56 protein-coding genes and 2 pseudogenes (1 of these 58 only partly in view) are annotated in these 57500 nt (G+C 57.5%); 44 read left to right on the top strand and 14 right to left on the bottom strand.

Features of this window, described 5'->3' with window-relative positions:
- Positions 1–33: 33 nt before the first annotated feature.
- The 9 genes from Q7U76_17280 to Q7U76_17320 all read right to left on the bottom strand — a co-directional run bounded on the left by Q7U76_17280 (position 34) and on the right by Q7U76_17320 (position 8821).
- Complete coding sequence (locus Q7U76_17280) at positions 34–3228, bottom strand: efflux RND transporter permease subunit (protein MDO8358132.1); 3195 nt, start codon at positions 3226–3228, stop codon at positions 34–36.
- A gap of 75 nt (positions 3229–3303) precedes the next feature.
- A complete protein-coding gene (locus Q7U76_17285; GenBank protein MDO8358133.1) occupies positions 3304–4491 on the bottom strand; it encodes an efflux RND transporter periplasmic adaptor subunit in 1188 nt (395 codons plus the stop codon).
- Positions 4488–5135: a TetR/AcrR family transcriptional regulator gene (locus Q7U76_17290; GenBank protein MDO8358134.1), complete on the bottom strand. Its 648-nt coding sequence runs from the start codon at positions 5133–5135 to the stop codon at positions 4488–4490. Before Q7U76_17290 ends, Q7U76_17285 begins: the two co-directional genes overlap by 4 nt.
- Before the next feature lie 307 nt (positions 5136–5442).
- Complete coding sequence (locus Q7U76_17295) at positions 5443–5901, bottom strand: PilZ domain-containing protein (protein ID MDO8358135.1); 459 nt, start codon at positions 5899–5901, stop codon at positions 5443–5445.
- A gap of 28 nt (positions 5902–5929) precedes the next feature.
- Complete coding sequence (locus tag Q7U76_17300; GenBank protein MDO8358136.1) at positions 5930–6316, bottom strand: PilZ domain-containing protein; 387 nt, start codon at positions 6314–6316, stop codon at positions 5930–5932.
- A 28-nt stretch (positions 6317–6344) separates the two neighbouring features.
- On the bottom strand, positions 6345–6740 hold the full coding sequence (locus Q7U76_17305) for a PilZ domain-containing protein (protein MDO8358137.1): 396 nt from the start codon (positions 6738–6740) through the stop codon (positions 6345–6347).
- Positions 6741–6767: 27 nt separating this feature from the next.
- Positions 6768–7184 carry a PilZ domain-containing protein gene (locus Q7U76_17310; protein ID MDO8358138.1) on the bottom strand — a complete coding sequence of 139 codons (417 nt, stop codon included), beginning with the start codon at positions 7182–7184 and terminating at the stop codon, positions 6768–6770.
- A gap of 466 nt (positions 7185–7650) precedes the next feature.
- Positions 7651–8154 (bottom strand): hypothetical protein, encoded by a 504-nt coding sequence (locus Q7U76_17315; GenBank protein ID MDO8358139.1) that lies wholly within the window; start codon positions 8152–8154, stop codon positions 7651–7653.
- Positions 8155–8287: 133 nt separating this feature from the next.
- Complete coding sequence (locus tag Q7U76_17320; protein MDO8358140.1) at positions 8288–8821, bottom strand: hypothetical protein; 534 nt, start codon at positions 8819–8821, stop codon at positions 8288–8290.
- Between the two features lie 120 nt (positions 8822–8941).
- On the opposite strand from Q7U76_17320, the gene Q7U76_17325 reads away from it, so the two are divergent.
- From Q7U76_17325 to Q7U76_17355, 7 genes are all read left to right on the top strand, one after another.
- On the top strand, positions 8942–9439 hold the full coding sequence (locus tag Q7U76_17325) for a thiamine pyrophosphate-binding protein (GenBank protein ID MDO8358141.1): 498 nt from the start codon (positions 8942–8944) through the stop codon (positions 9437–9439).
- Positions 9436–10014, top strand: a complete 579-nt coding sequence (locus Q7U76_17330; GenBank protein ID MDO8358142.1) for a thiamine pyrophosphate-dependent enzyme — start codon at positions 9436–9438, stop codon at positions 10012–10014. The genes Q7U76_17325 and Q7U76_17330 overlap by 4 nt, the downstream gene beginning before the upstream one ends.
- Positions 10015–10093: 79 nt before the next feature.
- Positions 10094–11176 carry an alanine--glyoxylate aminotransferase family protein gene (locus Q7U76_17335; GenBank protein ID MDO8358143.1) on the top strand — a complete coding sequence of 361 codons (1083 nt, stop codon included), beginning with the start codon at positions 10094–10096 and terminating at the stop codon, positions 11174–11176.
- Positions 11173–11892, top strand: coding sequence for a phosphocholine cytidylyltransferase family protein (locus tag Q7U76_17340; protein ID MDO8358144.1), 720 nt, complete (start codon positions 11173–11175; stop codon positions 11890–11892). The genes Q7U76_17335 and Q7U76_17340 overlap by 4 nt, the downstream gene beginning before the upstream one ends.
- A 207-nt stretch (positions 11893–12099) precedes the next feature.
- Entirely contained in the window at positions 12100–13527 is a 1428-nt protein-coding gene (locus tag Q7U76_17345; protein MDO8358145.1) for a CDP-alcohol phosphatidyltransferase family protein, read from the top strand.
- Entirely contained in the window at positions 13520–14539 is a 1020-nt protein-coding gene (locus Q7U76_17350; protein ID MDO8358146.1) for a lysylphosphatidylglycerol synthase transmembrane domain-containing protein, read from the top strand. Before Q7U76_17345 ends, Q7U76_17350 begins: the two co-directional genes overlap by 8 nt.
- A gap of 110 nt (positions 14540–14649) precedes the next feature.
- Complete coding sequence (locus Q7U76_17355; protein MDO8358147.1) at positions 14650–14877, top strand: AbrB/MazE/SpoVT family DNA-binding domain-containing protein; 228 nt, start codon at positions 14650–14652, stop codon at positions 14875–14877.
- Between the two features lie 759 nt (positions 14878–15636).
- On the opposite strand, the gene Q7U76_17360 is transcribed toward Q7U76_17355, so the two are convergent.
- A complete protein-coding gene (locus tag Q7U76_17360) occupies positions 15637–16395 on the bottom strand; it encodes a hypothetical protein (GenBank protein MDO8358148.1) in 759 nt (252 codons plus the stop codon).
- Complete coding sequence (locus tag Q7U76_17365; protein MDO8358149.1) at positions 16392–17126, bottom strand: hypothetical protein; 735 nt, start codon at positions 17124–17126, stop codon at positions 16392–16394. Before Q7U76_17365 ends, Q7U76_17360 begins: the two co-directional genes overlap by 4 nt.
- Before the next feature lie 290 nt (positions 17127–17416).
- Here Q7U76_17365 and Q7U76_17370 point away from each other — a divergent pair, with 290 nt between their 5' ends.
- From Q7U76_17370 to Q7U76_17380, 3 genes are all read left to right on the top strand, one after another.
- Complete coding sequence (locus Q7U76_17370; protein MDO8358150.1) at positions 17417–19423, top strand: carbon starvation CstA family protein; 2007 nt, start codon at positions 17417–17419, stop codon at positions 19421–19423.
- 238 nt (positions 19424–19661) lie between these two features.
- Positions 19662–20159 (top strand): YajQ family cyclic di-GMP-binding protein, encoded by a 498-nt coding sequence (locus Q7U76_17375; protein ID MDO8358151.1) that lies wholly within the window; start codon positions 19662–19664, stop codon positions 20157–20159.
- 148 nt (positions 20160–20307) lie between these two features.
- Entirely contained in the window at positions 20308–21333 is a 1026-nt protein-coding gene (locus tag Q7U76_17380) for a hypothetical protein (protein MDO8358152.1), read from the top strand.
- A 164-nt stretch (positions 21334–21497) separates the two neighbouring features.
- Here the strand turns inward: Q7U76_17380 and Q7U76_17385 are convergent, their stop codons facing one another.
- On the bottom strand, positions 21498–22532 hold the full coding sequence (locus Q7U76_17385; GenBank protein MDO8358153.1) for a hypothetical protein: 1035 nt from the start codon (positions 22530–22532) through the stop codon (positions 21498–21500).
- 666 nt (positions 22533–23198) lie between these two features.
- On the opposite strand from Q7U76_17385, the gene Q7U76_17390 reads away from it, so the two are divergent.
- A complete protein-coding gene (locus Q7U76_17390) occupies positions 23199–23591 on the top strand; it encodes a hypothetical protein (GenBank protein ID MDO8358154.1) in 393 nt (130 codons plus the stop codon).
- Positions 23592–23852: 261 nt separating this feature from the next.
- Positions 23853–23936, top strand: a pseudogene (locus tag Q7U76_17395).
- Between the two features lie 231 nt (positions 23937–24167).
- Here Q7U76_17395 and Q7U76_17400 read toward each other — a convergent pair.
- On the bottom strand, positions 24168–25043 hold the full coding sequence (locus Q7U76_17400) for an IS1595 family transposase (GenBank protein ID MDO8358155.1): 876 nt from the start codon (positions 25041–25043) through the stop codon (positions 24168–24170).
- A gap of 174 nt (positions 25044–25217) precedes the next feature.
- On the opposite strand from Q7U76_17400, the gene rsmH reads away from it, so the two are divergent.
- The 21 genes from rsmH (at position 25218) to Q7U76_17505 (ending at position 47341) form a co-directional block, all read left to right on the top strand.
- Positions 25218–26135: a 16S rRNA (cytosine(1402)-N(4))-methyltransferase RsmH gene (gene rsmH / locus Q7U76_17405; protein ID MDO8358156.1), complete on the top strand. Its 918-nt coding sequence runs from the start codon at positions 25218–25220 to the stop codon at positions 26133–26135.
- Entirely contained in the window at positions 26132–26467 is a 336-nt protein-coding gene (gene ftsL / locus Q7U76_17410; protein MDO8358157.1) for a cell division protein FtsL, read from the top strand. The genes rsmH and ftsL overlap by 4 nt, the downstream gene beginning before the upstream one ends.
- Positions 26464–28182 carry a penicillin-binding protein 2 gene (locus Q7U76_17415; GenBank protein ID MDO8358158.1) on the top strand — a complete coding sequence of 573 codons (1719 nt, stop codon included), beginning with the start codon at positions 26464–26466 and terminating at the stop codon, positions 28180–28182. The genes ftsL and Q7U76_17415 overlap by 4 nt, the downstream gene beginning before the upstream one ends.
- A 6-nt stretch (positions 28183–28188) precedes the next feature.
- Entirely contained in the window at positions 28189–29706 is a 1518-nt protein-coding gene (locus tag Q7U76_17420; GenBank protein MDO8358159.1) for a UDP-N-acetylmuramoyl-L-alanyl-D-glutamate--2,6-diaminopimelate ligase, read from the top strand.
- The gene (gene murF, locus Q7U76_17425; GenBank protein ID MDO8358160.1) at positions 29703–31202 is read left to right on the top strand and encodes a UDP-N-acetylmuramoyl-tripeptide--D-alanyl-D-alanine ligase; all 1500 of its coding nucleotides are present in this window, start codon (positions 29703–29705) and stop codon (positions 31200–31202) included. The genes Q7U76_17420 and murF overlap by 4 nt, the downstream gene beginning before the upstream one ends.
- A gap of 65 nt (positions 31203–31267) precedes the next feature.
- The gene (gene mraY, locus Q7U76_17430) at positions 31268–32344 is read left to right on the top strand and encodes a phospho-N-acetylmuramoyl-pentapeptide-transferase (GenBank protein MDO8358161.1); all 1077 of its coding nucleotides are present in this window, start codon (positions 31268–31270) and stop codon (positions 32342–32344) included.
- A gap of 4 nt (positions 32345–32348) precedes the next feature.
- Positions 32349–33758: a UDP-N-acetylmuramoyl-L-alanine--D-glutamate ligase gene (murD, locus tag Q7U76_17435; protein ID MDO8358162.1), complete on the top strand. Its 1410-nt coding sequence runs from the start codon at positions 32349–32351 to the stop codon at positions 33756–33758.
- Positions 33759–33790: 32 nt separating this feature from the next.
- The gene (gene ftsW, locus Q7U76_17440) at positions 33791–34978 is read left to right on the top strand and encodes a putative lipid II flippase FtsW (protein ID MDO8358163.1); all 1188 of its coding nucleotides are present in this window, start codon (positions 33791–33793) and stop codon (positions 34976–34978) included.
- On the top strand, positions 34975–36093 hold the full coding sequence (gene murG / locus Q7U76_17445) for an undecaprenyldiphospho-muramoylpentapeptide beta-N-acetylglucosaminyltransferase (GenBank protein ID MDO8358164.1): 1119 nt from the start codon (positions 34975–34977) through the stop codon (positions 36091–36093). Before ftsW ends, murG begins: the two co-directional genes overlap by 4 nt.
- A gap of 67 nt (positions 36094–36160) precedes the next feature.
- The gene (gene murC, locus Q7U76_17450; GenBank protein MDO8358165.1) at positions 36161–37552 is read left to right on the top strand and encodes a UDP-N-acetylmuramate--L-alanine ligase; all 1392 of its coding nucleotides are present in this window, start codon (positions 36161–36163) and stop codon (positions 37550–37552) included.
- Between the two features lie 4 nt (positions 37553–37556).
- Positions 37557–38507, top strand: coding sequence for a UDP-N-acetylmuramate dehydrogenase (gene murB, locus Q7U76_17455; protein MDO8358166.1), 951 nt, complete (start codon positions 37557–37559; stop codon positions 38505–38507).
- 4 nt (positions 38508–38511) lie between these two features.
- On the top strand, positions 38512–39522 hold the full coding sequence (locus tag Q7U76_17460; GenBank protein ID MDO8358167.1) for a D-alanine--D-alanine ligase: 1011 nt from the start codon (positions 38512–38514) through the stop codon (positions 39520–39522).
- Positions 39519–40388 (top strand): FtsQ-type POTRA domain-containing protein, encoded by an 870-nt coding sequence (locus Q7U76_17465; GenBank protein ID MDO8358168.1) that lies wholly within the window; start codon positions 39519–39521, stop codon positions 40386–40388. Before Q7U76_17460 ends, Q7U76_17465 begins: the two co-directional genes overlap by 4 nt.
- On the top strand, positions 40385–41629 hold the full coding sequence (gene ftsA, locus Q7U76_17470) for a cell division protein FtsA (GenBank protein ID MDO8358169.1): 1245 nt from the start codon (positions 40385–40387) through the stop codon (positions 41627–41629). The genes Q7U76_17465 and ftsA overlap by 4 nt, the downstream gene beginning before the upstream one ends.
- A gap of 57 nt (positions 41630–41686) precedes the next feature.
- Entirely contained in the window at positions 41687–42883 is a 1197-nt protein-coding gene (gene ftsZ / locus Q7U76_17475) for a cell division protein FtsZ (protein MDO8358170.1), read from the top strand.
- A 44-nt stretch (positions 42884–42927) separates the two neighbouring features.
- The gene (pgeF, locus tag Q7U76_17480; protein ID MDO8358171.1) at positions 42928–43662 is read left to right on the top strand and encodes a peptidoglycan editing factor PgeF; all 735 of its coding nucleotides are present in this window, start codon (positions 42928–42930) and stop codon (positions 43660–43662) included.
- A 100-nt stretch (positions 43663–43762) separates the two neighbouring features.
- Positions 43763–44473 (top strand): YggS family pyridoxal phosphate-dependent enzyme, encoded by a 711-nt coding sequence (locus tag Q7U76_17485; GenBank protein MDO8358172.1) that lies wholly within the window; start codon positions 43763–43765, stop codon positions 44471–44473.
- On the top strand, positions 44466–45284 hold the full coding sequence (proC, locus tag Q7U76_17490; protein MDO8358173.1) for a pyrroline-5-carboxylate reductase: 819 nt from the start codon (positions 44466–44468) through the stop codon (positions 45282–45284). The genes Q7U76_17485 and proC overlap by 8 nt, the downstream gene beginning before the upstream one ends.
- Positions 45284–45580, top strand: a complete 297-nt coding sequence (locus Q7U76_17495) for a YggT family protein (protein ID MDO8358174.1) — start codon at positions 45284–45286, stop codon at positions 45578–45580. The genes proC and Q7U76_17495 overlap by 1 nt, the downstream gene beginning before the upstream one ends.
- A 1-nt stretch (position 45581) precedes the next feature.
- Positions 45582–46112 carry a DivIVA domain-containing protein gene (locus Q7U76_17500; protein ID MDO8358175.1) on the top strand — a complete coding sequence of 177 codons (531 nt, stop codon included), beginning with the start codon at positions 45582–45584 and terminating at the stop codon, positions 46110–46112.
- Between the two features lie 104 nt (positions 46113–46216).
- The gene (locus Q7U76_17505) at positions 46217–47341 is read left to right on the top strand and encodes a serine hydrolase (GenBank protein ID MDO8358176.1); all 1125 of its coding nucleotides are present in this window, start codon (positions 46217–46219) and stop codon (positions 47339–47341) included.
- A 7-nt stretch (positions 47342–47348) separates the two neighbouring features.
- Here the strand turns inward: Q7U76_17505 and Q7U76_17510 are convergent, their stop codons facing one another.
- Positions 47349–47666: a hypothetical protein gene (locus Q7U76_17510; GenBank protein MDO8358177.1), complete on the bottom strand. Its 318-nt coding sequence runs from the start codon at positions 47664–47666 to the stop codon at positions 47349–47351.
- Positions 47667–47814: 148 nt separating this feature from the next.
- On the opposite strand from Q7U76_17510, the gene Q7U76_17515 reads away from it, so the two are divergent.
- From Q7U76_17515 to rpsR, 11 genes and pseudogenes are all read left to right on the top strand, one after another.
- Entirely contained in the window at positions 47815–48357 is a 543-nt protein-coding gene (locus Q7U76_17515) for a CDP-alcohol phosphatidyltransferase family protein (protein MDO8358178.1), read from the top strand.
- Positions 48358–48515: 158 nt separating this feature from the next.
- Positions 48516–49733, top strand: coding sequence for a type II secretion system F family protein (locus Q7U76_17520; GenBank protein ID MDO8358179.1), 1218 nt, complete (start codon positions 48516–48518; stop codon positions 49731–49733).
- 203 nt (positions 49734–49936) lie between these two features.
- The gene (locus Q7U76_17525) at positions 49937–51634 is read left to right on the top strand and encodes an ATP-binding protein (GenBank protein MDO8358180.1); all 1698 of its coding nucleotides are present in this window, start codon (positions 49937–49939) and stop codon (positions 51632–51634) included.
- Complete coding sequence (locus Q7U76_17530; protein ID MDO8358181.1) at positions 51619–53001, top strand: sigma-54 dependent transcriptional regulator; 1383 nt, start codon at positions 51619–51621, stop codon at positions 52999–53001. Before Q7U76_17525 ends, Q7U76_17530 begins: the two co-directional genes overlap by 16 nt.
- On the top strand, positions 52994–53917 hold the full coding sequence (ispE, locus tag Q7U76_17535) for a 4-(cytidine 5'-diphospho)-2-C-methyl-D-erythritol kinase (GenBank protein MDO8358182.1): 924 nt from the start codon (positions 52994–52996) through the stop codon (positions 53915–53917). Before Q7U76_17530 ends, ispE begins: the two co-directional genes overlap by 8 nt.
- A gap of 184 nt (positions 53918–54101) precedes the next feature.
- Positions 54102–55043 (top strand): ribose-phosphate pyrophosphokinase, encoded by a 942-nt coding sequence (locus Q7U76_17540; protein ID MDO8358183.1) that lies wholly within the window; start codon positions 54102–54104, stop codon positions 55041–55043.
- Between the two features lie 50 nt (positions 55044–55093).
- Positions 55094–55867: a 50S ribosomal protein L25 gene (locus Q7U76_17545; protein ID MDO8358184.1), complete on the top strand. Its 774-nt coding sequence runs from the start codon at positions 55094–55096 to the stop codon at positions 55865–55867.
- A 2-nt stretch (positions 55868–55869) separates the two neighbouring features.
- Positions 55870–56466 (top strand): aminoacyl-tRNA hydrolase, encoded by a 597-nt coding sequence (pth, locus tag Q7U76_17550; protein MDO8358185.1) that lies wholly within the window; start codon positions 55870–55872, stop codon positions 56464–56466.
- Between the two features lie 197 nt (positions 56467–56663).
- Positions 56664–57011 (top strand): 30S ribosomal protein S6, encoded by a 348-nt coding sequence (gene rpsF, locus Q7U76_17555; protein MDO8358186.1) that lies wholly within the window; start codon positions 56664–56666, stop codon positions 57009–57011.
- The gene (locus Q7U76_17560) at positions 56998–57396 is read left to right on the top strand and encodes a single-stranded DNA-binding protein (protein MDO8358187.1); all 399 of its coding nucleotides are present in this window, start codon (positions 56998–57000) and stop codon (positions 57394–57396) included. Before rpsF ends, Q7U76_17560 begins: the two co-directional genes overlap by 14 nt.
- A 65-nt stretch (positions 57397–57461) precedes the next feature.
- A pseudogene (gene rpsR, locus Q7U76_17565) lies at positions 57462–57500 on the top strand (30S ribosomal protein S18); it runs 177 nt beyond the window's last position.

The following is a 57500-nucleotide window of genomic DNA, read 5'->3' on the forward strand; positions in this document are numbered from 1 at the left end:
TCATAGCTCAGCTGTTCACTCGCCTGCAGCCTGCTACCGACTGATTGGAGCTTGTCCCGGTTCTGCCGGCATCCAATCGGTATCCTGCTCTGAGGCCTCGTCCTTATGGCGGGGAAATCGTTCTTCTAAAATCACATAGATCGTCGGGACGAGAAAGAGTGTGAGGATCGTCGAGACGCTGAGGCCTCCAACGACCGTGCGTGCCAGGGGAGCGTTCGTTTCACCGCCGGTTCCCCAGCCGATGGCCATAGGAAGTAGTCCGACCACCGTGGCCAGGGAGGTCATCAGGATAGGCCGGAGCCTCGTCCGCGCCGCCGTGATTGCCGCATCGTGCAGTTCCCGCCCTCTTCGCCGCAGGACGTTCGTGTAATCCACCAGCAGGACGCCGTTTGAGACGACGATACCCAACATCATGATGATGCCCATCATCGACGTGGTGGAGAGGGTCGTATCGGTCAGGAAGAGGATCAGGATCACGCCCGGGAAGCCCATCGGGACCGAAAACATGATGACGAAGGGATCGATCAGCGATTTGAACTGCGCAGCCATCACCATATAGACGAGAACCAGGGCCAGGATCGTGGCAAACAACAGTCCCTCGAAGGTTTCTTTCTGTTGTTGGATCTGCCCGGCCAACTTGATGCTGAAGCCGGTCGGGAGTTGAATTTTGGCCAGGCCTTCCTCCAGATCGGTTGCGATGGCGCCAAGGTCCCGGTTCACGGGGTTGGCCGTCAGATGGACGACCCGCTGAAAATATTTGCGCTCGATCTTCACCGGGCCGGCATTGAGCTTAAGCGAGGCCACGTTTTTGAGCAGAACCGGCTCTCCGGTCTTGGCGGTCAGAACGATGTTTTCGATGTCTGTGAGATCTTTCCGGTGCTCCTCTGCGAGCCAGGCGCTGATGTAGTATTCATTCCCGTTTTGCGGGTCGGTGTAGATGATGGGGTCGGTTTGGCCGTTGCCGTTGAGTGAGAAGAGCACGGCATTGGCCACGTCCGTTTCGCTGATTCCGAGGAGGGCGGCCTTCTCACGATCCACCACCACGTTGACCTCCGGGTAGTTCTCCTCGCGGCTGACTTCGATGTCGGCCAGACCCGGTATCTGGTGCATCAGCGTTTCGACTTCCCTGATCACCCCACGGGCTTTCTCGAAATCGTAGCCGTAGATCTCCACGTCGACGGACTTCTGCGACCCGAAACTGGTGACCCGTTTAACGAGCCCGCCCGGATCGAAAAACATCGCGACGCCTGGAAACAGCTTGACGACCTTGGGCCTCACCTCGTTCATGATTTGCACTTGGTTCCGCGTCCGTTTATCCGGCGACACGAGATAGACGGAGATGACCGACGTATGGGGGCCGGTGTTCGGATTGAAGAGGGAGGATCGGCCTTGCACCAAGACGCCGGTGCTGGAGACCATCGTTTCCAGTTCCTCGGCGGGGATCTGCGCCCGCAGCACCCGTTCGACCTCGGCCACTTGCTGCTCGGTTTTCTCCACCCGTTGCCCGACCGGCGCCCGGAGCACGATGCGGAACTGGCTCTCATCCGACACCGGCAAAAATTCCGTTCCGATCTTGGGCACCAGCGCGAGCGAGGCGACGAAGAAGAGCAGGACGCCGCCGATGAAGAGCGTGCGATGGGCCAGGACCCAACGAAGCGACCCCTCATAGCCTTTGTCCAGGGATTCATACCGGTCGCGGCTCCAATCCATCAGACGGACGAACCACGACGGCATCGACTTGTGCGATTCCTGTTCCGCCTTGAGGAATTTATAGCAGAGCGCCGGGGTGACCGTGCGCGAGACGAAAAAGGACGTGAACAGCGAGATGGCGATCGTGATGGTGAGGGGGATCAAGAGCAAGCGGGCAATGCCGACGACGAAGAAGATCGGAAGGAAGACGACGACCGTGGTGATCGTCGAGGCCAAAATGGGCATCGCCACCTCGCGGGCCGCCTCCAGGATCGCGTTCCAGCGTCGAGGCGTCGTGTTGAGGTGGCGCTGAATGTTTTCAAGCTCCACAATAGAGTCGTCGACGAGCCGGCCGATCCCGAGGGCCAGGCCACCCAGCGTGAAGACGTTCAGCGTTTGTCCGGAGAAGTAGAGCACGATGAAGGTCACCATGATCGAGAGGGGAATGGCGACGGAAATGATCAGGGTGCTCGTGAGATTGCGGAGGAAAATGAGGATGACGGCTGCAGCCAGCAACGATCCGTGGAGCGCCTGCTCGATGAGGTTGCCGATCGATTGGCGGATGTAGACCGATTGGTCGAAGGAAATGCCCAGTTTCACGCCGGACGGAATGCCCACCATCTTCGGCAGAGCCTTGCGCAGCGCATCCACCACCTGCACGGTGTTGGCGATGGGCTGTTTATTGACGCGTAAGTAGACGGCTCTGGTTCCGTCCGTCCGGACGATGTTGGTCTGAATATCCGACGAGTCGGTCACGGTCCCGACATCCCGCACACGCACAGGGCTGCCCTGAGAATTGACCTTCACGATGACGTCTTGGATCGGGTCGACCGTGCGGAATTGATTGTTGGTGAAGACGTTATAGTCCAGATTGCCGGCTTTGATGTCGCCCGATGGAAGGATGAGGTTGGCGGCTTTCACGGACTTGACCACGTCGAGGATCGAGAGGCTCCGGGCGTTCAAGAGGGCCGGGTCGAGGTTGATGTTGATCTGGCGGATCTTCCCGCCTTCCACAGTGGCGGCGGCGACATCCGCAATCTGTTCGATTTGCGGCGCAATCGTATTGTAGGCCAGGTCGTAGAGGGCCCGTTCATCGAGATCGTCGCTGGAGACGGTCACGAAGGAGACGGGAATGTTTGAGATGTCGAACTTCACGATGAAGGGTTGCAAAATACCTGGTGGCAGGCTGTTCAGGATTTGCGTCACCCGTTGCATCACCTCCATCTGGCCGACGTTGATGTCTGCGCCCCAGTTGAACCAGATCTGCACCGCGCCGATGCCCTGTTTCGCAAACGACTCGACATGCTCGACGTTCGAGGCAGAACTGACAGCTTTCTCGATGGGATAGACGACGCTCTGTTCGATGTCGAGCGGCGGGGCTCCTTTATAAATGACCCCAACGAAGGCCACCGGCACCTGAATCTGAGGGAAGAGATCGACCGGCAGTCGCTGCAGAGAGGTGGCGCCCAGGAGCACCATGGCAAGGGACAGCATCAGGATGCCGATACGATTGCGCAGTGCGAGGAGGGTTAGCCACATAATGGAAGAAGTGATGCGTAATGAGTCATGAGTGATGAGTTAAGAAATGGGAAAATGAGCGGTGCATGAGGCTGATCACCCATCACCCTTCACTGGGCTCAGGGATTGTGTCTGCACCGGAGTCCCATCGTGCACGAGGTCTTTTCCGGAAACGATGACTTGCTCCGACCCATCGAGGCCCTTGGTGATCTCCACCCGGTTCTCCTCGCGGACGCCGATTTCCACCGGAATACGCTGGGCTTTGCCGTCGCGCACAATATAGACATATTGGGCATCTTCCAATCGGCTGACTGCGTCGATGGGGATCTGTAACGCGTTTTTATGGCTGCCGACCAGGACCTCGACGCGGGCGAACATGCCGCCCTTCAAGACATGATCCTTGTTCGGGAGATCCACCTCGACGGTCATCGTGCGGGTGGCGCGGTTCAACGCCTGTACGACTCTGGTGACCGTGCCTTCGAAGACGCGCTCGGGATAGGCTTCGGCTCGAACCTCTGCTTTTTGGCCCAGATGGATGAGCGGCACGTCCTTCTCGACCACCTCGATCAAAATGCGGACCGTCTGGATCTCATGGAGAGTCAGGATGCCCCGCGAGGTGGTGGAGGTGCCGGCGGTCGCTCCGCTGACGTAGGCGCCGAGATCGAGGTTGCGTTCGGCCACATAGCCGGCGAAGGGGGCGCGGATGTAGGAGTAGGCCAGGTTCGTCTCGGCCTGTGCCAGGGCGACATCCATCTGCTGGACCTGCGCGCGAAGCGAGTCGAGAGACGCGGCTGCCCCGTCGTACGCGACCTGGGCGTTATCCAAATCTTGTTGAGAGACGAATTGATCTTTGATGAGCGCCTGCATCCGATTGAGCGTGAGGGTGGTGTTGCGGACGCTCGCGTCCTGCTGTGCGACTCGCGCTCTGGCGGCTGCCAAGTTGGCCTTGGCCTGGTTGACGGCATGTTGATAGTCCGTGTGGTCGATCTCGACCAGGAGCTGATTGGCTTTCACGAGGTCGCCCTTGTCGACGTAGATCTTGCCGATGTAGCCGTCGACCCGCGAGAACAGATTGACCGCCTGATTGGGGGTGATGTCGGCGGTATAGGTGAGCCGGATGTCGAGGTCCTGCTTGAGCGGCGCCACCGTGGCGACGGTAATGGCCCGGGCCTTGCGGGTGTCGGTCTTCGCGCCGCTGCTGAGGCGAAACACCACGAGGGCCGTGAGCGCAAAAAAGATAATGACCCCGAGGGTGACGATCGGATGTTGCTTGAACCGATTCATCGGGAACGCCTCCCCGGCGTTGTACGAACGGCCGGTTTCTTGATGAGTCCGGTGAGAAAGAGATCGACATAGGTGGCGACAGTGTCTTCATGGGACTGATGCATCGGGACTCCGAATATCTCATGGAGCAGACGGTGGTGGACGACCATGCCGATGAATGCGCGGGCCGTCAGGAGGGGGTCGAGCGGCCGAAATGCGCCATCGTCGATGCGTGTGCGAATGTACGCGGCGAGGTGGTCGTAGAAGACTTTGTGGTGCTTGCCGAAGAACATGTCGGAGAGTTCATGGCCTTCCAGCGCGCTGAACAAGAGGAGCCGTAAGAGTGTCGAATCGACCCCAGGGCGAATGCGAAAGCTCGCGATCATCGTAAACACGCGATGGTCGTCCCGTTTTTTGGCCGCCTCCTCCACCGCTTCGAGCAGTTCGTTGACGGTGACCTTTTCCGCCAGAATCGCGGCGTAGAGCGCCCGTTTCGTCGGGAAATACTTGAAGACCAGGGCCTCGCTGACGCCCGCGGCCTTGGCGATTTCCTTTGTCGTGGTGCCGTTAAATCCTTTGGCGGCAAAAAGCGACGCAGCCGCGGCGATCAGTCCGGCCTGTCGTTCTCTGCTGGAAGGGCGTATGGATCGAGGCAGTTGGCGCATACATCTCCAGAAAGTGAGTGAGTCATTACTCACTCACTTTCGAACGATAGCATGCCGTGAGGCGCACTGACAAGAAACGATCCAGTCTGTGGCGAGATACTGCCTACCTGGCTGATAGAGTGGCTAAAAGGTTGCTGACAACCTACCAAACCACTGCAGAAATGTGCATGTCAGAAGTGTTCGTAGGCTGTTCAGCAAGGCCGTCCAGCAAGGCCGCAGCAAGCGGAGAGGCGAAGCGTACTCTCGGCAGTACGTTGAGCCTCTGCGCGCCGCGAGAACGCCGCTGGCGGCTTTGCTGGACAGCCTGCTAAGGGAGGGAGGTGAGGTGTGGCCGTTGTGAGCTCGAACGGTCAACGAGAGCAAATAAGGGGGGGCCGTCGCTGAGCGTGGAGCGGTTCATATGTTTCCAGAGGAAATGGCGGAGCCTGGTCCGCTCTCGAGCCGTGATGCGAAGAAACTCGATTCCGCATTCGAGTGGTGCGGACCGGACGACCCGAACTTCAGAAATGAGAATTGGGCGGGAGGTCTCAGGGATGGTCAGGTAGAGATCCCAGAAGCTTCCGAGGGGCAACGCCTCCGTGCTGGAGATTTTGCACCCGCGTTCAGACAGATCAATGGCCACGCCATGGCTGACATGCTGGAAGTGATCGGTTGCTGAAAGGCGAACGATGAGCTGAACAGGCACTCGCTGGGCGGCTCTGCGGTCCGTGGTCTGACCCGGAAGATGGGTCGTCACGTCTGTTCCTGACCGCCGTCGTTTTGCCATGAGAGGCTCCGTACTGCAGGCAATGGGCCTACTCAGAATGTGTAAGAGTCGAGCACAGGAAGTGACGGAGTCGGTTGCCTTCCCGTAGGCCCATGTCCATGATCTCGACTCCAAATTGACGGCCTGAGGTCCAGGCGACCTTCGTCTCCATCACGAACAGCGGGTCTTTCCCGTCGGGGAGGTAGAGGAACAGTGCCAGTTCCATCCCAGGCATGACGACGGTGTTTCCGCGAATACCGAGTCCAAGATATGAAAGATCCGTGACGCTGCCATCGCCCATGAGGATCTCGCCTGAACGGTGTTGGGACGAGTACATCAAGCTGAACTCCATCGGGGCTCGTGAGCGGTCCCTCCTATTGACCGTTTCCCCCGGAGACTGAAGCCTACGCTCAGATGCGACTGGTGTGTGCGTCATGAGACACCTCCTCGTTTCTGCGACGGACTCAGTTGTTGCCGTCCTGGTTGTTTGACGGGCTGTTGTGATCCCACAAGAACAATCGAAGATGATTCATGTTCTCCAACTTCATGGCTCCCAGCTCGACTCCAAATCGCCGTCCCTCGACCCAGGAGACCCGGCTCTGAGCCACACAGAGGGGCTCCTCCACTCCGGGAATATCGACAAAGAGGGCCAGTTCCATGCCGAGTGTGACTGAGCGATTCCCGCGAATGCCGATTCCGTTCGCCGAGAGGTTGGTCACGACGCCGTCGGCGATCAGCATCTGGCCGGAGTCCATGCCGGAGTAGAGCAAGGTGAAGATCGTCGGGGTGCGGCTCTTGTGCCGACGGTCTGATTGACCTGGATATTCGGCGACTGTAGAGATGGAAGAGGCGGTGTTCATGGTTCCCTCCGTGACAACAATCAAAGTCTAGATAATGCGAAATGCCGTTCGTCGATTGTCCAAAGATGACAGTCGGACATGCTTCCAGATCACTTCCTGTATGCGTTTCCGTTCCTCTGCCGACAATTTGGGGAATCTAACGGAAAAGGAGGCTCTTTCGATCCAGGAGATGGAGACGTCCGTGAGGCACAGGGGCACCTGCCCATCCTCGAGGTAGAGGTGCAGGGTGAGGCTGCTTCCCAGCGAGCTCATGGGCGCGCCCAGGATTTTGCAGCCTGTTTTGGAGAGGTCTTTCAGGATTCCTTCGCCTGTGACGATTCGCGCGCCTTCTGTCCCGGAGTAGCTGATTCGATACCCGATCGGCACTCGCTCGGCATAGCGCCGATCCAAGAGCGAATGGGCTTTCTGGTGGGTGCTTCGAACTGCAGAGTGACTCAACTTCATCGGGCCTCCTTAGTGGTTTCGCCGCGGGACCTCTGTTCCCCGCGACAGTTTCAGAATACCGGATTCTAGGATTTCAACCATCCCTAGAGAGGGGGGATTGGAGCCCCACCAGAAGGGGGGTGAATGAGCGCGCAGGCCAAATTGGCGTGGGTTTCTGCAGGATGCTGAAAAAGTCCGCCAGCTTCGTTCTCACCGTGAACGCATCCTCAACGTAGCCTAAGGGCTACGCCTCCGGTGCGTTCATCGGCTGCGGCCTTGCTGGATGGCCTTTTTGAGCATCCTGCAGACTGGGGCAACTCCATGCCTTGGGGAGTGAAGTAAGGCTGAATTGAGAGAGAATGTCGAAGGGGTATGGACGAGTCTCGGGTAAGGCTCTCAGGAGGGATCGCAGTACAGGCTATGGCCGGGGTCGATCGCTTCCCGGATGGAGACTGAGAGGCTGGCTAGGCATGAGGCGAGAGGGTGCCTAAAAGACGGTGGCAGAGTTGCCTTCGGTGATTTTGAGGCGGAGTTCCTGGCTTTCGAAAAAGATGATGCCGCGATCCGTGGCGATCTCGTATCGAAGATTGATGTCGCTCTCGAAGCCTGTCCAGCTGTAAAACTTGACGGAGCCGCCGGTAAATTGCCCCGGTGTGCGGTCGAGTGAGCCATAGCGGGATTGGAGATAGGTCAGGATCTGATCGTGGGTCGCTTTGCCTTGGTAGCGGACGGTGACGCGGGCAAATTTCCCGTCCACAGTCAGGAATCGCATGGAGTCGACCTTCGCTGGGCCGAGCGAAGGGGCTCCGGTTTTCAGTTCATAGGTTTGAGCACGGCCGGTATCCTCGATTTTGGCAAAGGTGTCGGTTTCCGAGAAGGCCGCGCCCCAGGGGATGCCCTCGAAGCCGTTCGGATCGTTCAGCATCGGTACGGCGAAGGCGAGAGTGCCGGACAGGGTGAGGACACAGAAAACTTGGATCAGGATGCTCAAACAGGCCGTCCTCATCGTTTGTCCGTCGTTCGTGAAGCGTGAAGCGTATCTCGCAAGCCAGAAAGATTTCCGCTTCACGAATAACGTTTCACGAGATACGGTCTTTGTGCCGGCGGAATTTTTCAGCATCCTGTTACTCCGCTGAATCCGTAATGCGGTCGTTGAATCGCGGCGCGAGGGTGCGGCTGTCGATGAAGAGATAGCCTCGCTCCGTGTTCGCGTGATACGTCAGGTTGATCTCTGTGTCGGCTCCGCGCCATGTATATTGCTGATTCAGGCCTCGCATCATCTGCCCGGGGATGCGCTCCAGGGAACCGAACTGCTGTTCGAGGTAGGTGAGGATCTGTTTGTGCCGATCGTCGCCTTGATAACGAATGGTCACACGGGCAAATTGGTCATCGACCGCCAAGAAGCGGACGCTGTCGACCGGGACTCCGGCATACGACGGCGCACTGTTCTTCAATTGGAATTCGTTGACATGCGGGCCTGGCTGGGTGATTTCGAAGTCCGGCCTTGCGGTGAGGGCCACCCCCCAGGTCATGCCCTGGGATCCGTTCGGATCGTTCACCATCGGCACGGCATGAGCGAGCAGGGGGCTGCCGAGAGAGAGCAGCAGTCCCCCTAGAACGAGGAGTCTGCCCGCGTGATGTCTCTGCCGTGCGATCATAGCAGAACGCTACCATGGCCGATCCGATGGCGCAACTCCCTCCGTTTTGTTGAGAATGCCCCGAGGCATAGCTTATAATGCGCGCGTTTTTCCATGTGCGTAGCGGCGAGGAAGCGATACATGATTGAAAGCGATGCGTTTGTCCAAGCACTCCAAGATATCGGGGTGGATTTCTTTACGGGGGTTCCCGATTCCATCCTGGGCGGCATTATTGCCGAGTTGATGGAGCGGCGCCTCTATACCCCGGCCGTGAGGGAGGACGAAGCGGTGGCGATGGCAGCCGGGGCCTATATGGCGGGCAAGATTCCCGCGGTGCTCATGCAGAACTCCGGGCTCGGGACCTCGCTGAATACGCTGATCTCTCTGAACTATATTTATCAGCAGCCCTGCATTCTGATTGTGTCCTGGCGGGGGCAAGGCGGGAAGGATGCGCCGGAGCATCTGGTCATGGGCGAGGTGATGGAGCCGTTCCTCGATACCATGAAGATCCCCCATCGCACCCTGACGGAAAAGACGGCAGTTGAGGATCTGAGATGGCTGGCGGAGACCTTCATGAAGCAGCGCATTCCCGTCGCGCTCTTGATAACCAAAGGGGTTGTGAAAGGGTTACACCCATGAGGCCGGAGCAAGGAACGATGCAGAGTCGGGCGATGGCCATGGCGGCCTTGATGGAGCTGCTGACCGATCAGCCGGTGATTATTTGTAACGGATTTCCCTCGCGAGAGGCCCAGAAAATTGCCGATCGTCCGACCCATTTTTATATGATCGGGTCCATGGGCTCGGCGGCGGCGATCGGGCTGGGTGTGGCGCTGGCCAAGCCGAAGAAACACGTGATCATTTTTGACGGTGACGGCAATGTGCTGATGGGCATGGGTACGTTGGCCACGATCGGCGCGCTCAAGCCGAAGAATTTCATCCATGTGGTGTTCGATAATGAAGTCTACGGCACAACCGGCAATCAGCCGACGATTTCCAATGTCGTTCAGCTGGAGAAGGTGGCGAAGGCGGCCGGTTATGTGAACGTCGAACGGGTGCGGGAACGGGAAGATCTGGTCTACGAGTTCAAAGACATGCTGAAGAAAGACGGGCCGAGCATGTTGCTGGTGAAAGTCAACGAGATGGTGGAAGATGCCGGGCGGGTGATGCTGGACCCGCCGGACATAACGAAGCGGTTCATGAACGCAATACAATAGCGATCAGCCTTTAGCGTCAGCGGTCAGCGTCCGAATGAGCTGATGGCTGAAAGCTGATGACTGAACGCTGAAGGGACATATGATTCTCCTGAATCCTGGGCCTGTCAACGTGAGCGAGCGGGTACGGCAGGCGCTATTGCGGCCGGATATCTGCCATCGGGAGTCTGAGTTCACCGAACTCCTGTATGGGATTCAGGCCAAGCTGCTGAAACTCTTTGTGCCGGGGGCGGAGGCGGATTATGCCGCTGTGGTGCTGACCGGGTCGGGAACGGCGGCGGTCGAGTCTGCCGTCATGTCGTCGCTCCCGCAAGGCAAACGCATGCTGGTGCTCAACAACGGCGTGTATGGCGAGCGCATTTCCCAGATGGTCGGGCTCAATCGCCTGGGCGTGTCCGAACTCAAATACGACTGGATGACGAAACCGGACCCAGAGCGGCTGCGGCTGGCGCTCCGACAACATCCTGAGGTGCAGGCGGTGGCGATGGTCCATCATGAGACGACCACCGGCCTCATCAACCCGGTCAAAGAAGTCGCGGAAGTTGTCGACAGCCAGAACCGGGTTTTCATTCTGGACGCGGTCAGCGCCTTGGCAGGCGAGCCGTTGGATATCGCCGGGCCCCACATCTATATGGTGGCTGGCACATCCGGCAAATGTATCCAGGGATTCCCCGGCCTGGGCTTCGTGCTCGTCCGCAAGGGATTTCTGGAGAAGATGCGTGGCTACCCCAGACGGTCGATCTATCTCAGCCTCACGCAATATGTGGATAACCAGGGCGCCGGGACGACTCCGTTCACGCCGGCCGTGCAGATTTATTATGCGTTCGACGAGGCGTTGAACGAACTGATGGAAGAAGGCGTGGCCAAGCGGATTCAGCGATACAAGAAGATCGCGACGCTGATCCGGGATCGCATGACGAAGCTGGGCGTGAAGCCGCTCCTGGCTCCCGACAAACAGTCCAATACGATCACGGCCTATCATCTCCCCGAGGGCATCACCTATCAGTCGCTGCACGATCAACTCAAAAAAGAGGGCTACGTGATTTACGCGGGCCAAGGCCAGTTCGAGAGCCAGATCTTCCGCGTGGCCAACATGGGCGTCCTGACGGAGGCGCAGATCGTCGGGTTCCTCGACGCCTTTGAACGGATCTCCGGCAAAGCATGAAAGCCATCATCCTCGCAGCAGGGGTTGGGAAGCGCTTATGGCAGGTGACGCAACATCGCCCGAAGTGCCTCATCGAGATCGGTGGGCAGACGCTCTTGCACCGTTACCTCACGTCGCTCCGGAGCGTCGGGATCCAGTGCGCCGACATCGTCGTGGGGTATAAGCAGGAGATGATTCGCGCGGCGGTGGCGGCGAACTCTTGTGATGTGCGGGTGAACTTCCTCGTCAACGAGGCGTTTCACCGAGGCAGCATTTCTTCGCTCTGGATCGCGCGGACGGCCTTGGACGACGATGCCATCGTCATGGATGCGGATGTCCTGTTCCATCAGGAGATTTTGCGCCGCCTGGTGCAGTCCCCCTACGCGAACGCGTTGCTCATGGATGAAACCGTCAAGCAGACCGGAGAAGAATGTATGGTGGTGGTGGAAGGTGGGCGTGTGATTGCGCTGACCAAGCAGATGCCGTCGCATTACGATTACGCCGGAGAAGGCGTGGGGTTCCTCAAGGTTCGTCATGCCGATGCGACCCATGTAGTGGCCTCCCTCAGGACCCATGTAGATCGCGAAGCCTGGCAGATGGAATACGAGGATGCGCTCGTGGGGTTCTTTGCCGACGTCAAAGTCGGGCATGAAAAAATCGGGGGGCTTCCCTGGACCGAGATCGACTTCCTGGAAGATGTGGAAAAAGCGGAACGGGACGTGTTGCCGAAACTCTAGGTATGTCGTTCGTGGGAAGACGGAGCTGATAACAAATGGCATATAGCAGGAGAGATGAGCGTATGGCGTATAGCTGATGGCTCGGGGAAGCACCGTCTGCCGGGAAGGGGAGTCGATCGTTGGTTTCGGCAGTTCCAAATCTGATTCCTAGCCATAAGCCAGCCGCCATCTGCTCTTTTCTTCGGACGAGATACGAGATACGAAGTTATGAGTGAGAGCCTCATCCAAAGACGTGTCGACGTGCAGGGATTGAGCACGGCGATTCTCTTGCCGTCGGTGAACCTCTTCGGGGAATCGACCGGTCTCTATGCCGATGAAGTGGGACCGCTCACCAGCGTGGTGGGGATCGGCCTGTTTCAGCGGACGGTGTTGACGCTGCAGCGCGCCGGCATTCGGCAGCTCATGGTCCTGGTCGGGCCGGAGGAAGATCAGCTCAAGCAGGCGTTGGGAAGAGGGCCGCGCGTCACAATCCCTGTGCGCTGGATGCCGATTCGTGAGTTTCCTCTGGACGATCCTCGCACCTGGGAAGCGCTTGCGGCCGAAGTCCATGGCTTCTGCCTTCTGTCGAGCGTGCAGGGGGTCTTTGCGAGCCCCTTGATCGAAAGCCTGCGCCATGAAGTGCAGGAGGGCCAGGCGATCCTCGTGGCACGAGCCGACCGTGAACGAGATCGACAGCCGCAACGGCCTGGTGTGCGCGTGAAGGCGCAGGACGGACGGCTGCTCTCGATCTCCACCAGACAGGACGACGCAAGGCTGGTGGCCACGGATCTGGTGGTGCTTCCGGCCAGTTTTATGAGTAGTGCCAGCCGCATCGGCGTGGAAACCGGCAGGGTGCCGATTCGCCGATGGCTCGAACGGGCTGCGGTGGATGGACATGTGCGGGTGCTGTCCACGGAGACGAACCCTGCTCATTGGTATCAGGATGTGCGCGATGCCGCCGATGTAAAGGCGGCAGAGAAACAGCTGTTCAATTCCCTCAAGGGCGAGTTTGAGGGTTTCGTCGACCGGTTCTTCAATCGGAAAGTCTCCCGCTGGTTCACCCGTCTCTTCCTCGCCCTGGGCCTCTCACCGAACCCGATTACGATGCTGGCGACGTTGGTTGGATTGGTCGCCGCCGTCGGCTTTGGCGTTGGAACGTACAGCGCCGGCATTATTGCCGCGCTGCTGTTTCAATTGGCTGCGATCATCGATTGCTGCGATGGAGAAGTCGCGCGATTGACCTTTACCGAATCGCCCTTCGGAGCCTGGCTCGATATTGCGATGGACAATGTCGTGCATATGGCGATCTTTGCCGGCATCGCTGTGGGCTCGTACCTACGCGTGGCAGGAAGCGAAGGCGCATGGGTTCCTCTTGCCCTCGGTGCGGCTGCAGTTCTTGGCAATGGACTCTCGTTCTGGCTCGTCACCCGCGCACAGAAGATCAAAGTCGCGAGTGCCTGGAAGACACCGGCGCAGGCTGCCTGGTCGGACTTCATGCTCAAGAACGTGGCGAGCCGTGATTTCTCCGTGATCGTGCTGCTCTTTGCCCTGCTGAGCAAGCTCGATTGGTTCCTCTGGATGGCTGCGATCGGATCCATGGTGTTCTCCCTCTTGATGCTCTGGGTCATCAGACCGTCCGCCACCACCCGTGGGTAAACTCTTTCTCCTCATCGTTGGCCTCCTTACCCTCGTTCTCATCGTCTGGCATATCGGTCCTGGGAACATCTATGACGCGGCCGCACAGCTTGGGCCGGTTGCGCTCCTCGTCCTGCTGATTCCGTCCGTCATCATGTATGTGATCGAAGCCTACGGATGGAAAGTGACGCTGGGTCCCTCGGCGAAGGCGATTCCCTTCTGGCGGGTGCTTGCAATTCGAACGGCTGGTGAGGTGGTGAACATGACCACACCGAGCGCCTATGTCGGGGGCGAGCCGCTCAAGGCCTATCTGCTCAAGAAGCATAACGTGCCGATGGTGGAAGGGCTGGCCTCGGTCATCATTGCCAAAACGACGATGACGATCGCGGAAGTGCTGTTCATCCTGCTCGGTATTGCGTTGGGTGTGTGGCTGTTGGGAGGGAACGATTCATCCGGCCAGACCGTGGCAGCCGCGCTCCTGAGCGTGGGGCTGCTGGCCTTCGGGACTGCGGCCTTTGTGTTCGTGCAGCGGCAAGGGCTCTTTACCTGGCTCTTGGGGTTTTTGCGGAAGATCGGGCTGAAGATTGCCTATCTGGAAGCGCGTGAAGAACAGTTGCGGTCGCTGGATCGAACGATCTTGAGTTTTTACCGGGACAACCGTCCGGCCTTTTATGCCTCCACCGGGCTCTTCTTGTTGGGCTGGCTGTCCGAGGCCTTGGAAGTGTACGTCATCCTCTATTTTCTCGGCGGTCCCGCCATGGCTCTCTCCGCCATCTCCATCGGCGCCCTCTCCGTCTTCATCAAAGGCGGCACCTTCTTCATCCCCGGCAGCCTCGGCGCCCAAGATGGCGGCAATTTATTGCTCCTCAAGGCCTTCGGCTACAGCGACGTCACCGGCATCACCTTCGCGTTGCTTCGGCGCTTCCGCGAGCTGGTCTGGATTGGACTGGGCCTGCTCTGTCTGACCTTCGTCGGCGGACGTTCGGTGGCGACTCAGGAGGATATCACTCAGGACCCAAGAAACGGCTCCTGACACAGTTCCTCTCTTTCCCAACTCTCCGTCGGCTGACTTTACCTCGTTGACAGGAGGTGCTATTTCTAAGGCCTGCTCAATCGTGGCGGTATAGGGGGGGAGGTCTACGGATGGTCAAAAGATTGGTCAAGCACGGTAATAGTCTCGCCCTCGTAATCGATCGCCCACTCCTCGACTTATTGCACATTGATGCGGAGACTTTCCTCGACGTTCAGATCGACGGAAAGAGCTTAGTCGTGATGCCAGTGCAGGCTGATGATCGCAAGAATAAATTTCTACAGGCGCTAGAAAGCGCAAACCGTAAATACGGAAGAGCATTGAAGAAGCTGGCGGAGTAAACGATCAATCTGCTGCGGCGGTTACCGGAACTGGTGCGGGTTGGATTGGGATTGCTCTGTCTAGAACGAGTTGGCGAAGCAGAGCCCTCGCGTTGATCCCATGCTCACGGAATGTGAGGGGAGTCGCCAGACCATCCTTCTTGCTCGCGGAACGCGCACGATCAGAATGTGCTCGTTCGACGCGCGCAGTGAAGGACAGTCTGGCAACTCCCCCTAACAGAGGTACAGGGAGGGCCTCGCACAGGCGACTTTGCGAACTGGTTTGGGTTGGACTAGGCGTACTCTTTCTGGCTCTCATCAGCGGAGGTTCAGTGGCAACTCAGGATGGTAGCATTCACGAGTCAGGAAATCGTTCCTGACGCATTCCCCTCTCCTTCGTTTCGAGATGAGCTGTTTCAGATTCGATCTATTTCAATCTATGCGGATGGATAGAATGGGAAGGCGTGTTTACTGATTTAATCAGCGTTTGATATTTTCTCGTATTGCAACAAAGCATACAGATATGAACATGAATGCCATTGCTAGGGCAGGGTACTTATTTGTCTGAAATGAGTACTCATTTCCTCGTAACCACGAGTACAGAGCTTCAAAAATGGTGTCTGCGCTTAGTATGAGAAGAACCACGATGAGGAAGACGCCCATGAAGACTTCCATGCTTAGGAGGACACGACCGCCAGCTGACTTAATATTATTTGTCTTACAGAACTGGTCGAACAGTTCAATGAGTCTTTCGAGATTATGCACATGAAATGACATGGGTTATTGTTTTGTCGAAGAGTCAGCGCGAAGAGCCAGAATTAATTCGAGAGCTAGCCAGGCCATGCCACATATCCCGAGCAAAGCTTCTCCACGAGAGAAGAAGGTTGATGCTGATTTGCCTGCTTCGATGAATTGGAGAATAAACCATCCAAGGCCGGATAGTGTGAGAGTGATTCCTGTACCGTAGAATAAGGCGAGCTCGGGATATATCTTGCTAGTTGATATCCGAAGAAGAGAATCGCCGCCTAGCACGCTCTTGTTAATCTTTGTGTCTCGCGCAGGGACAAGTTTCTCCAAGACTGTCGACCGAATATCGTGTTGGATTGACCCGCGTGCAGCTAGTATCAAAATGGCTGGCACTGAAAGCATTCCGAGGGTGTTTCTCGTGTCAGAGCCCCGCAGAGATTGCTCCAGCACAGCACTGTAAATTTCCGAGGTGCCTGTAGGAACGTCGTAGAGATCCTCAGTCATTGTTGCAGCGCTTTGGCATGTGTCTTTAAACACGAGTGCCTGGCCAGGGTTGAACAAGGAATGGAATGGCGGAAAGGTTACGGTGTAGTGTACGGGTTTAGTTTGTGTATCGGCTCCCTCATGGTATGAACGGATAGGGAGCACTCTTAAAATTTCAAGACGTTCTGCCTCATTTGTTTCAGGTGCGAAAAGGTCTTGCCACTCTTCAGCGCCTGTATTCGCTGAAACGGGAAGCCATCTTCGGTTACTTGGGCGAAGTAAGGCCGCATGTCCTGTCGCCTGATTCACGCAGTGTCTCCCTTTTCCGCTATCTCGCTACCTAGATCGATTAGCTCCCGAAAAATTTCCGATAGCTTGCCCTGTGGCAGCTCGCCTGAAAATTCCAAGTCTGTGTTGATATCCATTTCTAAGCTGCAAAATGTTTCCTGATGAGATGCAACGTTTTGTTGGGTTGCCGCCTCGAGCCCAACTAACTTGATAGTCCCAACTGACCATTTTGACAGCCGATTGATCTTCAGTCCGGGAATTCCTCTCTTTGACATTCTTGGCCGATTTATCTGATACAAGAAATCTGATGATCCTTCCACATCAACTTCAACAAATGGCAGGTGGGAAGCCATATTTCGGTAACCTGTTTTCACATCTGTGACAGGCTGCCAGAGGATTGCCCCGAAAGCCATTCGTTTTAAGGGAGGGCAAGATTTTGCAGACAGCCAGGCATGCGTAATCTTGGAGAACTTTTCCAGAGATTCAGGGAAAAGCCCTATGAGTGGAAGCTGTTCGACGTTCTCTCCAGTAACATCTGGGGAGTTGAACGTCCAATCGATTCGGCCTGAATGTATGGCTAGCGAAAGTTTCCCGTTTTCGAAAGGAGCTGTTTCTTGGCGAACCAAAGCTTTCTGTAGTTTTGTTTCAGCTGGCTGCCCAACAATTTCTTCCCACCATGCAGGGTCGGAAATTTTCAGAGGCGAAACCGTAAAAGCCGTTAGTCTTAGATTTGCAGCTTGCCAGGATGTCATTGGTCAATTACCTACAATAGGCACTCCCCATCTTATGCTGCATTCTATCGAATCAGGTGGCGTTTTTCGCTATAAAAAAAGGATTCAAATCCCATGGGTTAGCCTCGCTGTTCGATCCTGTCTGGGGGATGGGGGCTGAGTGATCTTCCACTGCGCGCGTCCAACGAGGGCCTTCGGAGGCCGCGCGTTGCGCGAGCACAGAAGATCATCAGCTTCCATCCCCTCCTTCGCTCCGGGAGCAAAGGACCGATAGGGGTGTCCGCCCGTCTCTTTGTGTTAGGATGCCGCGCATGTTGGCGTTAAAACTGGTGCTTTGGGGATTTCTTGCCATTCTCGGTGCCGTTGCGCTTGCCTTTGTGACGGGTCTCGTTAATCCCCACGAAAAAGTGAATGGGCTCTGGCTGGTTGTCGCTGCGGCCTGCATCTATGTGCTGGCCTTTCGCTTCTATGGCCGTTGGATTTCGCAGCGGGTGGTTGAGCTGAACGATCAGCGGGTTACGCCGGCGGTGCGGTTGAACGACGGTGTCAATTTTCATCCCACCAATAAATACGTCCTGTTCGGTCATCACTTTGCGGCAATTGCCGGAGCTGGGCCGTTGCTGGGGCCAGTCCTGGCGGCGCAGTTCGGATTCTTGCCCGGCTTTCTCTGGTTGGTGATTGGGGCTGTGTTGGGCGGCGCGGTGCAGGACTTCATCATCCTGGTGGCCTCGATGAGACGGAATGGCCGCTCCCTCCCTGAAATTGCGCGCGATGAACTGGGCCTTGTCACCGGCACCGCGACGGCAGTGGCGGTGCTCTTCATCGTGGTGGTCGCGCTGGCAGGGCTGGGCTTTGCCGTGGTGAATGCGCTTTATCGCAATGCCTGGGGCACCTTCACGATTGCGATGACGATTCCCATCGGCTTCATCATGGGCTTCTACCTTCAAAAGTTCCGGCCTGGTCAAGTGGCAGAGGTCTCCCTGATCGGTGTGGTGCTGTTGGTCGCGGCGGTGATCTTCGGACGGGTAGTCGCCCAGTCTTCTCTTGCTGGTTGGTTCGAGTTCGAGCGTACGACGTTGGTGTTGGTGCTGGCCGGCTATGGGTTTCTCGCTTCTGTCTTGCCTGGCTGGATGCTCCTGGTTCCCCGCGGTTATCTCTCCACCTTCATGAAGCTTGGCGTAGTGGCCTTGCTGGGAGTGGGCGTAGTGCTCATGGCGCCGACGATCGAGATGCCGCGCGTGACCATCTTCGCCAGCGGAGGCGGGCCAATTATTCCCGGCACGCTCTTCCCCTTTCTCTTTATCACCATTGCCTGCGGAGCCGTGTCGGGCTTTCACTCGCTGGTTTCTTCCGGGACGACGCCGAAGATGATCGAGCAGGAATCCCAGGCCACGGTCGGTTATGGGGCGATGTTGCTGGAAAGTTTTGTCGGTGTGATGGCGCTCATCGCCGCCTCGGTATTGATTCCCGGTGATTATCTGGCGATCAATACGATGCTCTCGCCTGACGCGCTGACTGCGATGGGCTTTCCGGTCTTGCGGATTCAGGAACTCTCGCAACTGGTCGAGGCGGATGTGGCGGGCCGGCCTGGCGGGGCCGTGTCGCTGGCGGTCGGGATGGCCTCCATCTTTTCTGCGCTCCCCGGGATGTCCGGCTTGATGGCCTACTGGTATCAGTTTGCCCTGGTGTTCGAGGCCCTGTTCATTCTGACGACGATCGATACAGGCACGCGCGTGGGGCGCTATCTCATTCAGGAGATGGGAGGGCGGTTCTATGCCCCCCTGCGGCGGATGAATTGGTGGCCCGGTGTGGTGGTGAGCAGCGGGTTGATCGTGGGGGCTTGGGCCTATCTCATCGGCACCGGTAGCATCTCGACGCTTTGGCCGATGTTCGGCGCCGCGAATCAGTTGCTCGGCACTCTGGCCCTCTGTATCGGGACGACGGTGCTCATCAAGATGCGTAAGGCGCAATATCTCTGGATCACGGCGTTGCCGATGTTGTTTGTCGGGACCGTCACCTTGATGGGGTCCTATGAGATGTTCGGGATGTTTGTGGCCAAGGCCTCGTCTCTTACCGATAGCGGACAGGCCTTTGCTTTGTATCTGGACGCAGGGCTCGTCGCGGTGGTGGCCTTGCTCGCAGTGATCGTCTTGGGCGATAGTATCGTGCAGTGGTATGGCTATGTGGTCTTGAAGCGGCCCTTCACCAGCAGTGAAGTGGTGGTGATGGCCGGTGGGAGTTCGCCGGGAAGACTGCAGACGACGATTCATCATGATGAATCGCAGCGGTTGCAATTCCCCGGTGGGGGTTGCTGTTAAGGGGCGGGAGGGAGCGGCCAGGTGCCCTTCTTGCTCGCGGAACGCGCACACTCGGACGGTGCTCGTTCGACGCGCGCAGTGAAGGGCAGCCTCGGCCACTCCCCTATGGTGATGTATAGAGAGTTGGAGGGGCCTCGTTGGACGCGTGCAGTGGGAGATCAAGCAGGTCACCCCTTAGGCTGTCGAGGAAAGTTTCTTGTGGGAAATAAAATGATTGAAGTCAGACGAGGAGGGGATCGTGGCTGAGCAATATTCGTTCGATGTGGTGTCGGAAGTGGATATGCAAGAGATGAAGAATGTCGTCGATCAGGCGTCGAAGGAGGTCAAGCAGCGTTTCGACTTCAAGGACTCGAAGACGGAAATCACCTTGAAGGAGAAAGAGAAGGAACTGTCCTTGGTCTCCGACGATGAATATAAACTCAATGCGGTGATCGACATCATCAAGGCTAAGTGCGTGAAGCGCGGGGTTTCGCTGAAAGCGTTTGACTATGGGACCATCGAAGCGGCGCTAGGCGGGACGGTGCGCCAGGTGGCGAAGATTCAAAGCGGCATCGCAGCAGACAAGGCGAAAGAGGTGACGAAGGCCATCAAGGAGTCCAAGCTGAAAGTGCAGGCGCAGATTCAGGGCGAGCAAGTGCGCGTGCTGAGCAAGAGCAAGGACGATCTCCAAGCGGCCATGGCATTTCTCAAGGGGCAGGATTTTGAGATTGATCTGCAGTTCACCAACTACCGCTGATCCAGGATGCTGAAACAGGTCACCAGCTGCGTTCTCGGTCGATCAAGCGCCTCAACGTGCAGGCAGCACGCCTCGGCGCTTGATCTCCCTGCGGCCTTGCTGGATGACCTGTTTGAGCATCCTGGATAGATCCTGCACCGTTCAATACATGACACACGTCCTTGCCCTTCTGCTTCTTTTCGCTGCAACCCTCGCGGGCTGTAATCGCAGCGATGCGATTGTGGTGATCCAGCTTCATCCGAAGAATCCCGACATCATCTACGTCGCGACGAACGACTATATCTATAAGACGCGCGATGGAGGCCGGACCTGGACGAATCTGTCTCAGGGCATGAGCCATTCCCGCGTGATCTCGATGGCGCTCGATCCCGTCTATCCGGCGACGGTGTATGCCGGTACGAAGGGCGATGCGGTGTACAAGAGTTACGATGGCGGGCAGCGTTGGGTTTCGCAACGATCCGGTCTGGACGATGTGACGGTGTCTTCTGTGGTCAACCAATTTGTCTTCGATCCGGCAGACAATCTGCATCTATTCGCCGCGACGACGATGGGGGTGTTTGAAACCAAGAACGCCGGCGACAGTTGGACTAAGCGCATGGAGGGCATGAAGGAAGTGCTGATGGTGGTGACGCTTGGCTTGGACCCCACGAGGCCTGAGATTCTCTATGCCGGCACGAGCGGTGGTGTCTATAAATCGCCTGATCAAGGGGGGCATTGGGAGAAGGCGAACAACGGACTCGTGTCCCCCGCTATCATCAAATCGTCACGCGCGTTGAATGTGACGGCAACTCTCGTCGACCCCTATGAGCCGGACACGGTCTATGCCGCGACGCTCGAAGGGCTCTATAAGTCGACGGATGCGGCGGCATCGTGGGTGCGCATCGCCCAATCGCTGCACGATCAGATGCTGTTCTCGATGGTCTTGGATCGGACGAGAAAAGGTGTGATGTATCTGGGTGGCAGGGAAGGCATTCACCGGAGCGAAGATGGCGGGGGCACCTGGACGACGCTGAATAAGGGGTTGGCAACGCTGAATGTGCGGTCCCTCGCGCAGAGTGCCATTGATCCGAAGCTGTTTTATCTTGGGACGAACGGGAGCGGCTTGTATCGTAGTCAGGATGCGGGCGAGACATGGGAGCCAATGCCGCCGGTGGTTACCGCGCCTTCATCCTGAACGGATGGTGCAGCATGTCGCATGGGGATTGGTCTGTTAGCAGGCTGTTCAGAAAGGTCGTCCAGCAAGGCCGCAGCAAGCGAAGAGGCAAGGCGTACTCTCGGTAGTACGTTGAGCCTCTGCGCGACGCGAGAACGCCGCTGGCGGCCTTTGTCGACAGCCTGTTAGCGGTTTTGCATGCTGGACCCGACAGAGGAGCCTCCCAAGGAAGACCCGACCGAGCTGTCCTGGAGGCTTGAGCCGACGTTCGACGATCCGAGGCTTGATCCGATTGACGAATCGGAAATGTTTGAGCCGATGGTTGAACGTTGGAGCGATGAGTTCACTGCCGACGAAGTATCGTTATTGAGCGTCGATTCTCCAATCGAGGGGCCTGCCCGCCCGGTGGCGCCAATCTCAAAGCCGGTTGGGCCGCTTGCGCCTATGTCTGTGCTGCTCTTGGGGGAGGCTCCGATATCCTGACCGGTCCGTCCGCTTTCTGTCTGTGCGCCTGTTCTGGGGGCTTTCCCGATGTTCGGTCCTGCGGCCGGCGCGACGCCGATATCCATTCCGGTCTTGGCGCTTCCCGGGAGCTTGGGGGCGCGAATATCTCTGTCGATCGACTCTTCCAGGTCTCGCATCGTGCGGGTTTCCCGTCCGCTTTCTTCAAATTCGACCTGCTCGCGCCTGTTCGATGCGTCGCTAATTTTCCCAAGTCTGTTCTGGAGAGTTCGGAGGTCGGCTCTTGCCGTCGTCACGGGCGTGATCATATCCCGAAGCATGATGCCTCTCGAGGCCATCGAATAATTCGAGAGTTGCCTCTGTGTGGATTCCAGGAGTTCCGAGACTTCTTCTCCAAGATCTGCAATCCGCTGGAGTTCGTCGGGGTCGGTCTTGCAACAGCTGAGAAACTGTCGATATTCACGCAGAAATGCCGATACGTCGCGCTGTAGATTCTCGATCTTGAAGTCGCGCGGTGCTTTCTCGCTCGTGGCCGCTTCTCCTTCTTGCTCTAACGCCTGGGCTTCTTTCTTCTCAACCAACGGGACACAGCCCGGTCCTTTGGTCGCAGAATATTGTTGATCGGCTTTGCGATCCGGGCACCAATAGACTGGAGATGCCGCTGAGACTGTGGCGGCAGCGATGGCGCTGAGCGTGAGAGCGATTCCTGCCGTGAAGACCGTCACGCAGAGGGGCTTGGCTGTTGTGAGTGAATGCATAAAATCATTCTCAACCCGACTCGAATCCTTGTCAATGAAACCGGCCAACTTTGTGTGCATGGTTACCGCATGACGCCAATGGATTGATCTTGTGTGGACGCACTCCTGAGAGGAGGTGAGCTCACATCGTCGGCCATGCGTGACAGTTCTGCGCGCAGTACTAGGCCATGGCGAGCCGTTTCTCTTGCCAGTTCTTCTTCATTGGAGTGGTAGGTGGGTGACTGTGGCGTGGCAGGGATGTGTGGATGTCACGAGGAGCCAATTTCCTTCCTCCGCGGTGCATCCTGTCTCCAGGAATTCAGTCCAAAACAGAGACCGTTTGCCCCCCGTGAGAGACAAAAGTTAGGGGCCGCCACGTATCTTTCCTTCAAAAATTTCCAGAAAAACCGAGGCCATAAAAGTGATGATTATATACTTTACGAACCCACCACTTCCACCCACTAATATATTCAACGGTTTACGCTGCCATTCTGTCGTTACCTCGGTTCATTGTCCTCAACATTGAGTGAAGAAGCACCACGTTTACCCGTTAGACGCATTTTGGTAGCAATGCCACGGGCAGATACGTTCGTAGCATTTTTTGATTGGTCGTGGCTTCCACCGTTGACAATAGATGGTTGAAAGCGTACTGTACGTGTAAGCATACTGAGTCACCACGAGGCACCTATGAGCAAGGCAGCGGCGATTGAATTTCTCGAAGAGCAATTAATCAATGCCGAAGCAGAGGTTCAGGCTATCAAGCTTTTACTTGCACGGCATAAAGGGATGAGATCGGGTGTGAACCATGCTCCGCAGCCAGCCCCATTGCCACGGCCTTCTACATCTTCTCTATATGAGGAATTTTCAGGTGCGAGTAGGTCCGTGGCAGATTTAGTTCGTCAAGCCCTTGATGAGGCGAACAAGCCTCAAAGGACTGAACAGCTCTTAGCGTTTCTGGCCAGTCATGGCAAGACTGCAACTAGCGCCACACTTAGAAGTGCTATACATCAGTATATCAAAAGGGGTAAGAGGTTCAAGTCAGTTGCCCCAGGACTTTATGGCTTAATAGAATGGGCTTAATAGAATGGGAGGGGAGTAGTTAGCACGGGCTTTATTTCGGCGAAATCTGCGTGAACAGTGCGGGATGACCGCGTTGGCGCAGTGGAATTCCCCACTGCACTCACAAGGAGGAGCCGATGTTTAGAAGAACAAAGGCCCCGAAGCGGTCTAGTACACCGCCTAGGAGCCCAGTTCCGAAGATCCATCACTGGCCATACCCGCTCAGGCGTTAACCAGTAGATAGATGAAGTACCGACTAACTATCTCCCCTCCCTCAAACGTGCGGGTATGGCGGAAGAGGCAGACGCAGCGACCTGAAGTTGCCATCCTGACGAGGATTTGTGGGTTCGAGTCCCACTACCCGCACACAAATGCTATAGAGGCTTGACTGATTTGTCAAGCGTAGTGGGGAGAAGTGGGATGCGTAAGGACGCACTCCTATTGAAGGGACTATGGCCAAAGAGAAACCGATCTCGCTGAAACCGCTGAAATTTGATGAAGCATTGAAGGCCCTACTGGGGTCTACCGCTTCAAAGAAGCCAGTCACCAAGAAACAATCGAAGTCCAAGTCTTCATCGAAGTCCGCTTCCTGACTAGTCACTTATACTGCAACCGCTTTCCCTCTGTGGCCTTCAGCGCCGAAAGATTCCGCACGGCATCATTCGCGGATCTCGCGTTGTAGCGGAAATTGAACTCATCCAAATAGCGATGCAGATGGCGCGGCGACACATGGTGATAGGTGCCGGTGAGCCCGCGCTTGAGCAAGCTGAAATACCCTTCAACCGTATTTGTGCTGGCCTCACCACGCACATATTCTTTCTTGGAATGGTTCACGGTCTGATGGTCAGCAAAGTCTTTCCCGATATTCGTATAGGCCTTGAGTTCGTCCGTCATGAGGGTTGCATTGGCCTCTACGTGCTCCTGAATTGAACGCTTCAGATTGGTGGCGGTCACGATAGGCATAGGGAACGATCGGACGCGTCCACCGCGCTCTACGAGCGCAAATACTGGCGTTTTCCCTGCAATTGGCCCTTTGCCATGGGATTTTCCACCGATATAGGTTTCATCCGCTTCCACGATGCCGCCGAGCTTGTCACCGAACGGGGTTTGCTTCATGGCATGCCGAATCCGATGCGCCATAAACCACGCTGACTTATAGGTGATCTGCAACATGCGATGCAGTTGATGGGCGCTCATGCCCTTCTTCGAGGAGCACATGAGCTGAATAGCCATGAACCACTTCGAAAGGGGAATATGGGAGCCTTGGAAGATGGTCCCCACCGTTGCCGAAAACTGCTTCCGACACTTGCGGCATTTCAGCACGACACGCTTGGCGCTTTTGACGTTGAGCGTGGCAACCTTATCCGCTCCACAATGGACACAACGAGGGCCATCGGGCCAGCGTAGTTTTGACAGATACTCATACGCTGCCTTCTCGTCGTTCAGATGTTTTCCGCTCAGTAGGTTTGCCATATTCGCCCCCGTTTTTGACCTGATTCGAGGGTACTAAAACAGCATGGGTTTGTCAAGTATATAATCGTGATAAAAGTTTCATAAGTACATGAATCTTTTGTTGACAAGTCTTTGAGTGGGTGTATACTCCGGGTTTAGTGGGAGAAAGTGGGTGAGTCTGGTGAGCGTTGATTTATGGAGGTTTTTCGACATCTCCCGGTCATGTCAGAAGAGGTCCTGTTTTGGCTCATTCGAGAGGATAGCCGAGTCTATCTTGACTGTACAGTGGGGTACAGTGGGCATGCTGAAAAGCTTCTTGAATCAAGCAGTTCGAACTCCAGACTTATCGGCCTTGATCGCGATGCGGTCGCCATTGCAGCCAGCCGGGAACGGCTCGTTCGATTCGGCGACCGTGTACACCTCATCCATGGGCACTTTGTGGAACTGAAACAGCATCTTGCTGCCAGTGGCATTAGCCAGGTCGATGGAATTCTGTTCGATCTTGGCGTGTCGTCCCCGCAGTTGGACGAAGCGACTCGTGGGTTTAGTTTTCAGGGGGACGGCCCATTAGACATGCGCATGGATCAATCGAAAAGTGGAACGGCAGCTGACCTGATCAATCAATGGTCGGAAGCGGAAATGGCCGACGTGATTTTTCAATTCGGAGAAGAGCGGTTTTCTCGGCGCATTGCACGTGCCATTGTCAGCGCGCGTGAACGTCGTCCTTTGTCGACGACGAAGGAGTTGGTCTCTGCGATCGAGGGCGCTGTCCCTGCGAGTTATCGGCATGGGCGTCTCCATTGCGCGACCCGTACGTTTCAGGCCATTCGTATTGCCGTTAACCAGGAGCTCGACTGTCTCGAGCCGGCATTGCGCGACGCGGTGGATGTCTTGTCTCCGGGCGGACGTCTTTGCGTGATTTCATTTCATTCGCTCGAAGATCGAATTGTGAAGCATACGTTTCGGGCCCTTTCCGGCAAGGAGGATCCTTTGTTGGAGGTGCTCACGAAGAGACCGCAGGTTGCGACCAAGAAAGAATCAGACAGAAATCCTCGGTCGCGCAGTGCCAAGCTGCGGGCCGCCCAGCGGGTCTCCAAGGAGGGTCATTCATGAAGACGCTCACGATTATCGCCGGTGTGATGTTGGTCTTCGTGTTTGTGTGGGAACGGGTCGATGTCGTTCGGTTGGGTTATCAGATCGAACGATCGAAGAGTCAGAAAATATTGCTGGAGCGGGAGCGGGATCAGCTGCAAGTAAAAGTGTCTTCGCTGGCGGCTCCGGAGCGGATCGCGAAGCTGGCGACGGAGAAGTTGGGGTTAGTTCCGCCGCAGCAGGGGCAAGTGTTGATGGTGCATCAGCCTGGAAGCGCTCCGGGGCTGGCGCGTCCGTCAAGTGAGCCGGTTCGTTTGGCGCGGCATATGGCCGCTGGGGGGGTGAACGAGTGACTGCCGGGCCTTCTCGCGGGCGTCGCTATGTGCTGCTGCTGCTGTTTCTCTGCGGGTTCAGCGTGATTGTGTTTCGATTGGTCACGCTCCAAGTGCTTCAGGCTGCAGAACTCACGGCCAAAGCCGATCGGCAACATCAAAAGACGGTGTCATTCGAAGGCGCGCGAGGCACGGTATCGGATCGGCACGGCAAAGTGCTGGCGATGAATGTGGAGGTGCCGTCCGTGTTCGGTGTCCCTACGTCGTTGGAAAGCCCGGCGACCGTCGCCCGCCATCTTTCTCCGGTGCTCCATATTCGAACTGGTGAGCTGGAGAAGAAGCTGCGCCAAGATAAGAGTTTTGTCTGGTTGGCGAGAAAGCTCGAGCCTGAGCAGGGCCGCCGTCTAGAGCAGATGTCGTTAGATGGGATCGGTGTGGTGATGGAGGGGCGACGGTTCTATCCCAAGGGTCCGTTGCTGGCTCATGTCCTTGGATTTTCCGGAATGGATGGGCAGGGGCTCGAGGGGCTCGAGCGCCGATACGATTCGCAGCTGCATGGGGAGAAGCGCGTGACCGTCCTGCAGCGCGATGCATTGGGGCGCACGGTGTTTCCGAAGGGCGTGACGGAGCAAGTGCCGACACCGGGACATGCTCTGACGCTGACCATCGACGAAGTGATCCAGTACATCGCCGAAAAAGAACTCGAAGAAGCGGTCTTTCATGCCCGTGCGAAGTCCGGGACGATCATTGTCATGGAGCCTCAGACCGGCGCGATTCTCGCGATGGCGGTCAGTCCTCGGTTCGATCCAAACGTCGTCGCCAAGTTGACGCCCGATCGGTGGCGCAATCGTGCGTTGACGGATACGTACGAGCCTGGGTCGACGATGAAAGTCGTCGTGGCGGCCGCGGCGCTTGAGGAAAAGGTGATGACTCCCGGCACGATGGTGTTCGGTGAAAACGGCCATATGGTGATCGCGAACACGACGATTCATGACCATGAAAAACTGGGGTGGATCACGTTTTCTGAAGTGATTCAAAAGTCCAGCAACATCGGTGCGGCTAAAACCGGAATGGCCCTCGGCGATCAGCGGCTCTACCGCTACCTTCAAGGGTTCGGGTTCGGTCAACGGACGGAAATCGATCTCCCTGGTGAAGTGAGCGGACTCTTGAAGGCTCCCAAAGATTGGGGCCGTCGATCGGTGGCGTCAATTTCGATGGGACAGGAAGTCGGGGTGACAGCGCTCCAGATGGTCTCGGCATTGTCGACCCTTGCCAATGGGGGTGTGATGATGAAGCCCTATGTGGTGTCCGAGCTTCGCGATGCGAAGGGTCATGTGCTGAAGGAGGTCCTTCCGCAAGTGAAGCGGCGCGTCGTCTCACCGGACACGGCATGGATGATGACGACGATGATGGAAGGTGTTGTGACGAATGGGACGGGGGCGAAGGCGGCCATTCCCGGATTTCGCGTGGCCGGTAAAACCGGGACCGCGCAAAAAATCGATCCGCGAACCGGCGCCTATTCCTCTACGCAGTTTGTCGGGTCGTTTGTCGGGTATGTGCCGGCGGAGTCTCCACGGTTGGCGATGATTGTGGTCATCGATGAACCTCAGGGCGAGGCCTGGGGCGGGACCGTCGCCGCGCCCGTATTTCGGCGGGTAGGCGAGCAGGTGCTCAATTATCTTGGCGTGTCCAGGGAGGACACGGTGAAGATCGCATTGGCGGCAAGGGACAACTAAGAGGCTATGGCGCGAGATCTTCTCACTGTCACGCAGTTGCTCGCAGCCCTCCATGGGCATGTTGAGATTCAGGAGCAGCGAGGCGATGTGAATCGTCCGGTGCATGGGATCGTGGACGATTCGCGGGCCGTGACCGGTGGGAGCCTTTTTGTTGCCGTCAAGGGTGAGCGCGTTGATGGGCACGATTTTGTCGAGCAGGCGATCAGGGCCGGAGCTGGTGCGGTGATTGTGCAGGCGGCCGTGGCATCCGGGTCGGTGCCGTTCGTGCGGGTGGCTGATTCGCGCAAGGCGCTCGGTCTTCTCGGCAGCCGGTTTTATGGCGATCCCTCCGCCCGTCTGAAGATGATTGGCGTGACCGGCACGAACGGGAAGACGACGACCACCTACATTTGCAAATCGCTCCTGGAAGGGATCGGTCGACGGGTGGGGTTGATCGGCACGGTGGGATATCAGATCGGGCAGGAGATATTCCCTGCTTCTCACACGACGCCAGGCGCGCTCGACCTACAGCAGTTGTTGGCGAAGATGGTCGAGGCTGGGCTCAATGCCGCAGTCATGGAAGTGTCGTCCCATGCCCTCGCGCTAGACCGGACCTCGGGCTGCGAGTATGACGTGGCGGTCTTTACGAACCTTACGCAGGATCACCTCGATTTTCATCATACGATGGACGAGTATTATGAGGCGAAGTTGCGACTGTTCACGGGATTGGCCGGAGGGCAGAAAGTCGGGAAGCGCGCCATCGTCAATTTGGACGACCCTCGTGGACAGGCGATCCAGGCGGCTTGTCCCGTGCCGGTTTGGGGTTATGCCATTCAGAATCAGGCCGATCTCAAGGCGGAACGAGTGCGTCTTTCGCTTGCCGGGACGACCTTCACCGCGGCCACTCCGAGCGGAACGTTCAAGGTCGAAAGCCGGTTGGTCGGAGAGCACAACGTGTACAACTTGCTGGCGGCGATCGGCGTGGCGTTGCACGACGGGGCCACGATCGATCAAATCCGCGAGGCAACGGCACATATCGCCAATGTCCCGGGACGATTCGAGCGGGTCTCTTCCGGGCAAGACTTTACTGTCGTCGTCGACTATGCCCATACGGACGATGCACTCGTTCGGCTACTCACGGCAGCGCAGGCCTTGAAGACTGATCGAATCATTACGGTATTCGGCTGTGGTGGTGATCGGGACCGGGGGAAGCGGCCCAAGATGGGGCGTGCCGCCGTGGAATACAGCGATGTGGTGGTGCTGACGTCCGATAACCCTCGAACCGAAGACCCGATGGCGATCCTCCGCGAAGTCGAGGTCGGCGTGCGCGAGGCGCTCGTGCACCGTAGCCATGTGCAATATCGCTTGGTGCCCGACCGCCGTGAGGCGATCGGCGCAGCCATTCGTGAGGCGCATCGTGGCGATATGGTGCTCATTGCCGGTAAGGGGCATGAAGACTATCAAATTGTCGGCACCAAGAAGTTTCATTTTGACGATCGTGAGGTGGCTCGCGAAGCGATTCAGCAATTGCAGGATTGCGCGTGAAAGTCCAGGCCACGATCGAGGGCGCACAGGATGAGGAATTAATGGGACTCTTTACGGTCGAGGAATTACGAGAAGTCATCAGCGTGAAAGTCCTTGCGGGACAGGACTCGTCATCGGGCAAGCGCCCGATCAGACAGATTACGACGGATTCGCGATCCATTCGCCGCGGCGATCTCTTTGTCGCGCTCAGGGGCGAGCAATTCGACGGCCATGATTTTGTCCCGGCCGTCCTTGCGCAAGGCGCGGCTGGAGCGATCGTGCATGATGAGTATCGCCTTCCGCCAAGTTCTGCAGCGGTTCGACGAATCGAGGGACGGCCTGCGCCATTTCTCTTCGGCGTGCGCGATCCGCTGTTTGCCTACCAGCAGTTGGCGACGCATCATCGCAGCCGGTTCAATATTCCCGTCGTGGCGGTGACTGGAAGCAACGGCAAGACGACGACGAAAGAGATGGTGGCGGCGGTCTTGGCGCAACGGTGGCCGGTGTTGAAGACCGAGGGGAATTTCAATAATCGGATCGGCGTGCCCTTTACCCTGTTTCGACTGACGGCTCGCCATCAAGCGGCTGTGATTGAGATGGGTGTGGATCAGCAGGGGCAGACGACGAGGCTCTGCGAAATCGTCAGGCCCACGATCGGACTCATCACCAATATCGGCCCCGATCACCTCGAGTTCTTCGGCAGCATGGAAGGATCGGCGCAGGCCAAGGCGGAACTGTTGGACCAGCTTCCGGCCGATGGCACGGCGATTTTGAACGCAGACGACCCCTACTTCGACTATCTCGCATCGCGGGCGCAATGCCGAGTGATGTCGTTTGGATTTTCGGAAATGGCCGATGTCCGTGCAAGCGGGGTCACGTCCGATGTTCGCCAGGGCACGACCTTTCGCTTGCACCTCCCTGGAAAGAGCCGTCCCGTGACTGCACGAATCAAGGTGCATGGAACGCACAACGTGACCAATGCGCTTGCCGCCGCCGCGGTGGGTGCGGCGTTGAACCTGTCCGGTTCGATGATTGTCCAGGGACTCGGTCGATTCCGTCCTGCCGCGATGCGATCGCAGGTGGTGACCCATCATGGCGTTCATATTATCAACGATTGCTACAATGCCAATCCTGCTTCGATGAAAGCCGCACTTCAGTTGCTGGCACAGTGGAGCCCGGCGCGTGAACGGATTGCCGTGCTGGGAGACATGCTCGAACTCGGATCTGAGACAGGCCAGCTGCATCGGGAGGTTGGACAGTTTCTTGCCACGCAGGGGCTGTCGCGGTTGATCGTCTGTGGCCCCTTGGGTCGGAAGATCGCGGATGGGGCCAGGCAGGGCGGGATGGCAGGTTCGCAGATCGACGAAGTAGCCGATGCGGGAGCCGCTGCTGATTTCCTCAAGAAGACCGTGAGGCAGGGCGATGTGGTGTTAGTGAAGGCCTCCCGCGGCATGAAGATGGAGCAGGTGGTGCAGGTATTGACGGGGATGAGGGCGGTTATCAAACAGGCGTCGTAAGAAGTCGGCGTCCATTTTGGTAAGAGTCGGTCAGGCAGATAAGTCTCTTTTAAGGTAAAGACGGCATGCTCTATAACTGGCTGTATCCGCTTCATACGGACTATTCGTTCCTAAACGTGTTTCGCTATCTGAGCTTCCGGATCATCTATGCGGCCGTGACCGCGTTCTTGATCGCCTTTGTGCTGGCTCCCTGGGTGATCAGGAAGTTACAGGAAATTAAGCTCGGTCAGCAGATCCGCAACGACGGTCCCAAGAGTCACCTGGCGAAGAGCGGGACACCCACCATGGGCGGGATCCTCATCCTTTTCGCGGTGGTCCTCTCGACGCTGCTCTGGGCGGATATCGCGAAGCCCTACGTCTGGCTGGTGCTCGCGGCCACGCTGGGGTTCGGGGCGATCGGATTTGCCGACGACTATCTCAAGTTCATCAAGTCACAATCGAAGGGGCTGTCGGTGGGGCAGAAGTTCACGGCGCAAGTGGCGGTGGCCTTGGGGATTGCGTTGGTCCTCTATTTCCTGCCTGGTTATACCACCAAGCTCAGTATTCCATTTTTCAAGAATGTCGTGCCGGATCTCGGCTGGCTCTATATCGGCTTTGCCGTGTTGGTCATTGTCGGGAGTTCCAATGCGGTCAATCTGACTGATGGTCTCGATGGGCTCGCGATCGGGCCTGTCATGATTGCGGCGCTGGCCTATACAATTGTGGCCTATGTCGCGGGCCATCGATTGATGTCGGACTATCTGCTGATTCAGCACATCGAAGGGGCCGGCGAACTGGCGGTCTTTACCGCTTCGATCCTGGGGGCGAGTCTGGGATTCCTCTGGTTCAATACCTACCCGGCTACCGTGTTCATGGGGGATGTCGGATCACTTCCGCTGGGAGCGGCGTTGGGCACGGTTGCAGTGATCAGTAAGCACGAGTTGCTGCTGTTGATGGTCGGCGGCGTGTTTGTGATCGAAGCGGTCTCGGTGATTTTCCAGGTCATCTCGTTCAAGTCGCGCGGGAAACGTATTTTTCTCATGGCGCCCATCCATCATCACTTTGAGATGAAAGGGTGGGAGGAGCCCAAGGTTGTGGTGCGTTTGTGGATCATCGCCATCCTGTTGGCCTTATTGAGTTTGAGCACCTTGAAACTCCGGTGATGGCATGGTGGGAGTAACAGCAGTGGAACTTGCGGGCGCACGTGTCACGGTCATGGGACTTGCCAGAAGCGGCGTGGCGGCTTGCCGGCTGCTGCAGTTGGCGGGCGCGCGCGTGACGGTAGCCGATCGCAAGGAGTCGGTGGAGCTGACGGCGATTCTGGGGAGCATCGACCGAGATCACGTCGCGGTGACGGTCGGGGCGCGGTACGAATCCTCGCTCGATGAGGCGGACCTAGTGGTGATCAGTCCCGGTGTACCTTATCGGCTCGCCTCATTGGAAGCGGTGCGTCGTCGCGGGGTGAAGGTGATCAGCGAATTGGAGCTGGCCTCGCAGTTCTTCCGGAGCCCGCTTCTGGCGATTACCGGAACCAACGGTAAGAGCACGACCGTGACCTTGATCGGTAAGTTTCTCGCCGAGAGTGGCAAGCGCGCGTTTGTCGGAGGCAATTTGGGCACCGCCTTGAGCGAAGCGGCGGTAGAAGATCTTCGTGCCAGCCAGGCAGGAAAGCCGAGTCCGTTCGACTACCTCGTCGTGGAAGTTTCCAGCTTCCAGTTGGAAACGGTCGATCGATTCCATCCCTGGATCGCCGCCCTGCTCAACGTGACGGTCGACCATCAGGATCGATATGAGTCGCTGGATGAATATGTCGCGGCGAAGCAGCGGATCTTCGAGAATCAAACCGCGTCCGATTTTGCCCTGTTCAACCTCGACGATGACCGTGTGGCATCGTTACGACAGCAAGTCCAGGCAAAGCGGTTGGGGTTTACGAAGGCCTCGACGATTGGTGCCGATCTGGATGGGGGTACGTTTCTCGACGGCGACCGGATCGTGACGACCGTGACCGGTGTGCGGCAGGAGATTTGTCGCCGAAGCGAGATCCGCATCATCGGCAACCATAACGTGGAGAACGTGATGGCGGCCGCGACCTATGCGGTGCTGTGCGGCTGTCCGCTCGACGCGATTCGTCGCGTCCTCATGACGTTTCCCGGCCTCGAACATGCGCTTGAAATTGTGCGTGAGCGCCGGGGGGTCCGGTTTGTGAACGACTCGAAGGGCACGAATGTCGATGCGACGCTCAAAGCGCTGGAGAGTATCGATCAGCCGATTTGGCTCATTGCGGGAGGACGGGATAAGGGCGGGGACTTTTCTCGATTGGCTCAGGCGGTCGGTCGGCGGGTGAAGCGTGTAATTCTGATCGGAGAAGCGGCGCCACTGATGCGGCGGGCTTGGGAAGGCGTCGCCACGATGACCGAGGCGGCCACGCTACGGGAGGCTGTGAATTGTGCGGCACAGGGGGCCTCGCAGGGAGACGTCGTCTTGTTGTCTCCGGCCTGCGCCAGCTTCGACATGTTTGCCGACTATCAAGACCGTGGGCATCAATTCAAGGCATTGGTTCATGCCTTACCGGCGTGACGTGCCAGGCGAGGGAGGGGCGGTTCTGAGCAATGGCGCATCGATCAGCGGGGACTTTGGCCCTGCCATGGTCCCAGACCAGCCAACGATCGGGTACGAAGCGGGTGTCGGCGGACTACACCCTGCTTGCGGTCACGATGACCTTGGCGTTGGTGGGGCTGGTCATGGTGTTCAGCGCGAGCGCCATCGTGGCGGGCAACCGCTTTCAGGATCCCGGGTTTTTTCTGAAGCGGCAGGTCGCCTGGCTCGCGTTCGGCTTGCTGCTGATGCACCTCACGTCGCGGATCGATTACCCGCTGTGGAAGAAGCTCTCCATTCCCATGTTGTTCGGCATGCTGCTGCTGCTCGTCATGGTGCTGGTGCCGGGGTTGGGTGTGGCGGCCAAAGGGGCACGGCGCTGGTTGCGGTTGGGGCCGATTTCGATGCAGCCGGCGGAAATGGTCAAGCTTGTCACGGTCATCTATATCGCGGCGTATCTGACCAAAAAAGGGGACAAGATTACGTCGTTTCGCGAGGGGCTGTTGCCGGCCTTGATCGTGCTCGGACTCCTGAGCGGACTGGTATTGCTGGAACCGGACCTTGGAACGGTCGTCGTGCTTGGACTGGTGACGGTCGGGATGTGTTTTCTCGCGGGCGCGCGCGTCTCCCATCTATTGACGCTCGGCCTCTGTGCGATCCCGGTCGTCTTGGTGCTGGTCCTTGGGTCCAGTTATCGGCGCCAACGGCTCATGACCTTTTTGGCTCCCTGGAAGGATGCGGGGGACGCCGGATTTCAAATTACGCAATCGTTCTTGGCCTTTGGCAGCGGTGGCCCATTCGGCGTGGGGTTGGGAGAGGGCAAGCAGAAGCTCTACTTCCTTCCGGAAGCCCATACGGACTTTGTGCTGGCGCTGGTCGGCGAAGAACTGGGCCTTGTCGGGACCGTTACCGTCATTCTTCTCTTTGCAGTATTTGTCTGGCGGGGGTTTCAGATCGCCACGCGAGCGCGGGTGCCCTTTGGCCGCTATTTAGGGATGGGGATCACCCTGCTGATCGGAGGCCAGGCTTTAGTGAATGCGGCGGTGGTAACCGGGCTTCTGCCGACGAAGGGACTGACGTTACCGTTCGTCAGTTACGGGGGCTCGTCGCTCGTCGTCAGTCTGATCGGCGTCGGAGTGCTGCTCAGTATTTCACGAGATCGACATGCCGGCGGGTCTCGCAGTGGGTCGGATCACGAATGACGATCGTCATTGCAGCAGGAGGAACCGGTGGCCATTTGTATCCGGCCGTGGCGTTGGCAAGGGAGTTTCTCCGGCGCGATCCCACGATCAAGGTGTTGTTTGTCGGGACCACGCGGGGACTCGAATCGAAAGTGCTGGCTCACGAGGGATTCGATCTGGCCTTGATCAGTGCCAAGCCGGTCATGGGCAAGGGGCTGTTCGGGGCGATGACAGGCTTGTGCGCGTTGCCGAAAAGTTTGTGGCAGTGCCTGAGACTGTTGCGAGCGAGAGGGGCTGATCTGGTGATCGGAATCGGCGGCTATACGAGTCCGATGGTGCTGCTTGCTGCCGCAATGATCGGGGTGCCACGCGTGATTCTTGAACCGAATGCGAATCCTGGGATGGCAAACAAGGCAGTCGGGCCGCTCGCACAACGGGTCTTTCTCGCGTTCGAATCGGCAGCTGACTCGTTTACTCGTTCGAAGGTGCGGGTGGTGGGGACTCCGATTCGTCAGGCATTTCTGGATGGAGTTCAGCAGAGCCAGGAGAGATCGGGACCCTTTCATGTGCTGATTTTCGGCGGGAGTCAGGGGGCAAAGGCGATGAATACTGCAGTGATAGAAGGATTGCCCGAACTCATGACGCAGTTGCCCACTCTCACGGTGACCCATCAGACCGGCGAGTCCGACCATGCACGAGTGGCTGAGGCTTACCGCCGTGCCGGCATCGTCGCGGAGGTGACGCCATTTCTCTATGACATGCCTGCGGCATTGCGCCAGGCGGATCTCGTTGTTGCGAGAGCCGGCGCCATGACGGTGGCGGAGCTCACGACATGCGGCAAGCCGGCCATTCTCATTCCGCTGCCGACCGCCATTTACGACCACCAGATGCGGAATGCCAAGGTGATGGAAGCAGCCGGGGCCGCAGTGGTCCTCCCGCAAGCTGCGCTCACAGGCGCCCTGCTTGCTCGCACAGTGGTGGCGATTCTTGGAGATCCTGAACGAGTACGGGTCATGGGAACGGCAAGTATGGCGATGAGGAAAATCGATGCGGCCGAGGTCATCGTCCGCGAATGCTATGCACTCATGGAGGGCCATCATGATGTCAACCGGTCTGGTGGAGCGGCAGGAGTTTAATGGTGCAGGGCAACGTCGGCAGGAACAATCTCCGTATCCACCGGTTGGTGGAGTAAGGCGCGCGCCAATGTTTCGTAAAACACAACAGATTCATTTAGTCGGAATCGGGGGATCGGGGATGAGCGGCATTGCCGAGGTGCTGCTGACGTTGGGGTACAAAGTCACGGGTTCGGATCTGCAGGCCTCTGATACGACGCGCAGATTGGAAGAACTCGGTGGACGCATTTTTGTCGGCCATCAGGAATCGAACGTCGGAGAGGCCCAGGTTGTCGTGATCTCTTCTGCCGTATCGGCACAGAATCCCGAGGTCGTGGCGGCCAAGGCCAAGCAGATTCCCGTGATTCCTCGGGCTGAGATGCTGGCGGAGCTGATGCGGCTGAAGTTCGGGGTTGCCATTGCCGGCGCCCACGGGAAAACCACGACGACGTCGATGGTGGCCAATGTGCTGGCGCAGGGGGGCCTGGATCCCACGATGGTCATCGGGGGCAAAGTGAATGCGCTGGGGAGTCATGCGCGGCTGGGTCGCGGCGATCTCCTCGTGGCGGAAGCCGATGAGAGCGACGGGTCGTTCCTTCGTCTGTCTCCGACCATCGCTGCCGTCACGAACCTCGATCGGGAACATCTCGATCACTACGGCAGCATGGAGAAGATCAACGAAAGCTTCCTCGAGTTTATCAATAAAGTTCCGTTCTATGGATTGGCGGTGTTGTGTGCCGACGATGATCGGCTCAGGGCGCTCTTCCCGAACATCGTGAAACGTTATCAGACCTATGGGCTGAGTGAACCAGGTGGGGTGACTCCGGACTTCTTTGCGACGGAGATCAGCTTGAACCAATGGGGCGCCGAGTTTCGGGCGCAGTTCCGTGGACGAAATCTGGGCCCGTTCCGCCTGGCCGTGCCAGGCCGGCACAATGTCTCCAACGCACTCGTGGCGATTGCGATCGGGATCGAGTTGGATGTGCCGGTGGACCTTATCCGAAAAGCGCTGGCGGCCTATACCGGGGTGGAGCGTCGATTCCATCTGCGAGGGGAAGCCAATGGGATCATGGTCGTGGACGACTACGGGCATCATCCGACCGAAATCAAGGCCACCCTGGCCGCGGCGAAGCAAGGCTGGGGAGACCGGCGGTTGGTGGTGCTGTTCCAGCCGCATCGCTATACCAGGACGCGAGATTTGCTGGAGGATTTTTCCAAAGCGTTCGAGCAATCGGACGTGCTGTTTTTGACGGACATTTATGCGGCAGGCGAGCAGCCGATTCCAGGGGTGTCCGGAGCGAAGCTGGCGGAGATTGTGCGTGCCGCAGGCCATCCCTCTGTGACCTTTGTGGAACAGAAAGATACGTTGGTCGATCAGGTATTGCCCCATCTGAAATCCGGGGACCTCGTCATTACGCTCGGGGCGGGGGATATTTGGAAGACGGGGCTTGGCCTCTTGGCCCGGTTGACTCCCACAGCATGATGTCATGAAGCGAGGTAGCCAGCATGTCACGACAACAGCGAGCGTCCCTGCGAGGTTTACGCAGGCAGATGTGCGGGCCGCGGTGGCAGGTGTTCGGGGATCTGTGTCCTTCCAGGCCCCGTTGCGAGAGTACACCTCCTTCAAAATTGGAGGGCCTGCGGATGTCGTGGTGGAGCCGGCTGATATTGAAGATGTCTGTCTGGTGGTCCGGCAAGCGCGCGCGCGCAAGGTCCCTCTGTTTGTCGTGGGCGGAACGAATTTGCTCATTCGGGATGGGGGCATCCGAGGCATCGTGGTCAGTCTGGTGCGGTTGCGGACGATCAAAGAAGAATCGGGGGCAGTTCTGTATTCCGATGGTGGCGTCGGGATGCCGACGTTGATCGCTTACGCCATCCGCCACTCCCTCGCGGGCCTGGAATGGGCGGCGGGAATTCCTGGGACTGTGGCCGGTTGTGTGGTGATGAACGCCGGGACGAAGCTCGGGGAGATGAAGGACTCGGTGAAGGCCGTTCGGATGGTGAATATGAAAGGCCAGATCGTGGACGTGGACGCAGCCCAGGTGACGTTCGAGTATCGCCGGGCCCTGCTTCCACGCGGCATCGTCGTCGGGGTATGGCTGCAGTTGAAGCAGGGGGTCCGTTCGGAGATCGAGAAAGTGGTGAAAGACTATCTCCATTACCGACGAGACACGCAGCCGCTGGCGATGCCGAGCGCCGGTTGTGTCTTCAAAAACCCTCCGAACGATTCTGCCGGCCGATTGATCGAGGCGACCGGTCTCAAGGGGGCGCGAGTCGGCGATGCAGAAGTGTCGTTGAAACATGCCAACTTTATGGTGAACCGGGGACAGGCGCGTGCGGCGGACGTGATTGCACTGATTAAAAAAGTCCGCAGCACCATACGCCGTCGGGCTGGTGTGCGGTTAGAACTTGAACTTAAAATCGTAGGAGCGATGTAGCGAGATGAGCCAACCTCGACTGACAGAGCGCCCCCTTCTTACGCGTGCCCGCATCGGGGTGCTGATGGGTGGGCAATCGGCCGAGCGCGAGGTGTCGCTCAGGACAGGCACCGCGGTGCATCGATCGCTGGTGCGCCGTGGGTATGACGCCGTGGCGATCGATGTCGGTCCGACGCTCTCCCAGGATTTGCGCGATCAGAAGATTGCTGTGGCCTTTCTCGCCTTACATGGCCCAGGCGGGGAGGATGGCGCGATTCAAGGATTTCTGGAAACAGTGGGCATTCCTTACACCGGGTCCGGTATCCAGGCCAGTGCGGTTGGCATGCATAAAGTGACGACAAAAACGCTCTTGGCCTTGGCGGGTATTCCTGTGCCTGGAGGTACCGTCGTGAAGCGAGGGACGAAGGTGTCGAGCGCCACCCTGTTGCGGACGGCGAAGTTGCGCTGGCCAGTCGTGGTCAAGCCTGCGTCGCAGGGCTCCACCATCGGTGTCACCATCGTGCGGAAGCCGGCGCAATGGCGTGACGCCTTGGCCTTGGCCCATCGTTACGATACGGATGCGATGGTCGAGGCCTACATCCCGGGGCATGAGGTCACGGTCTCGATCATCGGGAGACAGGCCATTTCGCCATTGGTCCTCCCTGCTGTGGAGATTGTGGCGCCTGGTGGGTTCTACGATTTCGCCGCGAAGTATGAAAAGGGGAAAACGCAGTACCTCTGTCCCGCACCGTTAACGGCGGCGGTGACCAAGCAGATTCGCGCGCTGGCGTTGCGCACCTATGAGGTGCTGGGTTGCGAAGGCGCGGCCCGGGTGGATTTCCGTATTACCCCGAAAGGACGTCCGTTTGTGCTGGAGATCAATACGGCGCCGGGGATGACGGAAACGAGTTTGTTGCCGATGGCGGCGGGGCGAGCCAAGATCGATTATGACGAGCTGACCGAACGGATACTGGAGTCCGCACTTGTTCGAGCCGCTCGCGTTGATCAGTCGTCAGAGGAAGCGCACAAGCCATGAAGTTGTCCATGCGGAAGCGAGCGGTGCGCGCCATTGGCCCTCGGCTCAATCAGTGGAAGGGGGCGCGTGCAAGCGAGGTCGCTGAGCAACGGCAGCAGGCGAATCGAGAGAGACTGTTCTCGCGGGGACGACGAGCCTTGCGCATCGGAACATGGATCATCGGTCTTGCGGCCTTGGCCTGGGGGCTGACCTTCGCGACACGAGAGATGGGACCGGTGCTTCAGCGCTGGCTGGAAATCCGTGAGGTCGAGGTGGAGGGGATTCACCATGTGACGAAGCCGGAAGTGGTGGAATTGCTTGGTTTGAAGCCCGGCATGGGGCTTCAGCAAGTCAGTACCGGTTTTCTTGCCGAGCGTGTGCGGACGCATGCCTGGATCAAAGACGTGATCGTCGAACGCAGGCCTCCGCATCTGCTGCATGTGACGGTATTGGAGCGCACGCCGGCCGCGATTATTCGCACGGGCGTAGACCATTGGCTGAGCGATGAAAGCGGGCACCTCCTGGCCAAGCTGGGCAGGCAGGATGAGCTCACGTTGCCGTTATTGATCGGATTGGAGCCGAAGTCGCTTCTGCGGGGCGATGCTCGCGTCCGCAACTCGGTGCAGTCCGGGGTCGTGCTGGCCAGGCTCATCGGCAATTCTATCGAAGGGCGAATAGAAGTGGATCTCGCGAGTCCTACGAATGTGGTGGCCTCGGCCAACGGGATGCGATTTCAGTTCGGCGCCGATGCCTTGGTCGATCAGTGGGAACGGTTCCAGAAAGTGAAGCCGTCGTTGAAGATGGCATCGTTCGATGGGCGGAAGCATGAGGGCAGCGAGATCGATTTGCGTTACGACAACCGTGTGATTGTGCGTGAAAGGGGGTGAGGGCTGTGCCGAAGCGTGATCAGATTCTTGTGGGGTTGGATATCGGGACCACGAAGATCTGCGCCATCGTTTCGGAAATCACCGATGATGGGGCGCTGAACATCATCGGAGTCGGGTCCAGTCCTTCCCGAGGTCTCCGTAAAGGTGTCGTGGTCGATATCGAAAGTACCGTCGAATCGATCAAAAAGGCGGTCGAGGAAGCGGAGCTCATGGCGGCGGTCCAGATCAATTCCGTCTATACCGGCATTGCCGGCAGTCATATTTCTGCGGAGAACTGCAAGGGCGTGGTGCCTCTCAAGAAGTTAGAAGTCACGCGGGAGGATATCCAGCGGGCCATCGAGAGTGCCCGCACGCTGGCGGTGATTCCTCACGACCGGCGGATCCTCCATGTGTTGCCGCGCGAATTTACGGTAGACGGGCAAGAGGGTATCAGGGAGCCGTTGGGACTGTCCGGAAACCGCCTTGAGGTGAACGTCCATGTGATTACCGGCGCCGTGACGTCCGCGCAGAACATCATCAAGTGCGTGAATCGCGCGGGACTCGATGTCGTGGATATCGTGCTGCAGCCGTTGGCTTCCAGTGAGGCAGTCTTGAGCGTGGAAGAGCGGGATCTGGGAGTCGTCATGATCGATCTCGGGGGGGGGACGACCGACCTCGCGATTTTTCTCGACGGGAGTATCAGGCATTCCGCGGTGTTGCCGATCGGCGGGCAGAATTTGACGAAGGATCTCGCGATCGGGTTGCTGACTACGCAGGTCGAGGCTGAGAAGATCAAGCTGCAGCATGGGATTGCTTTGACAGGATTGGTACAGGGCCATGAAACAGTGGAGGTGCCGTCGGTCGGGGACCGTCCCGCCAGGACGTTTTCGCGCCGTGATGTCGCGGAGATTCTTGAGCCGAGGGTCGCGGAAATATTCGAGCTGGTCCGCCGGGAAATCGCGCGCGCCGGGTACGAGGGGATGTTGGGCGCAGGGGTGGTCATTACCGGGGGGACGTCGTTGTTGGAAGGGATGCCCGATGCGGCAGAGCAGGTCTTGAATCTTCCGGCTCGCCGCGGTGCGCCCAGCGGGGTCGGAGGGCTTCGCGACATCGTCAGCAATCCCATGCATGCCACAGGAGTCGGTCTATTGCTCCATGCCCGGCACCATGCCGAGGAGATGGCTACAGCCGGTCTGCGCGGTGGACGGCCGTTGAGCAAAGCGTTCGATCGGATGAAAACTTGGATGTTCGAGTTCTTTTAACTGTGACGCGAGGCGGATGCCCGTCACGCGGATTCTATTATTAAGGGAGGTGTCCTGATGTTTTCATTTGAAGAGGATGTCGTATCCCCGGTTCGGATCAAAGTGATCGGTGTGGGTGGCGCCGGGTGCAATGCCATTAACACGATGATCACGTCCGGACTGGCGCGGGTCGATTTCATTGCAGCCAATACCGATCTGCAGGCGTTGGATCGGTCGCGGGCCTCGTATAAGGTGCAACTGGGGCCTGAGCGGACCAGGGGACTCGGCGCTGGAGCCAAGCCGGAAGTCGGGAAAGACTCAGCGCTGGAAAGCAAAGATCAGATTCGGGAATGTCTTGAGGGTGCCGACATGGTGTTCGTCACTGCGGGCATGGGTGGTGGAACAGGAACCGGCGCCGCGCCGATCGTGGCGAGCATCGCGCGTGAACTCGGCATCTTGACGGTCGGGGTTGTCACCAAGCCATTTACCTATGAAGGTCATCGCCGGATGAGTCATGCGGATGAAGGGATTCGTGATCTCCGCCGCCACGTGGATACCTTGCTCGTGATTCCCAACCAGCGATTGCTCGGCATCGTCGATAAATCCACGCCGTTGCTCGAAGCCTTCAAGGTCGCCGATGACGTCCTCCGGCAGGCGATTCAAGGGATTGCGGATGTGATTACGACTACCGGCCATGTGAACGTGGACTTTGCCGACGTCCGCACGATTATGTCGCATACGGGGCGTGCGGTGATGGGCATGGGTGTGGCGCGCGGCACGAATCGGGCGATTGAAGCGGCGCAGAAGGCGATCTGCAGTCCATTGCTGGAAGAAGGCAGTGTGGAGGGCGCGCGCGGCGTGTTGTTGAATATCACCGGCGGACCCAATATGTCTCTGCACGAGATCGAGGAAGCGGCCACGATTGTCCAGCAGACAGCCGATCCGGAAGCCAATATCATTGTCGGACAGGTGATCAATCCCGACATGGGTGATGATCTGGTCGTGACGGTGATTGCGACGGGATTTGAACGGGAGGAGCAGGCTGCTCCGATTCCTGCGGTTGCGGCGCGGAGTACACGTAGTGGGCAACAGGTCGCGACAGGAGTGGGAGCCTCGATGGGCGACCGATCCTATGCAGACCGGCCGCTCAAGGATCTCGATCGTCCAAGTTTCTTGCGGCGGCCGAGCGATTCGAGAGAATCGATGGAGCGAGTCGCGGTTGTGGCAGATGATGAATGGGATGTGCCCACGTTTTTACGCAAACAGGTCGACTAAGTCGACAGGTCTGTGACCGTGAGTTGTCTCATCGGAGTAGGGCTATGAGTGCAGCGGTCATCACGGTTCCTGCTTTCGCATCCGCACGGGACGGTGTCCGGCATTTTTTCGGCACACGCCGTCATGCGGATTCGTTAGCGCTTGAGGTCGGAGTGCCGGCTCGCCAGTCCGGGGCCCAGGGGCGTGGCTGGCTGCTGTCTGTCAAGCAAGTGCATGGAACTGACGCGCTGGTGGTGGATCGGCCACTGATTGAGTCGGACCAGTTCCCTGGCGGGTGGGACGCACTGGTGACCGACCAGCCTGGCGTCACGGTGGCGGTGCGTACGGCGGATTGTGTCCCTGTCCTCGTGCATGACCCCCGTCGACACGTCGTGGCCGCGATTCATGCCGGCTGGAGGGGGGCTGTCGCCGGGATTGTGCCGAAGACGCTTTCGCTCATGGTGACCAGATTCGGATCGACGCGGTCGGATTTGCGAGTCAGTATTGGACCCTCGGCTGGTCCTTGTTGCTATGAAGTGGATGGCCCTGTGCTCGACCAGCTCCAAGCGGGATTGCCGGATTGGGAATCGGTCGTGCGGGACTATCAGGGACACAACGCGCGCTTGGATCTCAAGGCCTTGATCCGTCGACAAGTAGAAGGAGAGGGTGTCGCGTCACGTGCTGTCTCATCGGTGAATCTCTGCACGATCTGCCACGATGAGCTCTTCTATTCCTATCGACGGGAAGGCCGTGTGAACGGAACGATGGTCAGCGGGATCACTCTTGTTTCCAGCCGGTAACAGGTGGTCTGGCCGCCTGCGCTGACATTTGTTTGGTGGTTTGGGTACAATACCTCCGAACGTTCGAGCGGCAGGGCTTCAGCTATGGCGATCAAATGAGATGGATGTACCGGTCGGTGGTTCAATCAGTGAGAATATTCGATTCGTGCTCGAGCAGATCCGGCTTGCGACTCGGCAAGCTGGACGGCCCGAAGGCAGCGTGCGTCTCGTCGCCGCGACAAAGTCAGTGGGGCTCGATCAGCTTCGCGAGGGGATTGCGTCAGGGCTGACGATCCTGGGCGAGAACCGCCTCCAAGAGGCCCTTCCGAAAATCGAAGGTTTACGGGGCGCGCCGATTCAGTGGCATTTTATCGGCCACCTGCAGCGTCGAAAGGTTCGATCGGTCGTCGGGGTCTTCGACCTGATTCATTCGGTCGATAGTCTCGAACTGGCAGAAGAGATAGAAAAGCGGGCGCAAGAAGCAGGGGTGAGGCAAGCGGTGCTGATGGAGGTCAATCTTGAGGGGGAGGCGACGAAGACAGGCTTTCGCCCTGACGAGCTTGAGGGATTGCTGCCACGGCTAGGGGCCTTGCCCCATGTGGAGGTGAAGGGGCTCATGGCGATTCCCCCTCCCACCAGCGATCCTGAGCAGTCTCGCCCCTATTTCCGTCGTTTGCGTGAGTTGGCCGAGCGCCTCTCACATCAATCGATCAGTACCGTCTCGCTGAAGGAACTTTCGATGGGCATGTCGAGCGATTATTCCGTGGCCGTTGAAGAGGGGGCCACGATGGTGCGGGTCGGCACGGCTATATTTGGAGCACGACGTGGCTAGTCCAACGATCACGAACAAGATTGCCTTTATCGGGGGCGGCCAGATGGCAGAGGCCATGATCGGCGGGCTGCTCTCCGGACAGGTCTGCCCTGCCGAGTCGATATGGGCGACGGACCCCGTTGCCGAACGCCGGGATCACTTGAAGCGTCAATTCGGCATTCGGGTTGGCTCTGCCAATCGTGAGGCAGTCGCTTGGGCCGATGTGGTCGTCTTGGCGGTGAAGCCCCAGACGCTTCAGATTGTGCTCAGTGATCTTGGCTCATCCCTGGCCCATGCGCTGGTGATTTCTATTGTAGCAGGGGTGACGATTCAAGCCATTGCGGAACAGATGGCCGGAGCGATGCGGGTCGTTCGTGCGATGCCGAATACGCCGGCATTGGTCCGGGAGGGGATGACCGCTCTTGCCCTGGGCAGCGCGGTATCTGAAGATGACAGCCGAATGGCCAGAACGGTATTCGAAGCAGTCGGCCGAGTGGTGCTGATCGAGGAGCGATTGATGGATGCCGTGACCGGATTAAGCGGCAGTGGGCCAGCCTATGTGTTTCTTGCCATTGAATCGTTGGCGGACGGGGGCGTCAAGATGGGGCTCCCGCGGCAGGTTGCCGAGCTCCTGGCTGCCCAGACGGTGCTCGGCGCGGCTCGGTTGGTCTTGGAGTCGGGGATGCACCCCGCTCAACTGAAAGATCGGGTGGCTTCTTCCGGAGGCACGACCATTGCTGGGCTGCATCAGCTTGAACAGGGGAGATTTCGTGCGACGTTGATGTCGGCCGTCGAAGCGGCGACGATACGATCGAAGGAGTTGGGACACTGATGTTTGTTGCAGGCAACGTATTGACGGCGGTCGCGACCATCCTCGACTATGTGTTGTGGCTGTATATGTGGGTGATCATCGCGCGTGCTCTGATCTCGTGGGTCAATCCGGACCCATGGAATCCCATCGTGCAATTTCTCGATCGCGCGACCGAACCGGTCTTGGCGCCGATTCGTCGATGGATTGGGTGGCGCATGGGGATGGATTTGTCGCCGCTCATCGTGATTCTGATCATTACATTCTTGCAGATCGCGGTGGTGCAATCACTCAAGGAATTAGCCATGAGGATGAACTGATATGACCATGGGGGATGCCATGAGAATTACACCGCTCGATATCCAGCAAATGGTGTTCAGGGTCAGTTTTCGCGGCTACGATAAGGAAGAGGTCAATCGCTTTCTCGAGGAGTTGGCGCAGACGGTCGAATCGTTGAATCGGGACCAGGCAGTCCAGCGAGAAAAGATCCTATTCCTGGAGCAGCAGCTTGCTGAGATGAAGCGGACGGAATCGACGCTGTCGAGTACGCTCTTGTCGGCGCAGTCGCTGGCAGAAGATGTGAAACGAAATGCTCAGCGAGAGGCGGACCTCGTCATCAAAGAAGCCGAACTGAAGGCCGGTGAGTTGATCCGTCAGGCCAGAGTCGAACTGACCGATACGCAACGAGACCTCTTATCGCTTCAGAAACAGCGGATGCTCATGGTTGAACGGCTGCGCGCATCGTTGCGGATGTTCGAGCGAATGTTAGAAGTGGAAGAGCAGGAAGCGCTGCACGATGCTGCGACCGCATCGGAAGAGAAGCTCGAAGGAGAGTCGAGCCCGGCATTGTGACTCGTTTGACCTGATCAGTTTTTGTTCACTGGTCCGTTCTTCGGTTGGTTTCGAGACGCCCTCTCCAGCAGCCATGTCCCCACCCGTGACAGATTGTTTTGCCTATGGCCACCCATCACGTCATTGAAGCGGCATTACAAAAGGCTGTTGACGAGGGGGTCTTTCCCGGTGCCCAGTTGTCGGTACGCCTGCAGGGCGAACTGCAATGTGCTGTGGTGGCTGGACGATTGTCGTCAGAGCCCCCCGGCCTTCTCGTGCAACCCGCCACTCTCTACGACCTTGCCTCGCTGACGAAGCCGTTAGCAACCGTCACCTCCATCGTACTCCTGATTCAGCGCGCCAAGGTGGCTCTCGAAGACCCCATACAGCAGGTGTTGGTAGAGCTTGAAGGGACGCTGATCGGGGAGGCGACAGTGCGAGATCTCCTGACCCATCGCTCAGGCCTGCCAGGTTGGCGACCGATATACGAACGGCTCGAAGCACGAGGTATGACTTCGGGCTATTCTGGCGGGAATCAGTCCATCAGGGAAGCCGTGCTGAGCATGATTCGTGACGAGCCATTGATCTACGTACGAGGCGAGCGCAGCATGTACAGCGACCTCGGATTCATGCTGCTGGGATTTCTGGTGGAGCGTCTGTGTGGCATGGCATTGGACCGATGGTGTGAAGACGCGATCGCTCGGCCGACAGGGGCTGCCCCGTTGCTATTTCGCCCAGTAGCAGGAAGCGGGCAATCCCTGCCCGAGGTATCAAGAATTGCTCCGACCGAACAGGATGTGTGGCGTCATCGCCTTTTACGTGGGGAGGTCCATGACGAAAATGCCGCATCGATGGGTGGTGTTGCTGGTCATGCAGGGTTATTCGGGACTGCTGAGTCGGTACTGGCTGTGTCCGGAGCCTGGCTCAGCGGCTATCATGGAAGAGAGTCGATTCTGGAGGAGAAGTTTGTCAGGCAGTTTACGACGCGCCAAGAATCTGTTTCGCAATCGAGTTGGGCGTTGGGATGGGATACTCCGTCGGCGCCGTCCTCATCGGGGTCCTGCTTCTCAGAGCGGTCGTTCGGGCATCTCGGCTATACAGGGACGTCGTTGTGGATTGATCCTCTGTGTGAATTAGAGGTGGTGCTGTTATCCAACCGGGTACATCCGACTCGGAAGAACGAGAAGATAAAAGTCTTCCGCCCGCTCATTCACGACCTGGTCTATCGTGAGTATGTCTCTCGAGGATAAGGAGCGACTACGCGGGGTCCTGGTACTCAACCCAGGTTTCTTTTTCGGCGAGATACTTCGTGCCTTTGAAATTCGCGCGCGTTCTCAATTTGCTGAAGCCGAATCCCTGCATGGCATTGATGAGCTCTTGCACCGCAGCGGGAATAGTCGGGTGCGAGTGCCCCTCGACAGTCAGGGCTTCATACATGGCCTTGGCGGCGTAGCCTGAGGTGGTTCGATTGACGAGGACTGCGCGATTGAAGTACCGATCGCTCGGGTCGACTCCTTCAACCTGGTGCTTTTCAACGAGACCTTCTTTTTTGAAAAGTAGCGGAAGCGAACTCATCACCACCTCCATAATACCCACGTGGAACGGTCTAGGGCCCTGATTATAAGGAGAGGCTGTGCCGACTGCAAGCCGTTGACAACCTCTTGATGCCCCCCCTATCATTTCTCGCCGTTGTGATCGGTCGACGTGCGTAGCTTTGGACGCGATGAATATTCCCAACAGCTTGACCATCCTTCGCATTCTCCTGATTCCCTGCTACATCGGGCTGCTTGTCTACGGCAGATTCGATCAAGCCCTCATCGTGCTTATCGTGGCTGGACTGACCGATGCGCTCGATGGGGCCATCGCTCGCGTGATGAATCAGCATACCCGGCTCGGAGCCGTGCTGGATCCTCTGGCCGATAAGCTGCTCCTCACTTCCGGGTTCATCACACTCTCGATGATTCATTTGATTCCGTCGTGGGTCACCATTCTTGTGGTCAGCCGAGACTTGATCTTAATGCTCGGGACGGCGGTGGCGCACTTCACGGAATCTCACGTGGATATTACTCCCACGTTCCTGGGCAAGGGCACCACGCTGCTCCAGCTCTCCTATATTGTGACGGTGATATTTCTGAGTTCGCGTCACATCAATCCTCCTGCCATGGTCATGCTGTCCCTCTTGTTCGGCATGGTCTCCTTTACGCTCTTGTCAGGGCTGCATTATCTCTACCGGGGCTACCGGCACACGAGTGCGCTCAGCAGCTAATGTGTTGTAGGGCTTGAGCCTGCGTACCTCTTTGCCCGCGCAGAGATTGTGCATTCGTTTGACAGGTTTGGGGGTGATTAGTAGACTCGCCTGGTAGGTATTCCCCTCAGTTTACAACCGGCCATGGTCATGGCCACATCGAAGGGTGAGTGTTGCGTATGGCTACCTTTGCATATGTCGGACGAACCAGATCAGGTGCCGTCAAGAAGGGCGAGCTAAGCGCGAAGACCCGAGATGAGGCGGTGGATCAACTTCGCAAGCAAAGCGTCGTCGTCACCAGCCTCGATGAAAAGAAGGGTGGTGCAGGCGGATTCAACTTGAGTTTTGGATCCGGTCTCACCGATAAAGATTTGGTCGTGTTTACGCGGCAATTTGGCACGATGATTAGTGCAGGCCTGCCTTTGGTGCAATGTCTCGAAATTCTCTCGACCCAATCTGAGAATAAAGTGCTGCGAGAAACGATCGGAGAAGTGAAGACTCAAGTGGAAGCCGGCTCGACCTTTTCGGATGCCTTGCGGCGTCATCCCAAAGTGTTCGACGATCTTTATGTCAATCTAGTGCATGCGGGTGAGGTGGGTGGTCTGCTCGATACGATTTTGACGCGTCTTGCCGTGTACATCGAGAAAGCGATGAAACTCAAAGGGCAGATCAAATCTGCCATGATCTATCCCTCCGCGATCATGGGGGTTGCCGTTATTGTCATCGCGGTGCTCATGATCTTTGTCATTCCGATTTTCGCAAAGATGTTTCTGGAGTTGTCAGGCGGAAAAGTCGCGTTGCCAGGCCCCACTCAAGTGGTCATCGACGCCAGTAATTTCTTTATTGCGTACTGGTACGTCATTCTTGGGAGCATTGTTGGGACCATCATGGGTGTTAAAAAGTATTATGCGACCGTTCAAGGGCGGAAGGTCATCGATACGTTGCTTCTCAAGTTGCCAGTCGTTGGAGACTTAATCAGAAAAGCTTCGGTTGCGAAGTTCACCCGTACGCTTGGGACATTGCTCTCCAGCGGAGTGCCAATCCTCGATGGGTTGACCATCTGTGCAAAGACTTCAGGAAATAAGGTTGTTGAAGAAACGTTGTTAAATGCGCGTACCAGTATCAGCGGAGGAAAGACCATTGCCGATCCTTTGGCCGCCAGCGGAGTTTTTCCGAAGATGGTGACGCATATGATCGCCGTCGGTGAGTCAACCGGCGCGCTGGATGCGATGTTAGGGAAAATTGCAGACTTTTACGAAGAGGAAGTTGATCAAGCCGTAACCGGGTTGACGGCATTACTGGAGCCGGCGATGATGGTGTTCTTGGGGGTCGTGATTGGGTTTATCGTCATTGCGATGTACCTCCCGATCTTCAAGATGGCCTCTGCAATCGGGTAGAGGCTTGGCGATTGCCGTCCCTCTCGCGGAGTTGAGGCCTGTCTCCCAGCATGAGGGCGCTTAGCTGTTAGGGTTAAACCTCTCGGTGCCTCATCGAATGTGCGATGAGGCACCTTCTAGCCTCCTAATCCGAAGAGAATGAGCGAAACACATCTTTTTTCATGTCCCGCCTATTCCCTTTCTTGTCCAGAGGTCTTCCACTCATGAATGAGTTGCGCGTAAGACTGTACTGGCTCATGGGGCTTCGGTTGGCTCTCGTGAGCCTGACGCTCGGCCTGTCTCTCGTCTTCCAAGTTGTGAAGGGCGGGCGGGTTGAAACGTTCTACACCCTGATTGTTCTCACGTACATTCTGACGATTCCTTCCGCTCTCCTGCTCCGTAGGCTGACCTCACCAGTCTCACTCACGATATTTTTCTGGGCTCAGGTCGGGATCGACTTCCTTCTTGAAACGGTGTTGGTTGCGAGGACTGGGGGAGTCGAGAGTCCCTTTGCGGTGTTGTATGTCATGACGGTGGCGGTGGCCAGTCTCGTTCCTCGCCGGCGAGTGGGGCTTCTTGCCGCCTGTTTCTGCATCATTCTGTTCGGGCTCTTAACCAATGTTCAACTGTACGGTCTTGCTGAAGCGTGGGGGTGGCTGCCGCCGAGCCGGCTGACGGCGCCTGAAACGTTTCAAACATTCGGCGTCTATGCGCTTGCTCTTCTGGTCGTCGGCATTCTTGGCGGAACCTTAGCCGACCAGCTTTACCAGGCGGACCAATCGTTACGCGAGAAGGAGCAGGGACTGAGCCGGCTCCAGGTCTTTCACGAGAATATTGTCCATAGCATCAGCAGCGGCGTATTTACGGCAGATGCTACGGGGTGTATCACCTCGTTCAACCCGGCGGCACAGGAAGCGACCAGGTATACGCTCGCGCAGGTGGTCGGGCGTCCCTGGCGCGAAATCTTTAACTGGCATCCTGCTCAGGAATCAGACGAACTGATTGGTGGTTCCCCATCGACGACGACGCGATTTGAAGTGGAATGTAAACGTGCTGACGGCAATCGCCTGATCCTAGGGATGACCCTTTCTCCATTGCACGAGCAGGGGAAGCAGACAGGCCTCGTTGGTGTGTTCAAGGATCTGACGCAGATTCGGGATCTCGAAGAGGAGATGCGGCGTAAGGATTGGCTGGCGAGCTTGGGTGAAATGTCTGCCGGAATGGCTCATGAAATTCGAAATCCGCTTGGCGCGTTGGCCGGCGCCATGCAAATGCTCCGGAAAGATGCCACGGAAGATGAAACGAATCGCCGGCTGATGGACATTGCGATTCGAGAGGCCACCAGGCTCGACAACATCATCACTGAATTCCTCCAGTATGCCCGTCCTCCGGCACTCAATCTTGCCGAGCACGATCTCAATAAAGTACTTGCCGAGACGCTTGATCTCGTTCAACATGAAGCGCGAACACGTTCAAATATCAAAATTGTGACATCTCTAGCCACAGGGGTGCTCACGGCCCTAGTCGACCAAGATCAGTTCCGGCAAGTCTTCTGGAATATGGCGACGAACGCCTTTGAAGCGATGCCGGAGGGGGGGCAGTTGACGATCTCGACAGGCTGTCGTCACGTCGATGCCGGGGGCCGTAAGGGGGATGTCATCGAAATTGCTTTTCAGGACACCGGCGAAGGCATTCCGAAGCAGAATCTGGATAAAATATTTCTCCCGTTTTTCACGACGAAGAAAGAAGGGTCAGGACTGGGTCTCGCAGCCGTGCATCGCATTGTCGATTTGCACGGGGGCTGGATCAAGGTCGAAAGTCAGGAGCGCCATGGCTCACGGTTTGTGGTCTGTATGCCGCGTTCCGGAGATGCCGGGATGCGGTTGTGGCATGAGGGGCGAACGCCGTGGAAAAGATCCTAGTTGTTGATGACGAGCGAAGCCTCCGCGAGGTCCTGAGCATCATGCTTACACGAGCCGGTTATGCCGTGACCGAAGCCTCGGACGGCGAAGAGGCCATCGGTCATGTGAACAGGGAAATTTTCGATCTCGTGATCACCGACCTTCGCATGCCGAAAGCCGACGGTATGGCGGTCCTCAAGGCGGTGAAGTCTTCGTCTCCTGAAACCGTCGTTCTGGTCCTTACGGCGTTTGCGACCGCGGACTCGGCGGTTGATGCGATGAAACAGGGCGCGTATGACTACCTGACCAAGCCCTTCCAGGTCGATGAAGTGCAGCTGATTATCCGCAATGCCCTGGAGAAGCGGCGACTCTCGACGGAAAATATTCTCTTGAAGCGCGAAATGGCGAGCCAATCGTCGTTTGCGCAGATCGTCGGCCAGAGTGAGAGCATGCAGAAGGTGTTCGATGTGGTGCGCAAGGTCGCTGACGCCAAGAGCAATGTGCTGATTTGCGGGGAAAGCGGAACAGGCAAAGAGTTGGTGGCACGCGCGATCCACTACAACAGTGCCCGGAGCCCGATGCCGTTTGTGGCGGTGAATTGCAGCGCCGTGCCGGAGACGTTGCTCGAAAGCGAACTTTTCGGGCACATGAAGGGGGCCTTCACCGGTGCAATGGCCAATAAGGCCGGGCTGTTTGAGATCGCCAATGGCGGCACCATTTTTCTGGATGAAATCGGCGACACTACCCCTACGATTCAAGTGAAGTTGTTGCGTGTGATTCAGGAGCGAGAGTTCCGGCGGGTGGGCGGCACTCAGGACGTGAAGGTCGATGTGCGCATCGTGGCCGCAACTAATAAAGACCTTGAAAAGGCTGTGGCCGACGGATCGTTTCGTGAAGACTTATACTACCGCTTAGATGTCATCCCGATCCGGCTCCCGCCGTTGCGGCTTCGCACCGGAGATATCCCGTTACTCGTGAAGCATTTTCTGGAAAAGTTTTCTCAGGAAAGCGGGAAGCCGGCTCCTGTCTTGACGCCGGAGGCGATGCATGTGTTGTTGGGCCATGAGTGGCGCGGCAACGTGCGCGAGCTTGAAAACTTGCTCGAACGAGTTGTCGCATTTTCCGTCGGTGCGCCTGTATCGGATGAAGATATTCGCGGTTGGCTCCATCGTGTGGTGATTCCTCAGCAGCATGGGGTGCCTACGGATCTGCCGGAAGATGGCGTGGATTTGGAGGTGTTGATCAACGGCATTGAAAAGGATTTATTGCTGCAGGCGCTGGAACGGGCCAAGTGGGTCAAGAAGAAGGCTGCCAGGTTACTGAAGCTCAACACGCGGTCGTTTCGTTATCGGCTAGAGAAGTATGCGATCAAGGGTGGCCGTGATTAATTCGCAGTCGAATCCCTCCGAGATCACCGTGTTCGCTCCGGCCAAAATCAATCTCATTCTCCGCATCCTCGACCGCCGTCCGGACGGGTTCCACAATCTCTGGTCGATCATGCAGACGGTCGCGCTGGAAGATGAGGTGCAGATCAGGCTCTGTCCCGGCCGACAGGGCATCTACCTGAGCTGTGATGCCGGTCAGTTGGCTGCTGACCAAAGTAACCTCGTGTATCGTGCAGCCGCTGCGGTGGTGGAGCGAGCCCGGCTGTCGATCGGTCTCGAGATTGAACTTCGGAAGCGCATTCCGATGGGGGCAGGCCTTGGTGGAGGGAGTAGCGATGCCGCAGCGACCATTATAGGATTGAACCGTTTGTTGCAGCTGGGATGGTCTTCTCTGGAGATGGCCGATGTCGGGCAATCGCTGGGGAGCGATGTCCCGTTTTTTCTGTTCGCTCCTTCAGCCTTCGTGGCAGGTCGGGGAGAAACCGTTCGGCCCGTCGTCGTTGAGGGGCTGCGCTGGGTTGTGCTTGCGAATCCAGGGTTTGGGGTCAATACCAAGTGGGCTTACCAAGAGTTAGCTGCAAATAGGATTGGTGTGAGGCCGCTGTCACCAGCGCAGCGCGAACTCGACCGGCAATCGCGGGTGAGCTGGGCCCAACTCATTGCCGCGGCAGAGAATGATTTCGAGGCGCCAGTTTTTGCCGCCCATGGGAAGCTCCGGGAGATCAAGCAGAGTTTGCAGGCTCAAGGAGCTGAAATTGCGTTGCTATCCGGAAGCGGGGCAACGGTGTTCGGGGTCTTCACCGATGAGGCCGTTGCGCGCCTGGCCCAGTCAAAATTGGCCAGTGACCCGCTGATGACGGTATTCGTTGTCCCTAGCTGTTCAGGCGCGCTCCTCGTGCAAGAAGAACTCCCGCGATAGGCCTTGGTTGACAAGCCTCCGTACATTCCGTTACATTCTGACCCCTTAGTTGGCTTCCTCAACAGCGCGCAGCGAACAGAGGTCGGCGGGTATTCACTACGTCAACCTACGCCCGCGGTCGAGATGAACCACATACGAAATCAGGCCCTTCGTAATCGTATTCAAAGGATCTTTTGGGGAATCGATGAGCAGAGAGCTAAAGATATTCTCTGGTAATGCAAATCCGGATCTGGCCCATGAGATCTGTGCCTATCTCGGGACAAAACTTGGTGAAGCCACGGTGGCGTCATTCAGTGACGGCGAGATTCGTGTCAAGATCGAGGAAAACGTCCGTGGCGCCGACGTGTTCGTCGTGCAATCCAGTTGTCAGCCGGTCAACGACTCCCTCATGGAGTTGTTGATTATTATTGATGCGCTTAAGCGCTCTTCCGCGAATCGCATCACGGCGGTCATTCCATATTTTGGTTATGCGAGGCAGGATCGTAAGGATCAGCCGCGTGTGCCGATTTCTGCAAAACTCGTGGCCGATCTGATCAGCACGGCCGGGACTGACCGCGTCTTGACCATGGACCTCCATGCAGGGCAGATTCAGGGATTCTTTAATATTCCGGTGGACCATCTTTACGCGCTTCCTGTCTTGTTGGATTATATTACGAAGCAAAAAGTCAGCGACCTGGTGGTGGTTTCCCCTGATGCCGGTGGAGTCGAGCGGGCTCGTGCATTTGCGAAGCGGCTTCAAGCGAACCTGGCGATTATCGACAAGCGGCGTGAAGGACCCAACCAGACGCAGATTATGAACATCATCGGCGACGTCGCGGGCAAGAGTGCGCTCTTGCTGGACGACATGATCGATACGGCCGGCACCATTGTAAAAGGCGCTCAAGCCTGTATGGATAAAGGGGCTCGTGAGGTGTGGACGGCTTGTACCCATGCGGTTCTCACCGGGCCAGCGTTGGACCGGATTCAGCAATCCTGCTTGAGGCAGGTGATCGTGACCAATTCGATTCCGTTACGGGGCAAAGAGCAGATCTGCGCGAAGTTGCATCAATTGTCGGTCGCACCACTGCTCGGTGAGGCGATCAGGCGTATCCATGAAGATGAGTCGGTGAGTTCATTGTTTGCCTGACTCGAGACCGAGATATCTGAAGACCAGCGAGAAGGGGGCGGAGGCGTATCATGAAATTCGAACTAGCAGTCACCGTGAGAGAGAAGACCGGAAAAGGCGCGGCGCGCCAGCTCCGGCGAGAGGGCAAGATCCCCGGCGTGTTATACGGGCAGGGCGAATGTCTGCTCTTGACGATTGAGCCTGATAGCTTGGTCAAGATTTTGAAGGCACAGGCGGGAGGAACCGCACTCGTGTCGCTGACGCTGACCGGTGCGAAGTCGACTCCGAACCGGACCGCACTCTTGCGCGATTTCCAGGTCGATCCGGTTGAGGGGAATGTGCTTCATGCGGACCTGTTTGAAATCTCGATGAACAAGCCGATTCGCGTGAAAGTGCCTCTCCATTTGACCGGTGGAGTGCCTGCCGGTGTGAAGGAAGGCGGCATCCTTCATCATAATATGCGCGAGTTGCATATTGAGTGTCTGCCGGCTGTGTTGCCAGACTTTATTGAAGTTGATGCGTCGGGGCTGAACATTTCGCAAGGCCTCCACTTGAAAGATGTCGCTGTGCGCGAAGGGATCAAATTTCTCGATGACCCGGAGCACATGGTTGTGAGTGTGGCCGCGCCGATGACGGAAGCTAAGCTGGAATCGCTCCTTGCGAGCGGCGTAGCTGGAGCTGAGGGCGGGAAAGAGCCTGAAGTGGCAGGCAAGGGCAAAGTTGAAGGTGCTGAGGGCGGCGAGGCAGGGAAGGCCGGTGCAGCGGCGGCCGATGCCAAGGGCGGCGACAAGAAGGGTGCTGCGGCACCAAAAGCTGAGAAGAAAGAAGCCGAAAAGAAGAAGTAACGGTGCGTCTCATCGTTGGGCTGGGCAACCCTGGTGCGGCCTATGCTCAGACTCGTCACAATATTGGCATGTTGGCCATCGAGCGGGCTGCCGCTCGATGGTCCATCCGTCTCGCCAGGCGCGGGCTTGCGCAGCGAGGATCCGGGCGGCTCGGGTCGGAACTCCTCGAACTTGCAGGCACGCTCGACTGGATGAACATCACCGGTCCTCCGCTCAAAGGCCTCCTCCGCGAGTATTCATTAACTGCCGAAGATCTGATCCTTCTCCACGACGATCTTGACCTTGAGATGGGGCGTCTTCGCATCAAGCAAGAGGGTGGTCACGGAGGACATAACGGCATCAGGTCGGTCATCGATGCGGTCGGAACGTCTCAGTTTATACGAATAAAAATCGGAATCGGACGTCCGGCACCACGTCAGGATTCGGCGGATTATGTGCTGCAGGCGTTCACGAGAGAAGAACTCGAGGTGTTGAATCCCTCTCTTGATCGCGTCGTCGATGCGTTGGAATGTTTGATCCACAGGGGGACAGTCGTGGCCATGAATCAGTTCAATATCCGCGAAAAGCCGGCAGGAGATGAAGGGGCGTCGGCAAGCTGATTGTTTGCCGCCAGTACCGAGAAATCCAGGAGTCGACGTGCGGTCGGGCCAGAGTGAAGATTCACGCAGGGCCTCCCCTTTCATTTGACAGCTTCTTCAAGGCTATGGTAGCTTCACCCCTTCGCGCTGGCTGAATCCAGCGTACCCACACCTTGCTCCCGACTAGTTCGGGGGCCTTTGTCCAGGAGGATTGCTGCATGGAGCTCTACGAGTCTCTGTTTATTATTCGTACGTCTCTTACCGACGAAGAGACTGCTGCCCTCATCGAGAAGATGAAGGCGGTGGCAGAGAAGACCGGTGCGCAGTTTATCAAGTCAGAAAACTGGGGCAAGAAGAAGCTCGCGTACGAAGTGAAGCGTGAACGCAAGGGCACGTACGCCTATTTCTACTTCAGGGCGCCCAACATCACGGTCGGTGAATTGGAACGGTCCTACCGGCTGGAAGACCCCATCCTCAAGTTCTTGACCGTCCATCTCAAAAAAGAACTGGTGCCGCCACGGCCACTCGAGACGTCATCGGAGGAGTTCGCCGGTGGCCGGGTTTAATAAAGTCATTCTGATCGGGAATCTCACGCGGAATCCTGAGTTGCGGTATACGCCGAACGGGACGCCGGTGGCCAGCTTGGGCCTGGCGGTCAGTCGGCGATACAAGCAGGGCGAAGAATTAAAAGAGGAAGTCTGCTTTGTCGACATTGTGGTCTTTGGCAAGCAGGCGGAACATTGCGGGCAGTATCTCAGCAAGGGGAGCGGTGTCATCGTCGACGGACGACTCCAGCAGCGCCGATGGGAAACGGAAGACGGACAAAAGCGCAGCAAGCACGAGGTCGTGGCCCAAACGGTGACGTTTATGCCGAAACGCCAGGATGGCGGTGGCGGGGTTGAGCCACCAGCGCACGATGATGCCGGGTATGAACCCGAAGAGCACGTCTAACAAAAAGGGAGACGGTTATGGAGCGTGAACAGGGTGGAGATCGGGACGGAGGCGGTGGTGGCGGACGGTTTTTTCAGCGTCGCCGGCCTTGTCGGTTTTGTATT

The organism is Nitrospirota bacterium, from assembly GCA_030645475.1.
In the GTDB taxonomy this organism is placed as follows: Bacteria; Nitrospirota; Nitrospiria; order Nitrospirales; family Nitrospiraceae; genus Palsa-1315.

Bases quoted from the DNA above. Each gene is read 5' to 3' on its own strand.
- Q7U76_17520 (MDO8358179.1), top strand. From the start codon at position 48,516: ATGGCTACCTTTGCATATGTCGGACGAACCAGATCAGGTGCCGTCAAG.
- Q7U76_17310 (MDO8358138.1), bottom strand. From the start codon at position 7,184: ATGAAGTTGAGTCACTCTGCAGTTCGAAGCACCCACCAGAAAGCCCAT.
- Q7U76_17525 (MDO8358180.1), top strand. From the start codon at position 49,937: ATGAATGAGTTGCGCGTAAGACTGTACTGGCTCATGGGGCTTCGGTTG.
- Q7U76_17540 (MDO8358183.1), top strand. From the start codon at position 54,102: ATGAGCAGAGAGCTAAAGATATTCTCTGGTAATGCAAATCCGGATCTG.
- ftsL (MDO8358157.1), top strand. From the start codon at position 26,132: ATGAAGACGCTCACGATTATCGCCGGTGTGATGTTGGTCTTCGTGTTT.
- Q7U76_17515 (MDO8358178.1), top strand. From the start codon at position 47,815: ATGAATATTCCCAACAGCTTGACCATCCTTCGCATTCTCCTGATTCCC.
- Q7U76_17420 (MDO8358159.1), top strand. From the start codon at position 28,189: ATGGCGCGAGATCTTCTCACTGTCACGCAGTTGCTCGCAGCCCTCCAT.
- murG (MDO8358164.1), top strand. From the start codon at position 34,975: ATGACGATCGTCATTGCAGCAGGAGGAACCGGTGGCCATTTGTATCCG.
- rpsF (MDO8358186.1), top strand. From the start codon at position 56,664: ATGGAGCTCTACGAGTCTCTGTTTATTATTCGTACGTCTCTTACCGAC.
- Q7U76_17385 (MDO8358153.1), bottom strand. From the start codon at position 22,532: ATGCATTCACTCACAACAGCCAAGCCCCTCTGCGTGACGGTCTTCACG.
- Q7U76_17505 (MDO8358176.1), top strand. From the start codon at position 46,217: ATGGCCACCCATCACGTCATTGAAGCGGCATTACAAAAGGCTGTTGAC.
- Q7U76_17380 (MDO8358152.1), top strand. From the start codon at position 20,308: ATGACACACGTCCTTGCCCTTCTGCTTCTTTTCGCTGCAACCCTCGCG.
- Q7U76_17335 (MDO8358143.1), top strand. From the start codon at position 10,094: ATGATTCTCCTGAATCCTGGGCCTGTCAACGTGAGCGAGCGGGTACGG.
- Q7U76_17460 (MDO8358167.1), top strand. From the start codon at position 38,512: ATGAGCCAACCTCGACTGACAGAGCGCCCCCTTCTTACGCGTGCCCGC.
- Q7U76_17330 (MDO8358142.1), top strand. From the start codon at position 9,436: ATGAGGCCGGAGCAAGGAACGATGCAGAGTCGGGCGATGGCCATGGCG.
- ftsW (MDO8358163.1), top strand. From the start codon at position 33,791: ATGGCGCATCGATCAGCGGGGACTTTGGCCCTGCCATGGTCCCAGACC.
- Q7U76_17325 (MDO8358141.1), top strand. From the start codon at position 8,942: ATGATTGAAAGCGATGCGTTTGTCCAAGCACTCCAAGATATCGGGGTG.
- pgeF (MDO8358171.1), top strand. From the start codon at position 42,928: ATGAGTGCAGCGGTCATCACGGTTCCTGCTTTCGCATCCGCACGGGAC.
- murB (MDO8358166.1), top strand. From the start codon at position 37,557: ATGAAGCGAGGTAGCCAGCATGTCACGACAACAGCGAGCGTCCCTGCG.
- mraY (MDO8358161.1), top strand. From the start codon at position 31,268: ATGCTCTATAACTGGCTGTATCCGCTTCATACGGACTATTCGTTCCTA.
- Q7U76_17285 (MDO8358133.1), bottom strand. From the start codon at position 4,491: ATGAATCGGTTCAAGCAACATCCGATCGTCACCCTCGGGGTCATTATC.
- Q7U76_17355 (MDO8358147.1), top strand. From the start codon at position 14,650: ATGGTCAAAAGATTGGTCAAGCACGGTAATAGTCTCGCCCTCGTAATC.
- Q7U76_17300 (MDO8358136.1), bottom strand. From the start codon at position 6,316: ATGACGCACACACCAGTCGCATCTGAGCGTAGGCTTCAGTCTCCGGGG.
- Q7U76_17545 (MDO8358184.1), top strand. From the start codon at position 55,094: ATGAAATTCGAACTAGCAGTCACCGTGAGAGAGAAGACCGGAAAAGGC.
- rsmH (MDO8358156.1), top strand. From the start codon at position 25,218: ATGGAGGTTTTTCGACATCTCCCGGTCATGTCAGAAGAGGTCCTGTTT.
- murD (MDO8358162.1), top strand. From the start codon at position 32,349: ATGGTGGGAGTAACAGCAGTGGAACTTGCGGGCGCACGTGTCACGGTC.
- Q7U76_17390 (MDO8358154.1), top strand. From the start codon at position 23,199: ATGAGCAAGGCAGCGGCGATTGAATTTCTCGAAGAGCAATTAATCAAT.
- Q7U76_17320 (MDO8358140.1), bottom strand. From the start codon at position 8,821: ATGATCGCACGGCAGAGACATCACGCGGGCAGACTCCTCGTTCTAGGG.
- Q7U76_17510 (MDO8358177.1), bottom strand. From the start codon at position 47,666: ATGAGTTCGCTTCCGCTACTTTTCAAAAAAGAAGGTCTCGTTGAAAAG.
- Q7U76_17465 (MDO8358168.1), top strand. From the start codon at position 39,519: ATGAAGTTGTCCATGCGGAAGCGAGCGGTGCGCGCCATTGGCCCTCGG.
- Q7U76_17365 (MDO8358149.1), bottom strand. From the start codon at position 17,126: ATGACATCCTGGCAAGCTGCAAATCTAAGACTAACGGCTTTTACGGTT.
- Q7U76_17295 (MDO8358135.1), bottom strand. From the start codon at position 5,901: ATGGCAAAACGACGGCGGTCAGGAACAGACGTGACGACCCATCTTCCG.
- Q7U76_17495 (MDO8358174.1), top strand. From the start codon at position 45,284: ATGTTTGTTGCAGGCAACGTATTGACGGCGGTCGCGACCATCCTCGAC.
- ftsZ (MDO8358170.1), top strand. From the start codon at position 41,687: ATGTTTTCATTTGAAGAGGATGTCGTATCCCCGGTTCGGATCAAAGTG.
- Q7U76_17500 (MDO8358175.1), top strand. From the start codon at position 45,582: ATGACCATGGGGGATGCCATGAGAATTACACCGCTCGATATCCAGCAA.
- Q7U76_17305 (MDO8358137.1), bottom strand. From the start codon at position 6,740: ATGAACACCGCCTCTTCCATCTCTACAGTCGCCGAATATCCAGGTCAA.
- Q7U76_17290 (MDO8358134.1), bottom strand. From the start codon at position 5,135: ATGCGCCAACTGCCTCGATCCATACGCCCTTCCAGCAGAGAACGACAG.
- Q7U76_17370 (MDO8358150.1), top strand. From the start codon at position 17,417: ATGTTGGCGTTAAAACTGGTGCTTTGGGGATTTCTTGCCATTCTCGGT.
- Q7U76_17340 (MDO8358144.1), top strand. From the start codon at position 11,173: ATGAAAGCCATCATCCTCGCAGCAGGGGTTGGGAAGCGCTTATGGCAG.
- Q7U76_17400 (MDO8358155.1), bottom strand. From the start codon at position 25,043: ATGGCAAACCTACTGAGCGGAAAACATCTGAACGACGAGAAGGCAGCG.
- Q7U76_17280 (MDO8358132.1), bottom strand. From the start codon at position 3,228: ATGTGGCTAACCCTCCTCGCACTGCGCAATCGTATCGGCATCCTGATG.
- Q7U76_17345 (MDO8358145.1), top strand. From the start codon at position 12,100: ATGAGTGAGAGCCTCATCCAAAGACGTGTCGACGTGCAGGGATTGAGC.
- murC (MDO8358165.1), top strand. From the start codon at position 36,161: ATGTTTCGTAAAACACAACAGATTCATTTAGTCGGAATCGGGGGATCG.
- Q7U76_17485 (MDO8358172.1), top strand. From the start codon at position 43,763: ATGGATGTACCGGTCGGTGGTTCAATCAGTGAGAATATTCGATTCGTG.